Annotated in this window: 40 protein-coding genes (2 of these 40 only partly in view); 11 read left to right on the top strand and 29 right to left on the bottom strand. The window is 52.1% G+C overall.

Translation table 11 applies throughout. The features are described from left to right. The 6 genes from JI741_RS08455 to JI741_RS08430 all read right to left on the bottom strand — a co-directional run. Positions 1-156, bottom strand: partial view of a transglutaminase family protein gene (locus tag JI741_RS08455; protein WP_236675952.1) — the start only. The gene continues 1,821 nt to the left of window position 1, outside the view; 156 of the gene's 1,977 nt are visible here — the first part of the coding sequence; its start codon is at positions 154-156; the stop codon falls past the left edge of the window. Between the two features lie 83 nt (positions 157-239). After that, positions 240-1,319 carry an amidohydrolase family protein gene (locus JI741_RS08450; RefSeq protein ID WP_202008606.1) on the bottom strand — a complete coding sequence of 360 codons (1,080 nt, stop codon included), beginning with the start codon at positions 1,317-1,319 and terminating at the stop codon, positions 240-242. A 99-nt stretch (positions 1,320-1,418) separates the two neighbouring features. Further along, the gene (locus JI741_RS08445) at positions 1,419-4,919 is read right to left on the bottom strand and encodes a VCBS repeat-containing protein (RefSeq protein WP_202008605.1); all 3,501 of its coding nucleotides are present in this window, start codon (positions 4,917-4,919) and stop codon (positions 1,419-1,421) included. Further along, positions 4,916-8,407 (bottom strand): VCBS repeat-containing protein, encoded by a 3,492-nt coding sequence (locus tag JI741_RS08440; RefSeq protein WP_202008604.1) that lies wholly within the window; start codon positions 8,405-8,407, stop codon positions 4,916-4,918. Before JI741_RS08440 ends, JI741_RS08445 begins: the two co-directional genes overlap by 4 nt. 133 nt (positions 8,408-8,540) lie before the next feature. Next, complete coding sequence (locus JI741_RS08435) at positions 8,541-10,121, bottom strand: RagB/SusD family nutrient uptake outer membrane protein (RefSeq protein WP_202008603.1); 1,581 nt, start codon at positions 10,119-10,121, stop codon at positions 8,541-8,543. A 22-nt stretch (positions 10,122-10,143) separates the two neighbouring features. Beyond that, complete coding sequence (locus tag JI741_RS08430) at positions 10,144-13,233, bottom strand: SusC/RagA family TonB-linked outer membrane protein (protein ID WP_202008602.1); 3,090 nt, start codon at positions 13,231-13,233, stop codon at positions 10,144-10,146. A gap of 197 nt (positions 13,234-13,430) precedes the next feature. On the opposite strand from JI741_RS08430, the gene JI741_RS08425 reads away from it, so the two are divergent. After that, positions 13,431-14,534 (top strand): acyltransferase family protein, encoded by a 1,104-nt coding sequence (locus tag JI741_RS08425; RefSeq protein ID WP_202008601.1) that lies wholly within the window; start codon positions 13,431-13,433, stop codon positions 14,532-14,534. Between the two features lie 639 nt (positions 14,535-15,173). On the opposite strand, the gene JI741_RS08420 is transcribed toward JI741_RS08425, so the two are convergent. From JI741_RS08420 to gldA, 8 genes are all read right to left on the bottom strand, one after another. After that, the gene (locus JI741_RS08420) at positions 15,174-15,683 is read right to left on the bottom strand and encodes a metallophosphoesterase family protein (RefSeq protein ID WP_202008600.1); all 510 of its coding nucleotides are present in this window, start codon (positions 15,681-15,683) and stop codon (positions 15,174-15,176) included. A 158-nt stretch (positions 15,684-15,841) separates the two neighbouring features. Next, positions 15,842-16,303, bottom strand: coding sequence for a hypothetical protein (locus JI741_RS08415; RefSeq protein ID WP_202008599.1), 462 nt, complete (start codon positions 16,301-16,303; stop codon positions 15,842-15,844). Between the two features lie 62 nt (positions 16,304-16,365). After that, a complete protein-coding gene (locus tag JI741_RS08410) occupies positions 16,366-16,842 on the bottom strand; it encodes a hypothetical protein (protein ID WP_202008598.1) in 477 nt (158 codons plus the stop codon). Positions 16,843-16,868: 26 nt separating this feature from the next. After that, positions 16,869-17,993 (bottom strand): DNA polymerase III subunit beta, encoded by a 1,125-nt coding sequence (dnaN, locus tag JI741_RS08405; protein WP_202008597.1) that lies wholly within the window; start codon positions 17,991-17,993, stop codon positions 16,869-16,871. Between the two features lie 100 nt (positions 17,994-18,093). Beyond that, the gene (locus JI741_RS08400; protein ID WP_202008596.1) at positions 18,094-19,023 is read right to left on the bottom strand and encodes a DUF4340 domain-containing protein; all 930 of its coding nucleotides are present in this window, start codon (positions 19,021-19,023) and stop codon (positions 18,094-18,096) included. Position 19,024: 1 nt separating this feature from the next. After that, the gene (gldG, locus tag JI741_RS08395) at positions 19,025-20,710 is read right to left on the bottom strand and encodes a gliding motility-associated ABC transporter substrate-binding protein GldG (RefSeq protein WP_202008595.1); all 1,686 of its coding nucleotides are present in this window, start codon (positions 20,708-20,710) and stop codon (positions 19,025-19,027) included. After that, positions 20,704-21,432: a gliding motility-associated ABC transporter permease subunit GldF gene (gene gldF, locus JI741_RS08390; protein WP_202008594.1), complete on the bottom strand. Its 729-nt coding sequence runs from the start codon at positions 21,430-21,432 to the stop codon at positions 20,704-20,706. Before gldF ends, gldG begins: the two co-directional genes overlap by 7 nt. Before the next feature lie 31 nt (positions 21,433-21,463). After that, complete coding sequence (gene gldA / locus JI741_RS08385) at positions 21,464-22,411, bottom strand: gliding motility-associated ABC transporter ATP-binding subunit GldA (RefSeq protein WP_202008593.1); 948 nt, start codon at positions 22,409-22,411, stop codon at positions 21,464-21,466. 398 nt (positions 22,412-22,809) lie between these two features. On the opposite strand from gldA, the gene JI741_RS08380 reads away from it, so the two are divergent. Next, a complete protein-coding gene (locus JI741_RS08380) occupies positions 22,810-24,258 on the top strand; it encodes a TlpA family protein disulfide reductase (protein WP_202008592.1) in 1,449 nt (482 codons plus the stop codon). A gap of 190 nt (positions 24,259-24,448) precedes the next feature. Next, a complete protein-coding gene (locus JI741_RS08375) occupies positions 24,449-24,919 on the top strand; it encodes a hypothetical protein (protein WP_202008591.1) in 471 nt (156 codons plus the stop codon). A gap of 167 nt (positions 24,920-25,086) precedes the next feature. Here JI741_RS08375 and JI741_RS08370 read toward each other — a convergent pair whose 3' ends face one another. The 7 genes from JI741_RS08370 to JI741_RS08340 all read right to left on the bottom strand — a co-directional run bounded on the left by JI741_RS08370 (position 25,087) and on the right by JI741_RS08340 (position 32,851). Further along, entirely contained in the window at positions 25,087-25,662 is a 576-nt protein-coding gene (locus JI741_RS08370; RefSeq protein WP_202008590.1) for a hypothetical protein, read from the bottom strand. Positions 25,663-25,920: 258 nt separating this feature from the next. Next, positions 25,921-27,642, bottom strand: coding sequence for an OmpL47-type beta-barrel domain-containing protein (locus tag JI741_RS08365; RefSeq protein ID WP_202008589.1), 1,722 nt, complete (start codon positions 27,640-27,642; stop codon positions 25,921-25,923). Positions 27,643-28,593: 951 nt separating this feature from the next. Then, positions 28,594-29,145 carry an REP-associated tyrosine transposase gene (locus JI741_RS08360; RefSeq protein ID WP_202008588.1) on the bottom strand — a complete coding sequence of 184 codons (552 nt, stop codon included), beginning with the start codon at positions 29,143-29,145 and terminating at the stop codon, positions 28,594-28,596. A gap of 155 nt (positions 29,146-29,300) precedes the next feature. Continuing rightward, on the bottom strand, positions 29,301-29,504 hold the full coding sequence (gene xseB / locus JI741_RS08355; protein ID WP_202008587.1) for an exodeoxyribonuclease VII small subunit: 204 nt from the start codon (positions 29,502-29,504) through the stop codon (positions 29,301-29,303). Then, positions 29,501-30,907, bottom strand: a complete 1,407-nt coding sequence (xseA, locus tag JI741_RS08350; RefSeq protein WP_202008586.1) for an exodeoxyribonuclease VII large subunit — start codon at positions 30,905-30,907, stop codon at positions 29,501-29,503. Before xseA ends, xseB begins: the two co-directional genes overlap by 4 nt. 220 nt (positions 30,908-31,127) lie before the next feature. Next, on the bottom strand, positions 31,128-31,778 hold the full coding sequence (locus JI741_RS08345; RefSeq protein WP_202008585.1) for a hypothetical protein: 651 nt from the start codon (positions 31,776-31,778) through the stop codon (positions 31,128-31,130). A 98-nt stretch (positions 31,779-31,876) separates the two neighbouring features. Continuing rightward, positions 31,877-32,851, bottom strand: a complete 975-nt coding sequence (locus JI741_RS08340; RefSeq protein WP_202008584.1) for a polyprenyl synthetase family protein — start codon at positions 32,849-32,851, stop codon at positions 31,877-31,879. A gap of 201 nt (positions 32,852-33,052) precedes the next feature. Here JI741_RS08340 and corA point away from each other — a divergent pair, with 201 nt between their 5' ends. Next, entirely contained in the window at positions 33,053-34,066 is a 1,014-nt protein-coding gene (gene corA / locus JI741_RS08335) for a magnesium/cobalt transporter CorA (RefSeq protein WP_202008583.1), read from the top strand. Positions 34,067-34,154: 88 nt separating this feature from the next. Here the strand turns inward: corA and JI741_RS08330 are convergent, their stop codons facing one another. Next, positions 34,155-35,450, bottom strand: coding sequence for a hemolysin family protein (locus JI741_RS08330; protein ID WP_255534526.1), 1,296 nt, complete (start codon positions 35,448-35,450; stop codon positions 34,155-34,157). A gap of 146 nt (positions 35,451-35,596) precedes the next feature. Beyond that, positions 35,597-36,343, bottom strand: a complete 747-nt coding sequence (locus tag JI741_RS08325; RefSeq protein WP_202008581.1) for a hypothetical protein — start codon at positions 36,341-36,343, stop codon at positions 35,597-35,599. 544 nt (positions 36,344-36,887) lie between these two features. Here JI741_RS08325 and JI741_RS08320 point away from each other — a divergent pair. From JI741_RS08320 to JI741_RS08300, 5 genes are all read left to right on the top strand, one after another. Next, entirely contained in the window at positions 36,888-38,840 is a 1,953-nt protein-coding gene (locus tag JI741_RS08320) for a KUP/HAK/KT family potassium transporter (protein WP_202008580.1), read from the top strand. Positions 38,841-39,693: 853 nt separating this feature from the next. Continuing rightward, entirely contained in the window at positions 39,694-40,485 is a 792-nt protein-coding gene (locus JI741_RS08315; RefSeq protein WP_236675951.1) for a helix-turn-helix transcriptional regulator, read from the top strand. Between the two features lie 101 nt (positions 40,486-40,586). Further along, positions 40,587-40,964, top strand: coding sequence for a VOC family protein (locus JI741_RS08310; RefSeq protein ID WP_202008578.1), 378 nt, complete (start codon positions 40,587-40,589; stop codon positions 40,962-40,964). 140 nt (positions 40,965-41,104) lie between these two features. Next, the gene (locus tag JI741_RS08305; protein WP_202008577.1) at positions 41,105-43,531 is read left to right on the top strand and encodes an ABC transporter permease; all 2,427 of its coding nucleotides are present in this window, start codon (positions 41,105-41,107) and stop codon (positions 43,529-43,531) included. 16 nt (positions 43,532-43,547) lie between these two features. Further along, positions 43,548-45,905, top strand: a complete 2,358-nt coding sequence (locus JI741_RS08300) for an ABC transporter permease (RefSeq protein WP_202008576.1) — start codon at positions 43,548-43,550, stop codon at positions 45,903-45,905. Between the two features lie 33 nt (positions 45,906-45,938). Here JI741_RS08300 and JI741_RS08295 read toward each other — a convergent pair whose 3' ends face one another. Together JI741_RS08295 and JI741_RS08290 are read right to left on the bottom strand one after the other, a co-directional pair. After that, a complete protein-coding gene (locus JI741_RS08295) occupies positions 45,939-46,571 on the bottom strand; it encodes a hypothetical protein (RefSeq protein WP_202008575.1) in 633 nt (210 codons plus the stop codon). Positions 46,572-46,768: 197 nt separating this feature from the next. After that, on the bottom strand, positions 46,769-47,317 hold the full coding sequence (locus tag JI741_RS08290) for an ester cyclase (RefSeq protein ID WP_202008574.1): 549 nt from the start codon (positions 47,315-47,317) through the stop codon (positions 46,769-46,771). A 324-nt stretch (positions 47,318-47,641) separates the two neighbouring features. On the opposite strand from JI741_RS08290, the gene JI741_RS08285 reads away from it, so the two are divergent. Further along, positions 47,642-50,029 (top strand): ABC transporter permease, encoded by a 2,388-nt coding sequence (locus JI741_RS08285; RefSeq protein ID WP_202008573.1) that lies wholly within the window; start codon positions 47,642-47,644, stop codon positions 50,027-50,029. Between the two features lie 26 nt (positions 50,030-50,055). Here the strand turns inward: JI741_RS08285 and JI741_RS08280 are convergent, their stop codons facing one another. Then, positions 50,056-52,335 carry a patatin-like phospholipase family protein gene (locus JI741_RS08280; protein WP_236675950.1) on the bottom strand — a complete coding sequence of 760 codons (2,280 nt, stop codon included), beginning with the start codon at positions 52,333-52,335 and terminating at the stop codon, positions 50,056-50,058. 221 nt (positions 52,336-52,556) lie between these two features. Between JI741_RS08280 and JI741_RS08275 the strand changes: the two genes are divergently transcribed. Then, complete coding sequence (locus tag JI741_RS08275) at positions 52,557-55,829, top strand: UvrD-helicase domain-containing protein (protein ID WP_369411743.1); 3,273 nt, start codon at positions 52,557-52,559, stop codon at positions 55,827-55,829. Between the two features lie 2 nt (positions 55,830-55,831). Here JI741_RS08275 and JI741_RS08270 read toward each other — a convergent pair whose 3' ends face one another. The 3 genes from JI741_RS08270 to JI741_RS08260 all read right to left on the bottom strand — a co-directional run. Then, positions 55,832-56,134 (bottom strand): hypothetical protein, encoded by a 303-nt coding sequence (locus tag JI741_RS08270; RefSeq protein ID WP_202008571.1) that lies wholly within the window; start codon positions 56,132-56,134, stop codon positions 55,832-55,834. Positions 56,135-56,347: 213 nt separating this feature from the next. Then, complete coding sequence (locus JI741_RS08265) at positions 56,348-56,755, bottom strand: DoxX family membrane protein (protein ID WP_202008570.1); 408 nt, start codon at positions 56,753-56,755, stop codon at positions 56,348-56,350. A gap of 51 nt (positions 56,756-56,806) precedes the next feature. Continuing rightward, positions 56,807-57,671: the 3' portion of an alkene reductase gene (locus JI741_RS08260; RefSeq protein ID WP_202008569.1), read on the bottom strand. Its footprint extends 239 nt past the window's final position; only the last 865 of its 1,104 coding nucleotides appear in the window; the start codon falls outside the window, past its right edge; the stop codon is at positions 56,807-56,809.

Raw genomic sequence — 57,671 nt, 5'->3', positions numbered from 1 at the left:
CAGCACAACGGCATCGGCGGAGGTGTCCTGCTCGTAGGTTTTTATATTCAGTTCGCGGTAGGTCACCTCGCCAAAAGGAAATCCATTGAACTGGGCTGAGCATATAAAAGGGATGACAATAAAACCGACAAGGGTAATTGCAAAAACGGATCGCATGGCTCGGAAAACAAGTTAGGGAGCCAAGATAAAATAAAAACACGGCCGTCACAACTGCCCGGGCAACACGCCGGTTACCCAGATCAGCCCGGCATCTTAAACCAACGCATGGCGTTTGCCCTGTAAATTTTATCCACCACCGTGCGTGGCAATTTCAGGCCTTTAAATTCTCCGTTCACATTTTCGGAAGTCATCTTGTCGTCGGTCACAAAATATTTCCAATCGGCCTTCCAGGTTTCGTGCACTTGCTTGCGCACGTCGTCGCTGTTGTAGCTGTCTTTTATTTCCGAGTCCGTGGCATAGATGAGGCGGTCCTGGTAGCGGATAAAGAAGTTCCGGATCTTGTCGTAGTCGGCGAGTGATTGGTGTTGCAGGTGCGAAATGCGCTCGGCCATGTCGACCGCCATGTTGGGAAATTTGTCGAGGCGTTTGGCCAGCTCGTCCACGCTCCACTCCAGGCTTCCGAGGTGGGCCCCTACAAAACGCATGTCGGGATGTTTTTCGATGAAGTGATCGCGCGCGTTAATCTGATCTTCGTAAGACGGATACTCGGGGTGCAGAAACATGTGATACTCGGGATGTTCCTTGAAATAGTGGCGGTCGTTGTTTACCGTCATCTGTTCGATGGGAAGCCAGCAATTTTTGGGTTCACCGAGATGGCCCATAATGGTCTTGTCCTGATCGATGATGTATTGCACTACCGAATCAAACTTCGGATCGTCAACCATGATGAACCGGCCTGTGGAGTCCTTATATGTCATCCCGATGTTCTTCCAGAGCTTAATACCCAACGCCCCCTGGTCAAACGATTCTTTGAGCCACGGAATGGTGCGGGCGGTCCAGGCCGAATCCCAGCCTTGCAGTGTGAACGCCGTGAGGAAACTCACCGTGCCCGGAACGGATTTGATCTGGTGCAGAGCAAACCGGCGTTGCTCATCCAGCGGCGGATAGCCGGGCACGTCCACGTTCACGGCGAGGATGGTGAAGTTGTCGGCTTTGGCTTGCTCGGATATGCCCGTGTTTTCGCCGTTGAGGTGCGTGTGGGTGTCAATTTTTTTCACCGAGGCAAAGTCGGCTTCCGTGTAATATTCCTTTTTGCACGATGCGAAAAAGAATGCCGCTCCCAAAAGGAAAGGAAGAATGAACCGGTTGTGTTTATTCATGTCCGTTGATTTTTTATTCATTTACAAATCCGTGTCTACCCAGGAGAGACCAACACATTTTCCATCTCATCGAAACGGCCAACCGCTCATCACAAAAAATCACTTCACACGCCGTTTCTCTCCCCGAAAGGTGGTCACTTCCAACGCGGTTATCTCTCCCGCATAGGTCAACACACGCGACGACTGCGAGAGGTAGGTTGAGCCATAATAAAACTCATGTTTGCTGCGTGTTCCGTCTTTGCGGGTAATGATGGCGTAGGCATCCGCAGGGTTGGGATGGAATGCCTGATCATAGTGCGTTCGAAACGTCTTGAGGGGTGCGCCATTGTTGGCCAACAACAGCAACGCCTGCCCCGAGGGCTGAACAAGTCGTGCCACGCCACGTGCGTCGCCGTCGGCATAAAAGCCCGATTGGGAGGCCTTCACCGGGCTGAAGTTTCCGTGCCCATCACCCTGCAACAAAAGTCCCACGGAAGCATCGTAGCGGCCTGTCGAGACTTCTGTGGCATAGAGATTTCCGGTCATCAACACATCAAGCTTTCCGTCGCCGTCAAAGTCTTCGGCCACCATGCCCTGGGCCGGCGCAAACTGTGCCTCCAACGCCAGCGCCTTCACGGCAAATTTTCCCTGTCCCAGGTTTTCGATATAGCTGGTCTGAAACCATTCGCCACACACCACATAGGCCGTTTCCAATTCCGATTTCAGAAACGAATCTTCGAACGTCGCTTCCGAATATTCTTCATACTTCCGGAAGCGATGCCGCATGGCCGTGATCTGGCTGATCAGTTCGTCGCGCGCATGCACGGTATATTTTTTTCCTTGCAGATAATACGTCATCACCGGATCGATGGACCCGTTTTTGTCATAGTCGTTGGCATAGATGCATAACGGCTCTGGCGTGGTGCCTTTGTAGCGTGTGTTCAGGCCGAGGTTGCCCGCTACATAGTCGGTGTCGCCATCGTGGTCGAAGTCACCGGCCGTAAGGCTGTTCCACCAGCCCGACGAATGCGCGAACGATTCGGTTCCCCATCGTGCAAAGCTTTTGCCGTTGTTGTTGCGGTAGCAGGTGATGGGCATGAACTCGCCCACCAGCAACAGATCAACCCAGCCGTCATTGTCCACGTCAGTCCAGAGCGCCGATGTTACCAGCCCCGCCTTCAGCAAGCCAGGTGCCACGTCACGCGTAACATCCGTGAAGCGGCATGCGTTGGGTTTCGAATCGTTCCGCAGAATGTAGCTGTCGGCGGGCATGGGATATTCTCCCGGCACAAGGCGTCCACCGATAAATAAGTCCAGGTCGCCGTCGCGATCATAGTCACCTGCGATCACGCTTGAACTGGCTTGCAACAATTCGGGGAGCGCGTCCAAGGCGGGTGTAAATTTTCCCTTGCCATCGTTCAGGTAGAGTTGGTCGCGATAGAGCGCGGAGTTTTTATGTTGCTCAGACCCGCCCGTCGCGATATAGAGATCGTCATCACCATCGCCATCGGCATCAAAGAACAGCACGCCTTCGTCTTCCGAAAGACTGTCGAGTGTTGTGGTCGCTTCCTTTTTGAACGAGCCGGCTTTCAACTGCACAAACATGCCGCCTTCGTGACTGGCTGCGCCGCCTACAAAAAAATCTTCCAGGCCGTCGCCGTTCACATCGGCCACGGCAATGCCCGGGCCACTTCGCGAATGCATGTGTGGCAACAAGGGCTGCACCTTGAAATCTACAAAGTCATTTTCCCGGTGTGTGAAGTTTATGCCTTGCTGCGCCGACACATCCTGAAACAACTTCGCCTTTTCAATGGGCACTTTGTTATTTTCCTGAACAACGGCCGATGCATGGTTCAGGATGAGTGTTTGGTTTGCCTGCACCGCTTTCAGCAACTCGTACTTGCCGTCGGGCCACGTCACTTCCAAGGAGTCGATCACAGCAATCGTATCAAGCCCAATGTGCATCACGCCATCCACTGTGGACTCATAGCCGCGGTTCAGGAAATTTTCCTGATACTGTTCATGTCCTCCATAGCGTGCTACTACTTTTGCACCAATGCCCTGTTTGTTTTGTGCCGGACCGTTGAATTTTATGCGCAGATAGTTTCGCCGGAATTTAGTGTTGCTGTTGTTTTTATAGATGCGCGCTTCTTCGTTCATCGTGTTCACCACCAGGTCGAGGTCGCCGTCGTTGTCAAGGTCGGCATAGGCTGCGCCGTGCGAGAAGCCTTCGCCTGTCAGACCCCATGCGGCCGATTGGTTGGTGAACGTGAGGTCGCCGTTGTTATGAAACACATAGTTTTTTAGGGCAGCGCCTTTCAGGGCTTTAATGGCTTCCAGTTTTTTGTCGGTCTTGGCCTGCACTGTGCCCAGGGGGGTGTTGTAAATGTTTTGATAGGTAATGTAGTCCATGTTGCCGAGGTCGCGCAAAAAACCGTTGGTCACAAACAAGTCCTTATAACCGTCGTTGTCGTAGTCGGCCAGTAGCGGGCTCCAGCTCCAGTCTGTGCTGCTCACGCCGGCCAGAAAGCTGATCTCGCTAAACGTGTTGTTGCCCTGGTTGAGTTGAAGCGTGTTGCGCGTGAACTGGGGCGCATAGCCAAGGCGCAACGAAAGTTGATACTTGTCATAGCCTGTAGGGGGAATGATGAGCTTCAGCCGCTTGTTGTCTTCGGGGCGCATGTCAAGCTCCACCACGTCCACCAATCCGTCGTTGTTGATGTCGGCCACGTCGTTGCCCATGCCGGCAAAGCTTGTGTGTTTGAAATATTCCGCGGCACGGTCGGTGAAGGTGCCGTCGTGGTTGTTTATGTACAGGATGTCATTGCCGATGAAATCGTTCGACACATACATGTCGGGCCAGCCGTCGTGGTTAATGTCGCTGATGGCCAACCCAAGGCTATAGCCTTCCGCGAGAATGCCGGCTTCGCGCGACACGTCGGTGAAAGTGTTGTTGCCGTTGTTGCGATAGAGCACGTCGGTGCTCACACCATCGCCTTTCAGCTTGCGGGGTTGAATGTGATTCACTTTGTTTTCATAAGACGCCGGATTGGTGATGACAAAAACATCAAGGTCGCCATCGCCATCGTAATCAAAAAAGGACGCATGCATTGACTGTCGCGTTTCGTTCAGCCCATAGGCTTTTGATGACTCCGTGAACGTGTTGTCGCGATTGTTGATGAACAACAGGTTGCCGCGGTTCGAAGCGTCTCCCCCACCCGACACACATTGATAGATGTCGAGCCAGCCATCGGCGTTCACGTCGGCCATCACCGCGCCCGTGGCCCACCGCTGGTTGGTGACGCCCGACGATTCGGTGATGTCTTCAAAGGTGAGGTCACCGCGGTTCACGTACAGTCGGCTGGTCACGGTGTTGCCGCTGAAGAACAAATCGGTGAGGCCGTCGTTGTTGATGTCGCCCGCAGCCACACCCGCACCGGTGTAGATGTTCATGTAGGTGTTCACATTCACGCGCTCATCTTCATCCAGCACATTGTTGAAGTGAATGCCCGTGTGACCCGACGACATCTTTTCAAAAACGGTTTCTGGTCCTTTCATGCACGAACAGACCAGCGCGGTCAAGGCCACAATCATTCCAACACTTGCAAGGTTTCGCATCATGGTTGTTCCGGTTTGCCTGAAAAATCATAGAGGGTAAACGACACCACGTCGTCCGTCAGCCGCAGCGTGCGCGACGATTGGGAAAGGTACGTGGAACCAAAGTAAAATTCATGCCGACGCGTTTTTCCGTTTTTCAATTTCAGCAACGCATACGCCGAGCGGTTCGACGCACGAAGATATTTCCCCGCGTCGCGCGACACGCGCAATTGCAGGGCGTCGTTGTTGACTCCCGAAACAATCACATCGCGGTTGTCGGCCGCCACCAAACGCGCCATGCCCTTGGCATCCTTGTCCACCACAAAACCACTTTGCCCAATGGTCTGTGCGTTGAAGTTTCCATGGCCATCGCCTTTCAACAACAAACCCGTGAAAGCATCGTAGCGGCCGGTGGAGACTTCGGTTGCATAAGAATTGCCGGACAACAACACATCTTCATTGCCGTCGCCGTCGGCATCCAGGGTCACCATGCCATAGACGGGAGCAAACTGAGCCTGCACAGGCAAGGCTGTTATTTTAAATTCTCCTTTGCCCACGTTCTCGATGTAGCTTGTTGAAAGCCATTGGGCGCTGGCATGATAGGCCGCGTCGGTTTCCGATTTCAGAAACGAATCTTCGAACGTCGCTTCCGCATAGGGTTGGTAGGTGCGGAAGCGGATGCGGATGGGACTCATCTGTTTCACCATGTCGTCCCACGAATGCACGATCTGTTGTGTTCCGTCCCAATACATGGTCATCACCGGATCAACGCTTCCCGTTTTGTCGTAGTCGCTGGCGTAGATTCTCAGCGGTTCCTTTTCGCTGGCTTTGTAGCGGGAGTTTAGCCCGAGGTTGCCGCCGATGTAGTCAGTGTCACCGTCATTGTCGAAGTCGCCGGAGGTTAAACTATTCCACCAGCCGCTGGAATTTGCCAACGATGTCGTGCCCCACGGTGCGAACGTTTTTCCACCGTCATTTCTTAAACATGTCACAGGCATAAATTCGCCCACCATCAGCAAGTCGATCCAGCCGTCATTGTCCACGTCAGTCCAGAGTGCTGTAGTGACGAGGCCTGCCTTTAAAAGAGCCGGGGCCACCTGCGAGGTCACGTCTGTAAATTTAAGATTGCCCTGTCTGGAATCGTTTCGAAAAATATAGCTCGCAGCGGGCAGTGGATATTCTCTGGGAATCAACCTGCCGCCCACAAACAAATCGAGGTCACCGTCGTGATCATAGTCAGCGGCAATCACACCCGATCCGCTTTGTGCATAGGGAGACATGACGTCTTCTGCGGGCGCGAAGTTTCCCTTGCCATCGTTCACATACAAATGGTCGATGTAGTGCGGCGAGTCTTTTGTTTCTTCCGATCCACCACTCGCCACATAAAGATCCGGATCGCCATCGCCGTCGGCATCAAAAAACAACACGCCCATGTCTTCGGACGTGGTGTCGTTTTTTGGAAGGTCCGATTTTTTGAAGTGACCATCCTTGTCTTGAAGAAACAATGCCCCGCGATGCTGCGACGCTCCGCCTACAAAAAAATCTTCAAACCCATCCGCGTTCACATCGGCCACAGCAATGCCTGGGCCGTTGCGCGAATGCATGTGCGGCAGCAAGGGTTGTGTTTTAAAATCCACATAGTCGTTCTCTTCGTGTTTGTATATGGCCTGATGCGCCGGCAAAACTTCAGCGAAGGGTGTGTTTGGAGTCGGCTCCGGTTTTTCGTCGCGCGGTTTTGAGGCGTTATGGTTCAGGGTGATCACCTGGTTGGTCTTCACATCCTGCAGCAACTCATAGCGACCGTCGGGCCAGATCACTTCCACGCTGTCGACCACGGCGGCGGAGTCCACACCAAAGTGCAGAAAGGGCTCGACCGACGACAGGTATCCGCGCACGGGTGTGAAGTATTGGTATTGCAATCTCCCCTTGTATCTCAAATACACTTTCGTTTCCCAGCCGTCGCGGTTTTTTGGTGTGCCCAGAAACTTCACACGGAGAAAGTTTGCCTTTGTTTTCGCACCGGCTTCGTGTGGTGTGGTGTTTTTCATGACTGAGGCCGGCGCGTCGATGTTGTTCACCACGAGGTCGAGGTCGCCGTCGTTGTCGAGGTCGGCATACACGGCACCGTTGGAATAGAGCGGTTCTGTGAAACCCCACGCGTCAGACTGATCGGTGAAGGTGAGATCGCCGTTGTTTTTGTATATGTACTTATGAACCTTGATGCCCGGCACTTTTGCCAGCATATCCAGACGTTCTTTTTTGTTTCCTTCTGCCGTGCCCATGCGCAAGGCGCGCTCGCTGAATTTAATAAAGTCGAGGTTTGTGATATCTTGCCGGTAGCCGTTGGTGATGAAGAGATCCTTCAACCCATCGTTGTCGTAGTCGGCCAGCAGCGGGCTCCAGCTCCAGTCGGTGGCTTCAATGCCCGCGAGGTAGCCGATGTCGCTGAAGGTTCCGTTGCCATTGTTGATCTGCAAGGTGTTTCTTAAATACTGCGGTTCGTAGCCGTAATGCAGTCCGTTTTGAAATTCGTCGTAGGTGTTGCCCATAATGGTCACCTTCCACCTCAGGTTGTCTTCCGGCAACATATCCACCTCCACCACATCCACCAGGCCATCGTTGTTGATGTCGGCCACGTCGTTACCCATGGCGTTATACGTTTGATGTTTGAGCATGGCACCCGCGCGGTTCGAAAAGGTTCCGTCGCGGTTGTTCATGTACACGAGGTCGTTGGTGATGAAGTCGTTCGACACAAATACGTCGGGCCATCCATCGTCGTTGAGGTCGCACACCTGCACGCCCAACCCAAACCCCTCGATGGTGATGCCCGCCTCAGCCGACACATCGGTGAACGTGTTGTCGCCATTGTTGCGATAGAGCTGGTCGGTGGTCGACGATTCTCCTTTCACCGACTTGGGTCGTGCGCGGTTCCGGCTATACTCTACAAAGGCGTTTCGCAAGATGTACACATCGAGGTCGCCATCTTTGTCGTAGTCCAGAAAAGCCGTTTGAATGTTGTGGCCCGTGCCCTGCAAACCATAGGCCGCCGCCGATTCGGTGAACGTGTTATTTCCGTTGTTGATGTAGAGCAAATTTTTTCTTCGCGGCGACGGTGTGTGACGCGTGCCGGCCACGCTCAGAAATATATCCGTGAAGCCATCCTGGTTGATATCGATCATGGTCACGCCGTTCACCCAAGCAGTGGTGATCAGACCGGCTTTCTCTGTGATGTCTTCAAATTTAAAATCGCCTTTGTTGAGATAAAGTTTTCCCGACGTCATATTGGCCGAGAAGTAGAGGTCTTGCAGGCCATCGTTGTTGACGTCGCCAATGCCCACGCCGCCACCGTTGAACAGGTATTCGAAGTCAAGCACGGTGAGCGTATCGGAATAGACGAGCGTGTTGGCAAATTCAATTCCGGTCTCGGCAGAAGAAAGTGTTTTGAATAGAGGATCGGGATGTCTGGAACAGGAGAATAAAATATATAACAAACAGATCTGTAGCAATCTCATTTTGTGGAACGGTGTTCTAACCATGAAGAAAGGTTTTGGCGATATGTAAAATAATAGATTGCGATGAAAATAAACAGCGAAGGGTTCTGCCCTTCGCTGTTTTTCTAATTAACCAAATAGACACCGAAAGAATCTAGTAGTCTTTGTTTTGTTTGATTTCGCCTGCCGTTCCTTTTGTGCGATCCACTTCACTTTGCGGGAAGGGATATACTTCATATTTAGCATTCCAGTCGGCCGGGAACAGCGTAGGGCCCAGGCCCCAACGCACCAGGTCAAACCATCGGTGCGCCTCAAAACACAGCTCCACACGTTTCTCGTGTTGCAGGTCGGCAAGAGTGGCCAGGCCGGGTAGGTCATCAAGGCCCGCGCGATCGCGAATGTCGTTGATCTGGTCTGTGGCTTCGGCAGCACGGCCGCTCGCCAGTAGGGCTTCGGCATAGAGCAGCTTCAGTTCAGCAAAGCGGAAGATGCGTTCGTTGTTGAAGTTACCCTGGTTATTTCCGGAGAAGTCGCCACCCACCGAGTTGCGCTTGCCCGAATACTTCTTCACGTTATAGCCCGTCGACGACCATTCCGGATCATAGGGCAACGATTCCACCGCGCTGTTCCAGATGTAGTAGGTGTCGCCGGCCTGATAGATAAACGAATTCAAACGCTCGTCGCCAGCTTCAAAAGCATCCACCAGATTTTGTGTGGGTGTCCAATAGCCTAGCTTGCCACCCGGTGCCGATTCTGCGGCGCTGTTGTTGGCAGCATCCCAGAACCACGAACGGCCTGTGCCCTGCGAAGCTTTGAACGCTTCGGAGTGCGTGTCGTCAAACACCCAGATGTTGTCGTCGGAGTGTGGTCCGCCATATTGAATTTCGAAAATCGATTCCTTGTTGTTTTCGTTGTCGAACGCAAACACGTCTTCCAGATCTTTCTCGGGGTTGTCCGTGTCGATCAGTCCATACTTTCCGGCAGCGCCCACACCATTGTCGATCACAGCTTCAAAGGCTGTGATGGCCGCGAGCATGTCGGCAGGTTGGCCTTTCCAGACATTCACTTTGCCGATGTAGGCCATCGCGGCCCACTTGGTGGCGCGGCCTGTGTTTTCAGGTGCCCACGTGGCCGGCAGTTTCGTGAACGCATCGTTAAAGTCAGCCAGAATCTGTGTGTACAGTTGCTCCTTGGTGGCATTCGGCACCGACAGTTTGGAAAGGTCTTTGAACGTTTCCATCACCAACGGTGGCGTGCCCCAGAGCTTCAAGGCTTCGAAGTGAAAGTATGCCCGGAGAAATTTCGCTTCGCCGTCATAGAGACTTTTCTCTGCGTCGCTCAGTTCATTCTCCATAGCCAGATGTTCCAGCACGGTGTTGGCGCGATAAATGCCTTCATAGATCTGCGTATAGATCGCAGCAAAAGGTTTGTCGCTGGCGCGGAAGTTCAACCGGTCCGCGTCCTTCGAGATGTTGTCGGAGTTTGGTTCGGCGTTCACATCATCCGTTACCACATCAGTGATCTTCCAGTACTCGCCCATCTCACCGAGTGTCTCGGTACTGGTTCCCCAGAAATCCTGAATCGACGAGTAGGCCGCAAACATGGCGGCGTCAAACTCGGGTGCAGTTTTGTAGTAGCTGTCGGCCGTGATTTTATCCAAGGGCACAAGGTCCAGGTTGTTACACGAATTGCAAACGACGAAGGCAACCACTAGCAGCGATATCTTTGTTTTCATAGTCTTCATAACAGGGTTGTCGTTAAAATGTGACTTGCCATCCGAATTGAATAATACGGGGCTGTGGTGAGCTTCCTCCGTCCTGGCCGGTGGCCAATGGCGTTTCGCCTTTCTGGAAGCTTTGTCCGCGTGTCACTTCAGGATCAAATCCCGAATAGTTGGTGAACGTGTAGAGGTTCTGCGCCGCTACGTAAATCCGGAAACGTGTGATCATGCCGCCGGTCCAGTTCTTCAACTGTGTGGCCGGAATAGCATAGCCAAGCTGGATGTTGCGTATGCGCATGAAACTTCCACTCTCGATCCATCGATCAGAGTAGCGCGTGTTCTGGTTGTCGTCCGATTGCGTGAGGCGTGGCATGGAGTTGCTGGTGCCTTCGCCCGACCAATGTCCCAGTACCGACCGGTAGAAGTTGGTGGCACTCTTCTCGTCTTCGGCGGCAGCTCGGGCCTGGTTATATACCTTTTGTCCACTCACACCTTGCAGCAGCAACGTGAAGTCAAAATTCATGAAGCGTGCCGAGGCATTGATACCGTAGAAGAATTTCGGAATGTAGCTTCCCAGATTTGTACGATCTTCCGAGTCCACACGGCCATCGCCGTTAACATCCACAAAACGAATATCGCCGGGCTGACGGTCTGCTGAGTTCACATCCGGAACCGCGGCATCGATCTCTGCCTGGTTTTGGAAAATACCATCGGTTTTGTAGCCATAGAAGCTACCGATGGCTTCGCCCACTTTTGTTCTGTGTGTGGATGCACCGCCCACACCCGTGATGATCTCGGGAATGCTACCCAGATCCAGCACTTCGTTGTGCACCGTGGTCACGTTTCCACCAACGGAGTATTTCACTTGTCCAGCCTGTCCGTTGTAGTTCGCCGAAAGCTCGATGCCCCGGTTCACCATCTTGCCGACGTTCGCATCGATGGGCAAAAAGAATCCCGACGTGTTGGCCGGCGGCAATCCCAACAGAATGCCTTTCGATGTTTTGTTGTAGTAGTCAAACGTGATATCAACCTTACCACTCAGCAGGGCGATGTCTGCTCCAATATCAAACTGTTCGCCCGTTTCCCATTTCACATTCTGGTTTGCCAGTGTGATGGGCGCTACACCGCGCACGGGCACTTGCGCGCCGGTGCCGACAACATAGAATATAGTTGTGGCCAGGGTTTGGAGATACGGGAATGTTGTAGTGGAAAATTGGTTACCGGTTTGTCCCCAGCCCGCACGCAACTTCACATCGTCAACCACATTGCCTTTGGGGAAGAAAGACTCCTGGCTGATGCGCCATCCTGCCGAGAATGAGGGAAAGGCCTGCGACCGGTTGTTTTTCGAAAAACGAGAGGAGTAGTCTTTGCGCACGTTGAATGTGAACAAATACTTGTCGTTGAAGGCATAGTTGATCCGTCCGAGGTATCCCCGCAACGCCCACTGATCGGCTTCGTTGGCACCGGCCACCTGTGTTCCGGTAGAAGCAAACTTGATGTCAGGACTAAAGAGGTTGCTGCCTTGCAAACGCACTTTGTCGTAGCGGAAATTTGTTTCTTCATGCCCCGCCAGCAAGGTGATGTTGTGCTTGCCGAAAGTCTTTATGTAGGTGAGTGTCTGGTTAAAGTTGGTCGTCATTTCTATCGGACGTTCCTGCACCAGCAGTGACGACTTCGGAAGACCATTAAATCCCATTGGGCCCTGATAGAAGTTTCCATCGCCCACGTTGTAGTCAATGCCACCGGATATGCGGTACTTCAATCCTTTAATAATCTCAAGTTCGCCATACACACTGGCCATGGCCTTGCGGCTCAACACGGTGGTGTAGCTGTAGTTGGGATCGGTGCGCATCACATAGTTATTGCTTCCGCCGGCCGAGCCGCGATTGGCTACCGTCTCTGCGTTGTAGCCCGAAGGGCCTGCGGGATCATATACTTTAAAGAAAGGTTGATTGAGGGCCGAGTTGAACGCCGCGTAGATGGCGTCTTCCGACTGAATAGAACGATCAACCGAACTCAACAGGATGGACTCGCCAATCTTGATGCGATCGCCAACCTTGATGTCGGAGTTGGCTTTGATCGAGTAGCGTTTAAATCCCTGGCCCAGTTCAAGACCTTGTTGATCCATGTAGCCAACGCCCACAAAATAGTTCGCGTTCGGGTTGCCCCCGCTGATGCCGACGTTGTGGCTCACAACCTTCGAAGTTCTGAACACCTGATCTTGCCAATCGACAGTGGGCTGTCCTGCAAACTGACTGAAGTCGCGCCCCAGTTGTTGCTGGATGTTGATGTACTCTGCTGTGTTGAGCACGTCCAGTTTTTTCCACGGTGTTCCCGCGCCCACATAGCCATCGTAGGTAAGTTGTGCTTTACCATCTTTGCCTCGTTTTGTGGTCACGATAATCACACCATTTGCCGCACGCGATCCATAGATTGCTGCGGCCGATGCATCCTTCAACACATCGATCGACTCGATGTCGGAAGGGTTGATGCCCGCCAGGGGATTTGATTCTGTTGTAGAAGACGTGTTCACGGTGATGTTCGACGTTTGCACGATAGGCACACCGTCTATCACCCACAACGGGGAGTTAACACCGGCCGTGCCTACACCGCGGATACGCACATCGATGGGCGCACCGGGATCGCCGCTTCGGTTTGTGATTTGCACACCGGCCACGCGGCCTCCCAGCAATTGGTCAGGGCTGGTGATGGGTTTCGAACCAATGTCGATGTCGGATGCGCGCAACGAACCTACCGCACCGGTGAGGTCCACTTTGCGTTGCGTTCCATAACCAACCACCACCACTTCTTCGAGGGCCTTTGTGTCGGGACCCAAGGTTGGATTGATGGTAGTTTGATTGCCAACCGGCACTTCCAACGTCTGGAAACCGATGAAGCTGAAAACGAGCACCGCATCATTGCCGGGCACCGAAAGCGAATACTTTCCATCGGCGTCGGTGCTCGTGCCTGTCGAGCTTCCTTTAATAACTACGTTTACTCCAGGAAGGAGATCTCCTGTGTCGGCGTCGGTCACCTTTCCCGAGATGGTCCGCTCTTGCGCATGCGCAAGCGACACCATTCCAAGAAATAGCAACCACAGCCACTTTTGAAGGGTAAAAGGTTTCATTAAAATGTGGGTTAGAGTGATTCAAAATGACGAACTTCTATTTTCGTTAGTAGGAAGTTAGGGAAAGAAAGAGGTAGGAGTCTGATAAACAACGATCTATTTATCCACAAAATGCAACGCAAACGTTTCACCAACCTAAACCGGATTTGTCCTTGCCTCAGGATCTCCTTACCATCGTAATCGTAAAAACACCGGATATGACCTCGCCCCAAACCAACAACCGCCTGCTCTCCCTCGACTTTATGCGCGGCCTCATCATGATCTTACTGGTCCTTGAAAGCACACGCCTCTATGAACATTTGTTCGAAGCTACCGAAGGAACCGTGTTGTCGTACTTCTTTATCCAGTTCTTCCATCATCCCTGGAACGGCCTGCGTTTCTGGGATCTGGTGCAGCCCGGCTTCATGTTCATGGCCGGCACAGCCCTTGCCTACTCCCTTCACCGCCAGCAGGAACAAGGCATGGCGTGGGCCGAGTCATTCACGAAAACACTGAAACGGTCTGCGTGGTTATTTTTCTGGGGCGTTTTAGATTACGCTGTGCGTCCCGACGGCTTGTCGTTCGAACTATGGGATGTGCTCACCCAACTGTCTTTCACCACGCTGGTAGCGTTTCTGGTATTCCGGTGGTCCATGACGTCGCAAGTGGTGTTTAGCGTGGGCTTGCTGGTGCTCACAGAAATACTCTATCGTTTCACAAACATTCCCGGCTTCAGCGAACCCTTCACCGACCAACACAATTTTGGCAACTACATGGACCTGGTGTTGATGAACAAAATAAACGACGGAGGCTGGGTAGCCATCAATTGCCTTCCCACCGCAGCGCACACCATTTGGGGAACCGTGGCCGGCAAACTCTTGCTGTCTGACAAAGTTGAACGCGAAAAATTGAAATGGCTCATTGTTGCCGGCGTGGTGTTTCTTGTTGTCGGCTATGCCATGGATGTCACAATCACCCCCATCATCAAACGCATTGCTACCAGCTCGTTTGTGCTGGCATCGGGTGGGTGGTGTCTGTTGGCCCTTGCGTTGTTCTATTGGTGGATCGACATTAAAAAACATCGAAACAACTTGCAGTTTTTCACGGTGGTGGGCATGAACTCGCTCTTCATTTATCTCTTCATCGAGATTGTTGCTGCGCGTTGGTTCAATGGTTACATCAGTGCTATTACCAATGGGCTCATGCAATTTCTCAGCGTGCCGCTGTTGCTTATGGGCATTGTTACTTCACTTGTGTTGTTTGCTTTGGACTGGGGTTTGTGTTACTTTCTTTATAAGAAGAAGATTTTCTTTAAGGTGTAGGGGCTTCGATTTTGTATTGAACGTGTTGTGAGATAGAAGGTAGAGTAGGGTGCTTCTTTTTGCATTTCATATCCCCGCTCCCGGGCCGCGGTGGCCCCGCATGTCTCCATCAGGGCTAGACCCTACCCGCACGTGCCATTGCCAGACCTAAGGTAGGCTCAGGCCCTGATGGAGACATGCTGGAGAATGGTGTGGGAGCGTGACCTGTGTGTGCTTTTTGTGACGAGCTCTTGTAGGTTTGCTTGACGATTTTTCTGTTTGCCCGGTCAGCGTTTCTGTTTTTTAATCCAAAAGGATTCTTCAGTGGCTCTTTAACTATTGCATTCCATTTCATGTGGCACTTGGTTGTTATTGTTTCTTGCCTTGTTACAAAATGGGTGATGCGGCCCTGCTATTTTAACTTATGTTGTTTCATACTACGAAGAACTCACAAACACAAACCCCACACCCACACCTCTCTCCAGCATGTTCCTATCAGGGCCTGATACGATCTTTGGCCTGGCAATGGCACGTGCGGATCGGATCTAGCCCTGATGGGAACATGCGGGGCCTCCGCGGCCCGGGAGCGGGGCTATAAAATGCCCAATGAAATATTTGACAACCGTAGCTATCCCACCAACCGTTCAGAAAAAGACTTTATTACTCAGCAATAACTCCCCGCTTACCCAATTCAATCACCTCCATATTCATAATCTTCCCTGCAGCAATCTCAAATCGCACAATCGTCTTCACCAAATGAAACCCATGTTGCCCGGCAGCACCAGGATTGACATAGAGCATGTTGTTGAATTTAGCATCGCGCTTAATGCGCAAAATATGTGAGTGCCCACAAATGAAAAGATCGGGGGCTTGCTGCTGCAAAAACTTCTTGACACGTGGGTTGTAGTTGGGTGGCACGCCACCAATATGCGTCATCCATATTTTCACACCTTCAATGGTGAGCCGCATGTCTTCCGGATAGGAAGTCTGAATCACTTTGTCGTCGATATTGCCAAACACCGCGCGCACAGGTTTGAACGCAGAGAGCTGGTCGAGCACGGCATGATCGCCGATGTCTCCTGCGTGCCATATCTCATGACAGTCTTTAAAATAATCAAAGACCTTTGGATCAAGGTAGCTGTGGGTATCCGACAGAAGTCCGATTTTCATTTGCTAAAAATACACAGCCCGAAGCCATCGGCCAGAGGTATCAAAGTTTTTTTACTGTGTGTTGAAAAGTTCGTACGCGACGAAACATTCGATGATGAAGGACACATCACCTTGCTCAAACCGTATTAAAGATTGACTACATAAGAACCCGTGAGTCTCTAGAAGTGATAGCTCACCGAAATACCATTGCCCTTAAAATTCAAAGCGGCCTGCTTCTCCATAAAGCGATTGTATTTCTTCGCTCCCTTGGTCCACAGAATAACTCCGGGAATGGTAAGGCCACCACCGGCCACCATCATCAACAGGCCAAGCGCAGCTTTGGGATCGCCTTCTTCCACCGTGCCGTTGTTTGTCGACGTGTAGGTATAATATTTTTCGTCGGCGCTGCTAAACACCGCGATGCCGCCTACCAGCAAAGCACCACCGGCAATGGTCATAAACCGTCCTGCATTGCGCATGCGAAGGCCCGGGGGAGTTGTCACTTCATAGACAACCTTGGTTGGCTGCACAACGATGGGGCTAACCACAGTGGACTTCTCTTGTTTCAGGGAAGCATAGATCTGAGCTTGGGTACACAGGGTTATGCATACCAGGGCGAACACCAAAATGAAACGTTTCATACTTGTTTTGATAGAATTGGTTAGAGGTGAAACATAACGGGCATCACCCGAACGGAGGGTTCTTAAAAGTGATAGCTCAACGAAAGGCCGTTGCCGGTCACGTTGATGGAGGTTTGTTGCTCTTTGTAGCGGTTGTATTTCTTCGCGCCTTTGGTCCACAGAATGATGCCGGGCACCGTGAGGCCAATGCCGCCAATAACACCCAGCACACCCACTGCCTCCTGCATTTCGCCGTCGGTATAGTAGGTGCCGTTGCTGTTTTGATAGGTCTGTCCGGAGTTGGGATCGGCCGTGCCGGCAATCACGAGGCCGCCGATAATCATGGCGCTGCCACAGAGGGTCATGATTGTTCCGGCTGTGCGCATGCGTTGCCCCGGCGGACGGCTCACCTGATAGAGTGGCCGCATGGCTGTGGGTTTCATCAACACCACGGGACTTATCATTCCGGTTTCGCCAGCACCCAGAGAACGGGCCGACAGCGACTGCGCATGTGACGCTACATAAAAACACAACAGGGCAATTGCAGCCGCGTATTTCATGCGAAGTCTACCGTTAAAGGATTTTGTTATACGTATTGATTCAGCATCACCGGCATCACCAGCATGAGAATGTCTTCGGCTTCATCTTTTTCGGCAGGCAGAATCACACCAGCTTTGTTCGGTGCCGACATGGTGAGCTTGATTTTATCGGAGTCCATGTTGGTGAGCATCTCGATGAGGAACTTCGCGTTGAAGCCGATCTCGATGTCTTCGCCATCGTGCTCGCACGAAAGGCGTTCGTTGGCTTCGTTGGAGAAATCCAGATCTTCGGCGGAGATTTGAAGCTCACTGCCGGTTATTTTCAAACGCACCTGGTGGGTGGTTTTGTTTGCGTAGATCGAGATACGTTTCAGGGCTCCCAACAAATCGCTGCGCTCGATGGTCATCTTGATGTTGTTCACCGCGGGGATCACGTTGTCGTAGTCCGGGAAACGTTCGTCGATGAGGCGACAGATCATTTTGATGTTGCCAAACTTGAAGTAAGCGTTCGACATGTTGAAGTTGAGGCTCACGTCTGTATTTTCAGAAGGCAGTGTGGCTTTCAGCAAGTTCAGGGCTTTGCGGGGGATGATGATGGAGTTTCCGTTCTCCGATTTCACATCCGATCTTCTGTAGCGCACCAGGCGGTGACCGTCTGTGGCCACAAAGGTGGTGTTCTTGTCGCCCAGGTTCACATACACACCCGTCATGGCCGGACGCAACTCGTCGTTGCTGGTGGCGAAGATGGTGTTGTTGATGGCGCGCGACAACACTTCGGTCGAAATTTCGGCCGTGAAGTCGTTCGATACCGAAGGCACTTTGGGGAAGTCGGTGGCGTTTTCGCCTGAAAGTTTATAGCGACCGTTGTCCGAAATGATTTCGACGCTGTAGGTCGACTCATCGATAGAGAACGTTACGGGTTGCTCGGGAAGGTTTTTGAGGGTATCCAGCAAGATGCGGGCGGGCACGGCAATGCTGCCTCTCTCTTTGGATTCTACCTGAAGTTCGGTGATCATGGACGTCTGAAGATCGGAAGCGGTCACCGTGAGGCCACCTTTTTCCAGTTCGAAAAGGAAATTTTCGAGTATCGGCACCACAGGATTGGTGGTGATCACACCATTAATGTTGGAGAGTTGCTTAAGCAAGTAAGCAGAGTTAACGATGAACTTCATTCGTGAAAAAGTGGTTGGTTTTTTAAGCGGGGGTAAAGTTAGAAAGAAAACCGAATAATAAAACCGCCCTTTCTCGTCAAAAAACCTCTTTACGCCCCGTTCATTTCCCGAAGAAATTTTTGGGCCGCAAGATGGGAACTACCTTGCCCTCAGCCAGTAATGCCCACTGCTGGCCGCCAATCAAACCCCGGAACGGCTGTCGTGGCGCCGTGGGCGCAAACAATTGCAAAACGAACTCGCGCTGCCCGATGTCTTTCACCCGCACGGTCATGATGGGCGCCGTTTTCGAAAGGCTGTCCAGCACAGGTGTGGTGGCAACAAACTCGTCGGCGGTCAAAAGCGAAACGTCGTCGAGGTAGTCGTTCAGCTTTGTGGTGTCGGCTTGCGACAGACCCTGGATGCTGAAAAAACGATCCTGCAAGGCCACCGCAAAATTATCGGCCGGCCGCGCCGGAAACTCCGCCTCCAGCCGCATGAAGTTGCGCCAGTTGAAGCCAAACACAAACTTGTCGCGCCACCCGCTCTCGGGCAACTCGAAAATGCCAGCCACATACACCCTGTATCCGGGGATGGTCACCAGATAAGGTTCTCCACCTGCTTTGCTAAAATACGTCTGACTCTTCTCCTGAAGACCGCCGCAATAAAAGGTCTCCACGGGTTTTCCGGCCGCCGACAGCGAAACCTTCACACCGCGTTCCTGCAACAACCGGCTCACCGAATCGCGCAACGTGGCCGCCACAGGACGTTTTGGTTCGGCTTGCAGCAACGTGGCCAGCAACACTTCCACCATGTTGCGGTCGGCATCAAAGTGTTCGTTCACCTTCCAGCGGCTGCCGTTGTAGTGCAACGTCACCGTGCCGCGCCTCGACTCCAGCACCACCTGGTCAACCGTCTTCAGGTCGTAGGCTTTGAAAAGATTTTTGTCAACTTCAAACGAATGCTCCTCCCGCGTCAGCCACACAGCCGCCATGGTGGCGAGCAACAGCACCACCAGCAACACGAGCAACCGCTTATTCTTTTTTTCCTGCATACTAGAACCGGGCAAATTTTTTCTTTCTCCAATAGGCGCGCGCCACACCATAGCCTATCAGCAACAGCAACGGCACCGCCAGGTTCAACACCTGCCACCGCGTGCGCTCGGCCACAACCTTTGTCTTGTCGAGCGGGCGAATGGTGACGCGCTTGTTGCGCGCTTGTATCAGTCCGTTTTCCTGTGTGAGGTAGGCCAACGCATTCAACAGAAAATCGCGGTTTGCAAATGTCTGGTTGGTGAAGGGGTCAAACCCCAGTGGCTGCAACTGGCGCGTGCGCGGATGAATTTCGTTGCGGGCTATGTCGCCGTCGGCAATCACAATCAATTGTGTCCACACGCCGTCTTCGCGAAAGTCTTTCGCGTCCACACCTTCGGGGGTGAAACGGTTTTTGAACAGCGACGAAAACTTGCCTTCCAGCAAATAGCCCACGGCAATGTTGCCTTGTACAAAATCTTCGGGCCGCACGTTTTTGCGCAGCTCATTCACACTCACCTTCACGGGCGCAGTGAACGTGCGCGAATAGGGCGACGTGGTGACCAGTGCCGTCTTGCGAATGCCGGGAGCCTTCACGGTGTCGATGCTGTTCACAAACTTGAGGGCCACCGCGTCGAGGTTGCGTGTGATGGGGTGCGTCGCATAACGATTCAGCAACGGAAAGAACGGCCACTCCATCAACTTCACCTGCGGCTTCCCATCTACCTGACCGGTGATGACGGGATACAAACCACACGTGCGATCCAACACCAGGTCGGGATTGATGCGCACGCCATATTTAAAAAGCTGGTCGTCGAGATCGAGATTGTAGGGCAACGCAAAGTAATTTTCCTGCGAAGCACTGTCCATCGCGGCATTCAAACGGTCCACGAGAAACATCACTTTGCCGCCGCGCATAATGTATTGATCCAGCGCATATTTATCGGAAGGCGAAAAAGTCTGTGTCGGCTTCACAATCATCAGCACGTCCACATCCTGAAGCGTCGCCGGTGTGCCGAGGTTCACCTTCTTCACATCATAGGCTTCGGTCAGATCGCGTTTCAAACTCGCTACGTGCACGGAGTCCAATTCGCCATGCCCCGTCACAAAGCCCACGCTCTTGCGCGCGTCGTTTGTCAGTTCATAGATGGCGCTGGCCACTTCATACTCAATGCCTTCTATCGACTGGTTAATTTCTTCTTCGGGTGTTCCGGCCTTGTTGCCCTTCAGCAACATCACGCCTTTTTCGCGACCGCCATACGAAATGATCACCCCGGGAAAAATGATCTTCTCCACCCGCTCGCCATTCTTGTTGTCGATCACGTTGGTGGGTTGAATGCCGCGCGCGGCCAGCTCGGCCATAAATTCGGACCGGGCTTTTTCGCTGAGGGCAACACCGGGGTCGGTGACCTTGTATTTTATTTTGTTGTTCGAATAGATCCTGAATTCTTCCAGCGTTTCCTGGATGGCCTTCTGAAAGCGTGAGAACCCCGCATTCAAATCGCCCGTGAGAAACACTTCCACATACACTTCGTCTTCCAGCGCGTTCAGAATTTCTTTTGTCTGTGGCTTAATGCTGTAGCGCTTCTCTTCCGTGAGGTCGATGCGAAAAAAATAGTGCGACACCAGCACGTTGATCAGCACCAGCGCCACCGCTCCATTCAGGAACATCAACACATCGCCCAGCTTGCGGCTATCCCACTTCACCATTGTCTGCTCCCCAGGATTAGTTTCGTGATCGACAACGTGAGAAAGATCACGCTGAGAAAATACACCACATCGCGCGTATCGATCAGCCCACGGCTCATCGACTCATAGTGATAGAGCAATCCCAGTTGCTTCACCTGCAAGGCATTGGCCGACCAAAAACTAAGCGACGCCATTGAATCAAAGCCCGAAAACAGCAGGAAGCACAGAAACGCCGCCACAATAAACGCCACAATCTGGTTGGGCGTGATGCACGACGCAAACACCCCCACGGCACAAAACACCGCCGCCAGCAACGCCAGCCCTACATACGAGCCCATCACACCGGCCGTGTCAACATTGCCCACGGGGTTGCCGAGGCTATAGATGGAATAATAATAGACCACGGTGGGAATGAGCGCAAACAACACCAGCAGCAGGCTGGCCAGGAACTTACCCGTCAGCACATCCCAATCGGTGAGCGGCTTGGTGAACAACAGCTCCAGCGTGCCCGCCTTTTTTTCTTCCGCAAAGCTGCGCATGGTGATGGCCGGCACCAGGAAAATAAACACATAGGGACCCACCGAGAACAACGTCTCCATGTCGGCATAGCCATAGTCCAGCACCGACGTTTCGGGAAACACCCACACCAGCAACCCCATGCTCAGCAAGAACACACCAATCACCACATAGGCGATGAGCGAGTTGAGGAAGCTGTTAAATTCTTTGGAAAGTACCTGAAGCATACCGCTTTTGATCGTGGCGCAAAAATAGATTTTATTTTGTTACCCCCGACGCATCGGGGCTGACGGGCGCGGCCGTCAGTTCACGGAAGATGTTCTCCAGCGAGCTCTCCTCCTGCTTCAACCCGATGAGCGACAAATTATTGTCGGCAGCAAACCGGAATATTTCCGGCCGCAGGTCGGCGATGCCGTCGGTGGTGATCCTGAACCGGAAGCCCTCCACCACGGCCACCTGCTGCACACCCTTCAGGGCGCCCAGTTGTGCGGCCGTCACGTTGCCTTCAAACTCGGCCAGCAGCGTTTGCCCGTTGCCTTGCTGGCGCAGCAGCGCGTCGAGGCTGTTGTCGGCCACAATCTCTCCTTTGTTGATCACCACCACCCGGTCGCACAGGGCCTGCACTTCCTGCATGATGTGGGTCGAAAAAATCACCGTCTTGTTGCGGCTAATGTCTTTGATCAGCTTCCGGATCTCGGCCAGCTGGTTGGGGTCAAGCCCCGAGGTGGGCTCATCCAAAATCAACACACGCGGGTCGTGAATCAGCGCCTGTGCCAGGCCCACACGCTGTCGATAGCCCTTCGAAAGCGCCTCGATGCGCTTGTTCTGCTCCAACCCAAGCCCGCAAAGCTCAATGATCTCGCCCGTGCGCTGCTTCAGCGTGTTGCCACTGAGGCCGTAGAGGCTGCCGATAAACTGAAGGTATTCGTGCACATACAAATCGAGATACAGCGGATTGTGTTCGGGCAAGTAGCCGGTGATCTGCTTCACTTTCATGGGCTGCTCCATCACATCAAAGCCACCCACCACCACGCGCCCCGCCGTGGGCGGCAAATAGCCTGTGGCAATCTTCATGGTCGACGACTTGCCGGCACCGTTCGGCCCCAGAAACCCCACAATCTCCCCTTCCCGAACCGTGAACGAAATGTTGTTGATGGCTTTCTGTTCGCCGTAAATTTTGGTGAGTTGGTGTATGGCCAGAGACATGGTGAACGTTTAAAATGGGCAAGCCGCTTTTCGAACGCCAAGTTTAGAGCTTTGTCGCCGCAAACGCGAAAGTTTAAAGCCGAATCTTTACTTTTTCACGTTCAAAAGTTCCATTCAAAGATCACTTGGACACGTTGAGCAGAAGGTCGGGCGTTCCGCCAGCTGGCGGACTATCCGCTCCAAGTCCTCGCCCCACCCACACCCCACCCGGCTGTGGGCTTTCCGCTTCTACCCCTGGCCGGGTAGCGACCAAAAATACTCGTCCGCCCCCGTTGGCGGTCTCCCGCCGCCAACGCTGTTAAAAAGTTGTTAACGTGTTTACAAACGTTCACCCCAGCGAATGAATGCGTTGAATGGTATCCATAAATTATTGAAATTTGACCCCGAAACACAGAACTATGCGCATACTCGTTTTCATAAGCTTCCTCCTGTTGTCCACCACGGCGTGTCTGGCACAGGGCGGCTACAACATCAGGTTCCAGATCGCAGGCCTCAAAGACACCACCATCTACTTGGGCAACTACTTCGGCGAAAGCACCTACCTGAAAGACACCGCCAAAGTGAACAGCAAGGGCGAGTTCGTGTTCGAAGGCAAAAAGAAACTCGAACGTGGCGTCTACTTCCTGGTCCTCAACAAAATTAAAATTTTCGAACTGGCCGTCGGCAAAGACCAGCAATTCTCCATGGTCACCAAAACCGACGACTATGTGAAAAACATGCAGGTGACGGGCGACATCGACAACAAAGTGTTTTTCGAAAACATGATCTTCAACATGGAGCGCCACTTCGAAGCCGAACCGTTCCTGAAAGTGATCCAGGACAGTACACTCGCCGAAGACAAAAAGAAAGGTGCCCGCGAAAGCTTCAACAAAGTGAACGACAAAGTGGTGGCCTATCAAACCGACGTCATCGCCAAATATCCCGGCACCATCACCGCCACCGTGCTCAAAGCCAGCCAGGTCATTAAAGTGCCCGACGCCCCCAAGAAAGCCAACGGCACCACCGACTCCACATTCCAGCTCAAATGGTATCGCCAACACTTCTTCGACAACTTCGACCTTGCCGACAGCGCCCTGCTTCGCATGCCCCGGCCGCTGTATCGCGACAAAGTGTATGAATACGTCGACAAGCTTTATGCGCCGCAGGCCGACTCCATCTCCAAAGCCATTCCTGCTATGGTCGACAAAGCCAAACGCAACAAGGAAACCTACAAATACATCACCTTTATCCTCCTCATGAAATACCAGCAACCCGAAATCATGGGCCTCGACGAAGTATATGTGAACGTGTTTGACAAATATTACGCTACCGGCGAAATGGACTTCTGGCTCAACGACAAGATGAAGAAGAACCTGAAGGAACACGCCGACCGTCTGCGCAAAAGCCTCGTGGGCAAAACCGCACCCAACCTCATCATGCAGGACAGCAACCTCAAGCCCAGGTCCATGTATGACATCAAAAACAAATACACCATCCTCTTCATCTTCGATCCCGACTGCGGGCATTGCCGTGAAGAAACGCCCAAGCTGGTGTCGTTCTATAATCGCAAGAAATTCGATGTGGAAGTCTTTGCCGTGAGCGCCGACACCTCCATGGCCAAGATGCGCGACTACATCAAGGAAATGAAAACGCCGTGGATCACCGTGAACGGCCCCCGCACCTATGTGGGCCCCTATGGCGACCTCTACGACGCACTCACCACGCCGTCGCTATACGTAATCGACAACAAGAAAAAGATTATCGGCAAAAAAGTGCCGGCCGAAAAGCTCGATGAGTTCCTGGAACAATATGAACGCTTCCAGAAATTCAAAGCCGAAAAAGCGAAGACTGCTGCCACCAAATCGTAGCTTCACGAAAGCGGTCACCGTTTTGTACAAAATCGTACAGTAGCACGTGTTTTCAGAGGAGACAGGGCCGATTCTAACGCAAAAACCGGCTTTTGTAACATTTTTGCAGAATTATCAGTCTAATATGCAACTATTCACCCATCGGTGAGTATCTAGTATATAGCATACCGAAACTTAACGCACATTGATTATGGCTTTCCTGGATAAACTTCTCGGCAAAAAGAAAAAGACGACACTAAAGGCGAAGTGTCCCATCACCAAAGAACCCATCGAAGAGGGCTTTGGCTTCATGCTCACAACGGCCCAGGTAGTAGCATCCAAAAAATACTGGGACATGGTGATGACCGAACCCGAAACAATGTCCTACACCGTGTCGCACTTCAAGAACCAAAGCAGCGGCACCCAGATGCGCAACATGATCTTCGAAAAATACAGCAGCGTAGAAAAACCCTGGATGATCTCCGACTCCTGCATCAACCTTTTCGAACAAGTAGACAAAACATCGGCACGCGAAAACGCCAAAAAGTGGTGGGCCAACGAAGGCAACTACAACCCCGAAAACTCCGGCCCCGCCACCGCCGCCCTCGACGCCCAGACATTCAAAGATCTTAAAGACTATGCCGTGCTCGAAGCCGGCCGGTCGCGAATAGTTTTACAATAGAGTTTATTAGGTTTAGGTTTAGGTAGAAGGGCCGTCTTGCAGACGGCCTTTTTATTTTTGTCACCTTCGCACTTACCCGCTTCACCCCGTCTCACAATGCCATGCGTCCGGCGTTGCCTAAACATCACAAACATTCCAAGTGCCAGCCTACAACAGAAGCGGGGTTGTTACACATACTTTTGCACATCGGCCGTTAGTGTGTCGAACAATTTCTGAATCACGGCCATCTCTTTCAGCGTCTTATGTTCGTTGGCAATGGTGATAAAATCGCTGAGCCTGTTCAGGCTTTTCTGCAACGATTCAATTCCTTGAAATATGGCATCGTCTGTATTGACAACCGGTGTGGTTCTGATGAGCCGGTCGTGCGCAAGCTTGTCGAGCTCCTCAACGATCTCGCCAATAACGCCTTCAACGGTGGTCATCTTTCCATGGAACAGCGCGAGTCCAATCAGGTCCAATTGCGAGGTCACAAAATTCCGAAACGGGGCATACGACTTCAGGTGCTCCTGGTACCCCGGGTTGTCACGATGTTTAAGTTCAAGGCCAACCGTCATGTAGTTCAGCAAGTATGGTGCATGTTCCTTATGGTGCAGGGCAATGATTGACAGCATGCCGCGCAACAGGGCGGAGTCTACGCCAAGTTCATCCACAATCCTTTTCAGTCCCTCTGCCGGGTCGTCGGTCAGGTATCCCGCGTAGCGATCAACCAGACTCATCAGTTCATCAAAATCCGAGCTTTCCATATTTTGTAGTTTTAAATTTATCCATCGGCCTGCGCTCAACATTCCACTAAGAGATGCCAACACCCGCGTGTGACATTTCCTTCATGGGCGAAACTGTATGTTCCATAAAGTTTCTTGTGTGCCAATTTCCGGCAGCACACTGAAACAGAATTGCAGTGGGACAGCCATTGCCTGTTTTTTTCTCAACGCCCTCCGTCTACGGCCATAAAAAAACCACAGCAAGCCTTCGCCTGCTGTGGTCGTAACTTTTGTTGGTGACTATTCAATCGCAAACACAATCGTTTTGGTCGTCATGTTGCCCAGCATGTCCACTGCCTTGATAAGGATGCTGTAGTTCGCGGCCGGCAGGTTTTTGATGGGTGCCGTGTAGGCGTTCAGTCTTCCGCCGTTTATGGCGTATTGAATGCTTTGCGTGCCCACGTTTTTGTCTGTGGCCGCCAGATAGAGCTGCACTTCTTTCGGATAGATGGTATACGATTGATCTTTCAACACCTTTGTGCCGATGTTGTCCACACCAAACACTTCGATAATCTCCGGCGCCGCGTTGTCGAGGAAAATGGTTTGACTGGCCGCCGTGGCGTTGTTCACCTGGTCCGACGACGTGATGGACAATTTTCGCAACCCGTCGCCTGCCAGCGAAAAATCTTCCGTGAAGGCAATGCTGCCGGTGTTGTCGATCTCGTAGCTAAGTTTTTTCACACCCGATTGTCCGGGTCCGTCGTCCACACTGGTGATGTTTATTTTGCTAATGGAACGCATAAACAACGTGTCGTTCCGCATCAGTTTGGGACCAATGGCATGGTAGCTGATGCGTGGTGTTTTCACATCCACAATGTAGTTCAGCACTTCCACCTTGCTGACGTTCTCCACCTTGTCGTCGGCCGAATAGTAGAGTTTGTGGAACCCTGGTTTCTGATCGGCCTTCAGCGACGATGCATATTCGTTTTTGGCCACGAGGTTGTCGAACGCATAATAGATCTTGTTCACACCAGCCTTGTTGTCGGTGGCACTCAGCGAAAAACTTGAGCGGTCCGAAACATAGTTCACGCCAGAAGGATTGGTATAGAAGTCGACGTCAACGGCGTAGTCCACAGCGGGTGCTTCCACGTCGAGGAAGAAGTCGTAGGTGTGTTGAGGCTCTATGTTCTTCACACGGTCGACCGCCTGGTAGGAAAGCGTGTTTTCATTGGGCCGTTGTCCCGTGAGGTCGAGCAGGTTCAAATACAGTTGTGAGGCATCTTTGTTGAAACCATAGAGCACATTGGCAACGCCGCTACCGCCATCCGTTCCCTTCAGTTCGATCTTTGTTTTGCGCGACACCACATTGCCCACGTGCGGGCCGATAAGCGTCAACGCCGACTCGGGCGCCGTGCGATCAATAATAAAGTCCGACTTGTTCCGTGCCGCGTCCTTGTCTTCGGCGTTGCCCACATGGTCAACAGAATAGAACTTTATATTCACCGGCCCGTCGGCTGACAACGGAAAAGGTTCCTGGTAGGCCTGAAACCCCGACCCTGTGTTGAAGTAGGTCGACTCGACACCCGACACAGCATCCTGCGCCAGCAACTGCACCTTCAGGTCGCCACTGTAATACACCTGCCCACCCGAAACAAATTTCCCACTCGACAGATACTTTGCACCCGTCACCGGCGGCAACCCGTCGGCCATCACCGGCCACATCACTTCGCGCTCGGGCAACAACGTTTTTCCCGTAACCGAATCGGTAGCCCACCGCGTACGAATCCAGTTGATGCCTTCAGTGTCGAAGTGATACACGCGCACGTGATTCACATTCTCTTCTTTCAACACTACACCCTTGGTGGGATCGGTGGTTGGCGAAAGGATGACGTATACCGGAAGCTTTTTATTCCAGTACAGCGTGCCATCGGGCGCCGTATAGTTTTTGGGTTCGGGGTTGGTCTGCGCCGCCGACAAACCGACCATTGTGGTGCACAGCATAAGAATTAAAATACTCCTCATAAAAGTTTGGTTTGGTTTTAGGTAAATCCATCACCTCACCGGCATCTTCCGGCGAGAGAATAATGCAAAAGAACATCCTGCCACTGCAATGGCTTTGCAGTGGGATTTTTGTGAGAAGAATGTTTTGCTGTGAGCAGGATTGTGCGTTGCGCGCCGCCATTCAGCCGCGTCTAGCCCAATCCGTTAATCGTGTGTTCTTGTCGTTTCGGCTTTTGTAAATGCCGTTGGGGTAGGTTTTGTTTTGTGGCAAGGTGGTGGTTGCTTTAAAAGCAACAGAAAAAAAATTTACATTTTTTCTGTTGATTGTTGGCTGAATGTCCCCTATTCAAGGCTTAGGTCTATCTTCAGCCTATCCATTTCAATACTAAATTCATTATGGCTAAATGGTCCACTGACGGAGGATTGAATGATACTATCGCAGCTAACCTTGCTACAATCAGCATCCTCGACATTAAAATTTTTACTAATAAGCCAATAGTTGTCTTTCTTCTCCGCTATTCGATGCGTTTTTACTATCACCCATTCATCGTTCGATTTAGCCGTCTCAACATATTCAGCATATTTTCCATCACCATCATAGTGCCTCGCATAAGTAGGAACAACATAAATACCTCCGTAACATGTTTCCAAACCTCCGCCAGAACAATAAACAATAACCCGATCTTCTTTCCTGTCCCCATCTAATAAGGAGAGATTATTTTCCTAATGGATGGTCTCCCCATATTTCTTTCCACCAAATGCAGGAAGTAAGAAAGGGGGCCAAGAAAAACATCCAATATATAAAAACGAGCTTCTTGATCTTCATTGCGATATGTTTGGCAGGCGCTAATAGACGCCAGTGTTAATACGTTTCAAGGGATAGAATCACTGTTCGGAACCATAAAATTTTTCATAGTCGTCCAAAGTCTTCAGTGCTGAGCGAGCAAGATGGAAATTCCGTCTGCACAAAAGTTAAATCAACATAACATCCAACAATTTCTCCGGCAGTCCTGCATAGTTTATCGCGCTGCTATACAAATAGTGTTCTGGCGAGAGTACGATGCCGGCCTTCACTGGGTTGTTGTGAATATAATCCAATCGTTGGTCGAGCATGTGGTTGGTGCTTAGCTCCACGGCGTGGCTTCCTTGTTGCCAAAACTGGATGTTCTCGTTGTTAGGGTTGTATTTTCCTGCTTTGCGAAACAGCCAAAGAAACAATTCTCTTCGACTCTCCTGGGGATTATTTTCGATGGCCTCTACAATCCTTTTTGCCGTAAACTTCTTCAGGTCGCGAATGATGTGTTCAAGGGCCATCGTCCCGTTTCGCCCCATAATGAAATGGGCATGATTTGTCATGATGCAGTATGCCCATATTTCAAGACCTTTTGCTTTTTGGCAGTAGCGTATGCTGTCAAGGAGAATGTCTTTGTAGACTGTGCGTGTAAAGACATCGAGCCATTGAATAACCGTGAAGGTTACAAAATAGAGTTTGTCTTGGTTTCGAATTTTGTATTTGCGGCTCATGTTAACGGGGTTGGCGGGAATAATATAGAGACGCTGGCGCGAGTTTGCAACTCGTGCCTTACTTGTACAAAGTCTCCGACTTTGTCTGCCAAGTCGGAGACTTGGCAATTTGTAGGCACGAGTTGCAAACTCGCGCCAGTTTCTTGGAAATTCGTTTACTCCTCCCCTTCCAGATCTCTCAATATTTGATTCACGTTTTCTTCCGTCGTCGTCAGCTTTGTTTTGCAGATGCGGATCAATTCGGTGGCGCGCTTCACTTTGTCCGATAGTTCGTCTACGGAAATTTCGCCGCTTTCAATTTCGGTGACGATGGTCTGGAGCTCTTCGAAGGCTTTTGTATAGTTGGTTTGGTCGCTCATGGTTTTTTTTGGGGGAATGTTGTTTGGGTTATGGTGCTGGTCACTTCGCCTTCGGCCAGGCGCGTCACCACGGTGTCGCCGGGGTTTAGGGTCGTGCTGTCTTTCACGGCCTTGCCGTCTTTGAGGGTGATGGTGAAGCCGCGTTTCAGGATGTTGATGGGGTCGAGCACGCTCACGTGTTTTTCGATCTGGCGCAGGGCGATGTGGCGGGTTTGAAGGTGATTGGTGGCCTGGCGCTGCAGTGCTGCGGCCAGCGTGTCGATGGTGTTGGCGTTGTCGCGCACCACGTCGGTTGCATTTCGTTTCAGGGTGGTGAGCATGAAATCGAAGGTCTGCTCTTGTTGCTTCAGAAGAAAGCGCGATTGCTGCACGAGACTCTTCGACTGGTTTTCTACGTCGTGACGGCTGCGTTGCAGGCGGTTGTGGGTGACGGAGAGAAAATATTTTATGGCTCCATTCAGGCGCAGGCGTTCGTCGCGCACGAGGCGTTGGGCGCGGTCTACGATCAGCTCTTCTGCCCGGAGCACGGGCGTTTCAAAATTGCGGAAGGCATGAATCAGGAAGTCGGCGAGTTCGGTTGGTGTGATGGCGTTGCGATGGGCCACCATCTCCGTTACGGTTTCGTTGGTGGAGTGGCCTATGCCGGTGAGCACGGGAATGGGGAACAGGGCGATCTCGCGAGCCAGTTCATAGTTGTTGAACGACGACAGGCCCACGTCGCCACCGCCCCCGCGGATGATGGCCACCACATCGAAGTGGTGCAGCACCTTGCGGATGCGACGAAGCTGGTGAATGATGGACGCCACCGACTTCTCGCCCTGCAGCAGCGACGGGAAGAGGTAGTTAAAAAACTTGTAGCGCCAGGGGTTGTCTTCCATGATCTTGAGGTAGTCGGCGTAGCCTTTGCTGGTTTCGACCGAGATGATGGCCACGCGTTGGGGCAGCACAGGAAACGGCAGGCGTTGGTTCAGGTTGAAGATGCCTTCGCGGGCCAGCCGTTCGAGGGTTTCCTGCTTTTCGCGTTCCAGTTCGCCCAGCGAAAAGCTGGGGTCTATGTCGAGGATGTTGAGGCTTAGCCCGTGGGTGGGATCGAAGGTGATGGATGCCGAGAAGAGAATCTTGATGCCGTCTTTGAGGGGCTCTTTCAGGATGGAGAGGAAGGCGGCGTTTATGCGGAAGTAGTCGCTTTTCCAGAGGGTGGATTTCATGAGAGCAATCACCTTGCCGTCGCGCTTCTCTACCAGCTCGGGATAGCAATGGCCCGAGTGCGAATAGTGGTTGAGCTTGTTCATTTCGGCCTTCACCCAAAACACACTTTTGTAGCGTTCGGCAATCGTCTTCTGAATGCTTTGGGCCACCTCCAGCAGGGAAAATACTTGTTTGTCGCGAATGGTTTCCGCCATGTGTTTGTGGATTCTGAATGGGCATAGCCCTGTGTAAAGGTATTCAGATATTCGAAAATCGGGAATAGTAAAGATGCTTTGCTGCTGTGATTGTGGGGGCTGTGGGTATTGACAAAAAACGCATAGTCCTCCGCCAGTTGGCGGAGACACTAAGCTACGACGTCGAAGGTATTCAGATATTCGAAATCGGCATTAGTAGGCGATGAATTGAATTCCGTTTTCACATTGTCGATGAAATAAATGACCTCAATTCGACTTTGGTCATCTGATAGTCATTTTCAAGAAAGAAGAGATGGTTAGACAGGGCTACGTAGCCAATGATGTCGTCGTATGTTTTGGTCTTGTAAAATCTAGAAGGCATAAAAAATCTCGGAAACATCAGATACGTTAGTCCATATGGAATAATCAAAATAAAAACAACAGCCCCGACCTTAACTATTCCATACAACACCAACAGGAATTCGGCTCTAAGTATTAATAAGACAACAATCAATATCGCCGGGATCAGTATCAGAAGGGTTTGAAAACATAAGCTAAAGGTAGATAGCATTGGACTTGGAAACTCCAGTCCAACTTCCGATTCAACTTTATTGATGTTCTCCATGACGTACGGGGAAAACAATTCCTCAACTGGTGTATCAGTGTGGATATCCTCGATTGAATGTTGCTTGAGAAAAAAATATCGCACCCGTAGATCGACCACTTTGCCAAGAAACTTAATAAAGACGCGACGATTCTTTGTGAAGACTGAAATGACTTCATCTATCCAGTCATCTTCAGTCTTGATTTTACTGAAGTCAAATGTATCCTCCGTCAATCCCATGAAAGAACAGAATGCTTTCATTCTTTCTTTTAGAAGCAGTTCATCCATAACGTATTTTTAGTCATACCCATTCGACGTCCGACATAGTCTCCGTGTCGGAACTATATTGCATCACACCCCTGCTGTGCCTGGCACAACAGGGGTGTTTAGTTGTTCCGGTCGATTGTGAATTGCACCAATTGAATGAGCGACGTCTTGTAGGGTGAGTCGGGAAATTCTTCGAGGAGGGCGAGGGCTTCTTTGTGGTAGCGGTCCATCACCGTGTGTGCATAGTCGATGCCGCCCGATTTTTTCACAAAGGCAATCACCTCTTTCACTTTTTTGGGCTTGGCGCTTTCGTTGCGCACGATGCCGATGATTTTGCGTTTGGTGAGCCAGTCTGCTTTGCTGAGGGCGTAGATGAGGGGCAGCGTCATCTTCTTTTCTTTGATGTCGATGCCCAGGGGTTTGCCGATTTCTTCTTCGCCGTAGTCGAACAGGTCGTCTTTGATCTGGAAGGCCATGCCGATGTTTTCGCCAAAGCGGTGCATGCGTTTCACTACGTCTTCGCTGGCGCCCGAAGAGCTGGCGCCCACGGCACAGCAGGAGGCAATAAGCGATGCCGTTTTCTGGCGAATGATGTCGTAGTAGATTTCTTCGTTGATGTCGAGGCGGCGCGATTTTTCCATTTGCAGCAGCTCGCCTTCGCTCATTTCGCGCACGGCTTCGGTGACAATGCTCAGCAGGTTGAATTCCTTGTTTTCGAGCGAGAGGATGAGGCCGCGTGTGAGCAGGAAGTCGCCCACCAGCACTGCGATCTTGTTTTTCCAAAGGGCGTTTACCGAGAAGAAACCGCGGCGATAGTTGGCTTCGTCTACCACGTCGTCGTGCACCAGGCTGGCCGTGTGCAGCAGTTCGATGAGGGAGGCGCCGCGAAACGTTGATTCGCCAATTTTGCCACACACGCCTGCGCTCAGAAACACAAACATAGGGCGCATCTGCTTGCCCTTGCGCTTCACGATGTAGCTCATGATCTTGTCGAGCAGCAACACCCGCGTTTTCATCGAGGCCCGGAATTTTGGTTCGAATTCTTCCATCTCGCGGGCGATGGGAACTTTTATATCATCCAGGCGTAAAGGCATGCGCCGCAATAATACGCATTGATTTTAATGTGTTGAAGCATTTTGGGGTTTTAAGTATCAACCCGCCTGCAGACGGCGACTTCTGTGCGAAAACGAAAGCCCACAACCCTGTGGCCGTTGCCAATATTTGCTAATTTTAGAACCTTGAACCGCGGGTTGTGTTATGCGCACGAGCGGTTCAACCCAAACCAGCACCCTCATATGATAAAGCGAAGCGAGGAGATCAAGCCTGCCATGCCGGGAGTTATCCTGGAATTGATCACCTATAACCGTGAAAAATACAACAAGTTCGAGAGCTCAGACCCCGACGAGCTCATCACCCGCCTGCAACCCGACCAGGTGAACTGGGTGAACCTCGACGGCCTCAACAACAGCGACATCATCGAAAAGCTGCAAGCCCACTTCTGCCTCCACCCCTTGTTGGTCGACGACGTGCTGGCCGACCAGCGCCCCAAGGCCGAAGAGTATGACGACTACCTGTTTGTGACCCTCAAGATGCTCTACCGCATCGAAGGCACCTCTATCGACTATGAGCAGGTGAGCTTTGTGCTGGGATCGAACTACCTGCTCACCTTCCAGGAGAAAGAAGGCGACCTGTTTGAAGGTTTTCGCGAACGCATCCGCCAGGACCTTGGCAAGGTGCGCAAGAAACACGCCGACTACCTGCTCTACCGCCTCATCGACATCATCGTCGACAACTACTATGCCGTGCTGGACCGCATCGGCGACATCATCGACGACATTGAAGAGACCGTGTATGAGAACCCTACCAACGAAACGTTCTACAAAATACAGGCACTAAAAAAAGAACTGATCTACCTGCGCAAGGCACTCTATCCGTTGCGCGATGCACTGAGCAAGCTGGTGAAGGGCGAGTCTGATTTTGTGCGCGAAGAAAACCTGCGCTATTTCTCTGATGTGTATGACCACGTGTCGCACATCATCGATTCGATGGATACCTTCAAGGACCTCACCTCAAGCCTCATGGACATTCACATCAACGCCATGAACACCAAGATGAACGAAGTGATGAAAGTGCTGACGGTGATCTCCACCATCTTCATGCCCCTCACGTTTATCGTAGGGGTCTATGGCATGAACTTCAAGTTTATGCCCGAGCTCGACTGGCAGTATGGCTACTTCCTGGTGTGGGGCATTATGGGCGCCATCTTTGTGACCATGATGATCTATTTCAAGAAGAAGAAATGGTTCTAGCTGGTAATTAGTCTTGAGTCTTGAGTATTTAGTCCTGAGTCTTTGGATCTGAATTTTATACTAAGGACTATGGACTCAATACTATGGACTAATCCTCCGGTGTGTCGCCGAGCCATGAGGCTTCTACCAGTTCGGGGAGGGTTTTGCTGAGTTTGAGGATTTTGAATTTGTAGCCCAGCAGCGTGAAGGTGTCACCTTCTTTCATAGACGGTTTGTGGGAGGTGAGCAGGCCCGACAGCGTTTCATATTCTTCCGATTCCGGAAAGGGTTCTTCCACGAATTTATTGATATCGTGTAGTGACGATTGGGCCACGATCTGGAACACGCCTTTGTCGAGCGGGGTCACGATCTGTTGTTCGTGGTCGTGTTCGTCCTGTATTTCGCCTACCAGTTCTTCGATGATGTCTTCGAGGGTGATGATGCCGATGGTGCCGCCAAATTCGCTGACCACAATGGCCATCTGTGTTTTGCGTCGCTGGAATTCGCGCAGCAGCATGTCGATGGGTTTGGCTTCGGGAATGAAGTGGGCGGGGCGCATCACGTCTTTGATGCCCTTGTTGGTTTTCTGCACATAGACGGCAATGATGTCTTTGGCGTGCACGATGCCGATGATTTCGTCGAACGAATTTTCGAACACCGGGTATCTTGAATAACCTTCGCGCAGCACCAGGTCCATCGCTTCGCTGATGTTGAGGTTGGCCTGCATGCCGCTGATCTTGACGCGCGGCACCATGACCTGGCGCACGATGCGGTCGTCGAAGTCGAACACGTTCTGGATCAGCTCGCGTTCGTTGGGTTCGATGGCGCCGCCTTCTTCGCTTTCGGCGATGATGAGTTTCAGTTCGTCTTCGGAGTGTATTTCCTGTTCGGTGATGGGCTTCACGCCAAAGATTTTCAGGATCACGTTGGCAAAGCCGTTGAGCAACCAGATGAAGGGACGGAACACGTAGTAGAAAATCTGGAGCGGCACCGACACGCGCAGGGTGGTTGAGGCCGAGTAGCGTATGGCCAGCGACTTGGGGGCAAGCTCGCCAAACACGATATGCAAAATGGTGAGCATGGCAAAGGCGATGGGCAGGGCGATGCGGTGTGCAAGGGCTTCGGTGAGCGACAGGCCAAGGGCCGACATCACATCGAGGATGATGCGCGACATCACGTCTTCTCCTACCCAACCCAGGCCCAGGCTGGCCAGGGTGATGCCCAGTTGCGTGGCGGCCAGGTAGCCGTCGAGGTTGTTGATGATGTTCTGGGCGGCACGCTTAGAGATGTTTCCTTTCTCCAGCGCAATCTGCGAGGAGCGAACTTTCACGATGGCAAACTCGGCTGCCACAAAGAAACCATTCAATACGACGAGAAATAAGGTTACAAAAACATCAAATGCCATACGGGAACTTCGAGATGCAAAGGTAGTAAGAAAGTGAGGGTTCTTGGCTATTAAATTTTAGACGGCCGGGGGAAGGCCGGTTCGAAACAAAAAAAGAACCTCTGCGCCTTGCAGAGGTTCTTTTTGGCTCACGGAGAGGGGAACGATCAGAGTTTCGCCTCCAGCGTGGTGATTTTTTCCTGTGCTTCGGCTTTGCCCAGCGACAGTGCCTTTTTATAGAGCTCGATGGCTTCTCTCAGGGTGTCTTTTTTCTTGCGGGGAGCCAGTTTGGTACGTGCAGCAGCTTCTTCAACGGCCTGGCCACGGGCAAAATATGCGTCGGCTTCCGTCATTTTGCTTTGGATCATCAACTCCTGAACCCGGGCTTCGATGAGGGCAAGCTCCTGTGTTTTGGTTTCGATTTGTGTTTGCTTGTCGGCCAGTTCCGATTCCTGCATACCCACCGTGGTGATGAGGTTTTGGTTTTCGTTGCGGTATTTGTCTACCTGCTCTTGCAAACCAGCAATTTCCTGTGTTTTAGATTCCAGGTCGGCTTTCAGCTTTTTGATGGTTTTGCTGAAGGCGTTGGCGTTAGCCTTTGAGGTTTTGAGTGAGCTTTCGAGATCGTCGATTTTCTTTTGCGTGTCTCTCACATACCCGTTGATATCTTTCATGCGGGTCTTGTAGTCGTCGTAGGTTGTTCCTTCTACCATGTTCACACGCAACAGCTGACGGCTGGCGTCGATGGAATCCATCATGGCGCCGACTTCAGTTAACGTTTGCGCCATCTTCTGGCTGGTTTCAAGTTCTACCTTGAGGGAGTCTACCTGCGACTGGAGTTTTTCCTTTTCTTTAGCGCCGCAGCCTGCAAGAAGAGCAGCAACGGGTAACACAAAAGCGAGCTTTCTGATCATACGAAGTTTGGTTTTAGGGGTTCTTGAGCAAAAATACAGTTGATTTCGATGCCAAAAGGGCTGGTCTGTCAAATTATTTTTTTTAGCAGTTAAGGTGCCAATGGATACGCTGGTTAAACACAACGGCCACGGCTTTTCGGCGTTTGGCGATTGTTGTGTTCGTCAAACAACTGCCAACATTATGTTGTTTTGTTTTTGGGATTGTATAAAGGAAGTTAAATTTGCGACGTTTGGAACGATACCTGAACCTTTCCATGCCCACACTAAAAAACCACGCGTATGCGTATTGCTAACCCGGGCAAACCCCTCATTGACATTGCTGGTGGAGGTTTCGCAAGCCTCAGGGCTGCGCTGGGCGTTGGCATGATGTTGCTTTTGCGACCGTTGGCTGTTTCTTTCACCGCGTTCTCCCACCTGTGTTCTTCTGACTTCAATTCCACCTTTGGTTCACATAACATACTAGTTGACAACTTTCGGCGCCCCATGCCGAGCAACACAAGCTCTATACTCATGACACCCCTTCCGAAAGTCGGGGTATAACAGGATGGCCATATCGAACGATAAATATCAAACCCCGCTCTCTGTCGGGGGTGTTCTTGTTTCCCTCGGAATTATATACGGAGACATTGGAACCTCACCGCTCTATGTATTCAAAGCCATCGTCGGCACACAGGTCATCAACGAAGACCTGATTCTCGGCGGTCTTTCGTGCGTGGTGTGGACGCTCACGCTCATCACCACCCTCAAATATGTCTATCTCGCGCTCAACGCCGATAACAAAGGAGAAGGTGGAATTTTCGCGCTCTATGCCTTGGTGCGGCGCTACAAAGCCTCGTGGGTTATCTATCCCGCGGTGATCGGCTGCTGCACGCTCATTGCCGACGGGTTCATCACACCGGCCATCAGCGTGTCGTCGGCTATTGAAGGGCTGCGCATTCTCAATCCCGAAATTCCCACAGTCACCATCGTCATCACCATCATGGTGGCGTTGTTTATCTTCCAGCAGTTTGGCACCAGCGTGGTGGGCAAAACGTTTGGTCCCATCATGCTCGTGTGGTTTGTGGTGATCGCCGTGTTTGGCGTGATGCAGTTCTACGACCATCCGCAAATCTTCAAGGCATTCAACCCCATCTACGCGTTCAACCTCATCACCAAATATCCCGGCGGCTTCTGGTTGCTGGGCGCGGTGTTCCTGTGCACCACGGGAGCCGAAGCGCTCTATTCAGACCTTGGCCACTGCGGCAAAGAAAACATTCGCTTTGGCTGGGGCTTCATCAAACTGTCGTTGCTTTGCAACTACTTTGGTCAAGGTGCATGGCTGCTCGAGCACCAGGGCTTGCCCATGGGCGATCAGATTCCGTTCTACGCCATCATCCCCGAACAATTCCTCATCTTCGGCATCATCATCGCCACCATGGCCGCCATCATTGCCAGCCAGGCCCTCATCTCGGGCACGTTCACACTGGTGAACGAAGCCATGAAGCTGAAGCTGTGGCCCAGCACGCGCGTGCGCTACCCAAGCCAGCTGAAGGGACAAATTTATGTGCCGGCCATCAACTGGATTTTGCTGCTGGGTTGTATTGCCGTGGTGCTCATCTTCAAAGAATCGTCGTCGATGGAAGGTGCCTATGGTCTGGCCATCACCATCAACATGCTGATGACCACGTCGCTGCTGGTGTTCTATTTCATGACCGCGAAGAAGTCGACCATCCGCTCGGCGGCGCTGGCGTTTTTGTTCTTCTCTGTAGAAGGCATGTTCCTCATTTCGAACCTCGACAAGTTTCAGCACGGCGGCTGGTTCACGTTCACCATTGCCTTTCTGTTCTTTATGATGATGTACATCCTGCTGCACGCACGCGGGCTGCGCGACCGGCACACGGAGTTTGTGGATTTGAAGCACTACGTGGGCATGTTGCAGGATCTGCAAGCCGACACCTCTGTGCCCAAGGAAGCCACCAACCTGGTGTATCTGGCCATGGCCGACAGCAAGCGCTACATCGACTCGAACATTATTTACTCCATTTTCAAGAAACGTCCCAAGCGAGCCGATGTGTTCTGGTTTGTGCACGTGGAAACGGTAGACAGTCCGTTCAGCAGCAAGTATGTGGTGGACACGATCATTCCCAAGAAATGTTTCTTTGTGCGCATCAAGCTGGGATTCAAGACTGATCATCGGGTGAATTTGCTTTTCAATAAGATCATTCATGAAATGGCCGACGCGGGGGAGATTGATCTGACGAGCCCGTATCCTTCCTTGCATAAGTATAGCATGATGTCGGATTTCAAGTTTATCATCCTTCATTCGTGGGCTTCTTCGGATAGTGAGATTTCGAGTTTTGACCGGGTTATTATTCAAGGGTACCGGTTGCTGAAGGAGCATAGTCTTTCTACGGAAGAGTTGTATGGTATTGAGGCGGCGAACCTCGAGGTGGAGAAGGTGCCTATTCAGGTGGGGCCGATGGCGAAGGTCAAGATTAAGCGAGAGAGGAATGATTAATTAGGTTTTTGTTTCTTCTTTTTGCTTGATGTCGAACTTTGTTTGTTAGTGTGCCGCTTCTTGCTGAGCGTGTTGTGAGATAGTTATGGTTTTCTTTTTTTGTTTTTGTGCATTTCATAGCTCCGCTCATGGCCGCGGGGCCTCGCATGTTCCCATCTTGACTATGCCCTACCCGCACGTGCCCATGCCAGGCCAAAGGTAGGCCAAGGCCCAGATGGCAACATGCTGGAACGGGGTGTGGGTGTGTGGTGTGAGGCGGGCAGTGTCTAATGTGTGGCGATGTGGGTTTCTTTTTGATGGGTTCTGCTGTCTACGCGTTCTTTTTTGCTGAATGTATTTTTGATGTGCCTTTGGTGGTTGGGATCTGTTGATCATCTCTGTGAAGTATTTTAGCAAAAAATTCGTGCGTGCATTTCACAACATTGTCTTTGCAGCAATACGGACTGGTGGTCATTTACATTTTTGACGACAGTGTGTGCGTCATTGTCACACAGCATTTCATCGTTCTTAGTGGGCTCCTGATGGAGCCAGAAAATTGCCCTGGTGAGGGTAATTGTATTCACTCACCTATCCACGGCACCATCCCTTCACCCCTTCCAGCATGTTCCTATCACGGCCTGATACGGTCTTTGGCCTGGCAGTGGCATGCGCGGATCGGATCTAGCCCTGATGGGAACATGCGAGGCCTCCGCGGCCATGAGCGGAGCTATGGAATGCACGAAAACTCACCAAAGAAAAAACAACCTATCCCACAAAACACTCAGCGCGAACGCTCATACAGGGTTCACTTTTCTCCCCTTTCAACGTATCTTACCTCTACAAAAAATCATTTCCAATGCCTTACCACACCTTCATGCCACCCCCATCACTCGCACCCTTTGTGCGCTGCTTCTGGGCGCTGGAAGGAGAAGCATCCTGTGCAACGCCTTACGTGCACCGCACCATGGCCTCCGGATGCCCGGAACTTGTATTCCACTTTCGGGGAAGGTTCGATGAGTTACTGGAAGATGGAAAAACAGAAAAGTCTTTTGTCTCAGGATTGCATGCGCAGACCAAACGCTACAACCGGTTTGTGACCTGCGAAGGCTTTGGCATCTTTGGTGCCTACCTCTATCCGTATGCCATTCCCCAGTTGTTTGCCTATCCGGCAGAGGAGCTCACCAACGAGATGCCCGACCTGCACACGCTGCTGGGGCAGGAAGGTGTTGACCTTGAAGAACAAATGGCGTTGGCACCGTGTCATGCTTCACGCAGGGCGTTGCTGACGTCGTTTCTGGAACGTAAACTCATCCGGCACTATCAGGCCGAGGATGCTGTGGCGTTCACCATTCAGCGTGTGATTCATGCCAACGGTGCGGTTAACATCGACGCGTTGGCCCACGACAATTTTTTATCGCGGCGCCAGTTCGAACGGAAATTTAAAGTGCATGCGGGCTTTAGTCCGAAATTGTTTTCGCGCATTGTGCGGTTTCAATCGTCGCTCGAAGAATATGGCAATCGTGAGAAATCGCTCACGGAGATTGCCTATGGGTGCGGGTATTTCGATCAGTCGCATTTCATCCATGAGTTTCGGGAGTTTTCGGGCTATCATCCGGGCTATTATTTTTCGGGAAAGGCAGAGGGCGTGGAATACCGCGATGCCTGATGTCGCATTTTTACAATTTCTGATAGCACCCTCTGATGTTACTTCGCGTAACGAGCAACACATCGTTGCCCGCAGTTTCATTAAACACCAGTATCATCTTTATGAAAACACCGGACTACTATTTGCCCATCATGCCCTACCTGGTCATTAAAGACACCGCCAGGTTCATCACTTTTCTTAAAAATGTGTTCAACGCCACGGAACAATATGCCGGCAAGCGCGACGACGGCACCGTGATGCACGCCGAGTTCAGCATCGGCAAAGCGGTGGTTATGTTCACAGAAGCCACCGACACCTACCCACCATTTCCCGCAGGCATGTTTGTTATGGTGGAATCGGCCGACGACCTCTATGCAAAAGGCCTGGCCCACGGCGGCACCTCGCTGCAGGAACCGGGCGACCGCGAATATGGCCGCAGCGCCGGCTTTGCCGATCCCTTCGGAAACCAGTGGTGGGTCACCCAGCGACGGCTTTCCTGAGCGGCCGGATGCGGACACCTGCGTTCGGTATTGATCGTGAATAAAATGAAAATTGCAGCATTGCAGCCCCTGTGGGGCGATATGGCGGACTGGCACTGATCTTGGAACGTGCCCGGTATCTCGCAAAAACTAACCGCATCATGCTCAGGAACTATATCAAGATCGCACTACGCAACATCAGTCGGAACAAGGCCTATTCGTTCATCAACATTTTTGGTCTTTCGCTTGGGGTGGCGTGCTGTCTGCTTTTGGCTTTCTATATCGAAGACGAATTTAAGGTAGATACGCACCTTGCCGACCGCGACAACCTGTATCGCATCGTCACACACTTTCAGGGCGACATGGGCATTGACGAATCGGGCACGGCCTCTCCGCCCATTGCCATGGCGTTGCGCGACGAGATTCCGGAAGTGGTGTCGGCCACGCGCCTGCTCAATCCGCCCGGTGCTACCCAAAGCCTGATCCGCTACGAAGACAACATCTTCTATGAAAGCGACGGCTACCTGGCCGACTCCACCCTTTTTGATGTGCTCGCCTATTCGTTGCTCGAAGGCAATCCCGCGAAAGCACTCACCGATGCCAACAGCGTGGTGATTTCAAAAACCATGGCCCACAAACTGTTTGGCTCAAGCGAGGCGCTCAACAAGATGATCAGCGTGAGCCTTGGCGGACCTGCGGGCGATTTCAAAATCACGGGCGTGTTCGACGATTCGCACAAGAGCCACGTGATGCCGCACTTCTTCATCTCCATGACCAGTTCGGGCTGGGCCGAATATATGCGCTCGCCGGATGCCCAGGACGAGTGGGCCGGACAAAACTTTGTGCCCTCCTATTTGAGACTCACCCCCGGACATGACGTGAAGGCGGTGGAGAAAAAAATGAACGAAGTGCTGGTGAAGCACGGAGCCGAAGACATGAAAGCGCTTGGCCTGTTCAAAACGTTGTCGATCGAACCGGTGAAAGATATTTACTTGCGGTCGGAGGTGGGTAAGAGTCCGCGCATTATCTATATCTATATCATTGCATCGATCGCGGTGTTCATTCTGCTCATCGCCTGCATCAACTTCATGAACCTGTCCACAGCGAAGGCCACAAAGCGCGCGGGCGAGATTGGGTTGCGCAAAGCCATGGGGGCATTCCGCAGTTCGCTTATCGGACAGATTCTTGGCGAGGCCATGGTAATTGTGCTTATCTCTATTTTGCTCAGCCTTGTGCTGGTGCAACTGGCGCTGCCGTTCTTTAACAACCTCACGGGAAAAAGCATCACACTTGGCACGGACAACGTGTGGTATATGATCGCTTCGCTGGTGGGCCTCACGCTGGTGACGGGTCTTGTGGCCGGAAGTTATCCGGCGTTCTACCTTTCGTCGTTTCAGCCGGCGCAAGTGTTGAAGGGCAAGATTTCGTTGAGCGGTGGCTCGGGCCTGCTGCGGCAGTCGCTGGTGGTGTTTCAGTTCATGATCGGCATCGCGCTGGTGTGTGGCATGCTCATCATCGGCAGTCAGCTGCGTTATATCGAAAACAAAAATCTTGGCTTCAACGCCGACGCCAAAATTGTGCTGCCGTTACGCACAGCCTCGGCGTCGAAAAATGCCGACGCGCTTCAAAACGAACTTCGTCGCGCAGCCCATGTGCAAAGTGTGGCGGCCACCGACTATTTGCCCGGGTCACAAATCTGGTCTGACTTCTCCATCTATCCGCAAGGCGCCAACATGGAAAAGGCAGTCGATCATTTGAACAACTATGTGAGTCATGGCTACCTGGAATTGCTGGGCATTAAAATGGTGGCCGGCCGCTCGTTCAGCGAACACCGCGCAACCGAAAGCAACGGCAACATCATCATCAACCGCACCGGTGCCAAAGCGATCGGGTTCGATCCGGACAAAGCCGTGGGGCAGGACGTGTTCACGGAATGGCAGGGAGAAAAATCCACGTTCCACATTGTTGGGGTGATGGAAGACTATCACCAGAGTTCGCTTAAAGAAAAAATCCGGCCGCTCCTCTTTCGCATGGCACCAGAAGACCGCTCCTACGACTTTGTGATTCTGAAAGTAGACGCGGCCCATTTCAAAGATGTGATTGCCTCCGTCGAAAAGATCTGGAAGAGCACCAACAGCGACACGCCGTTTGAGTATACGTTTCTCGACGATTCCATCCGCAAGAACTATGAAGAAGATCGCAAGGTGGCGTCCATCATCACAAGCTTCACGGCGTTGGCCATGCTCATTTCGTGTCTGGGACTCTATGGTTTGTCAACCTTTATGGCCGAGCGTCGCTTCAAGGAAATTGGTGTGCGCAAGGTGCTTGGTGCCGACGTGAGCCAGATTGTGACGTTGATGTCGAAAGAGTTTGTGAAGCTGGTGGTCATCGCGTTTGTGATTGCCGTGCCCATAGCGTGGTATGCCATGTCGCAGTGGCTGAAAGGTTTTGAATATAAGGCGCCCATAGATTTCACGATCTTTATCTACAGCGGGCTTGCGGCGTTGTTTGTCGCGTTAGCTACGGTGAGCTTTGAATCGGTGCGCGCCGCCGTGGCCAACCCGGTGAAGGCTCTTCGAAACGAATAAAAAAAACGAACCTCTTATGTTCCGAAGTTATTTTGTGATCGCTTTGAGAAGCCTCCTCAAAAACGGAGTCTACTCCTTCATCAACATCGCGGGCCTTTCCATCGGCATGGTCTGCACCATTTTCATTTTGTTGTGGGTGGCCGACGAGCGGTCGTGGGATAACTTTCATGAAAAGAAAAACCGGCTCTATCGCGTGCACATCAATGCACTGGGCGACCAGGGCATCCAAACCCAACGCGCCGTTCCCCTCGGCTTGTGGGAAGGCCTTAAAGAAGAACGCGACATCGCGCACGTGGTGCCTACCGACTGGGGCCGCGACTACCTGCTGACCGTTGGTGATAAAAAATTCTATAAACACGGCTACTACGTGGCCGAAGATTTTCTGACCATGTTTTCGTTTCCCGTGGTGCAAGGACCGCCCGCCCCTCAACTGACCGATCCCTCCACCCTAGTGATTACCGAGAGCACGGCACGCGCCCTGTTTGGCAACGAACCGGCGCTGGGCAAGGTGGTGCGTGTAGACGATCGCGTGGACCTGAAGGTGTCGGGTGTGATCAAAGATGTTCCCAACAATTCCACGTTTGTTTTCGACTGCCTCCTGCCCTTCTCGACCTACATGATTCGCGAACCCTGGACAAAGACGGCACTGAGCGAGTGGGGCAACAGTTCGTTCAACATGTATGTGGAGTTCGCAGAAGGCGCCGACCCGCAGGCCATCGAAGACCGGGTGAAGGGCATCATCAAAAAACACGAAGCAAACACCACGGCCGAGGTCACGTTTCTGCCCATGGAACGGTGGCGTTTGTATGGCGAGTTCAAAGAAGGCAAGAGCGCCACGGGCACCATTGTGTATGTGCGCATGTTCACCATCATTGCCATTTTCATTCTGGTGATTGCCTGCATCAACTTCATGAACCTTGCCACGGCGCGTTCGGAACGGCGGGCACGCGAAGTGGGCATTCGCAAAAGTGTTGGCTCGCGACGCAAGGACCTGATCTTCCAGTTTCTGGGCGAAACGTTTTTTATTACCCTGCTGGCGTTTGTGATTGCGCTGGGATTGGCCGAAAGTCTTTTGCCCTTCTACAATTTACTGGTCGACAAAACCTTGTTCATCGACTATGGCAATCCCTGGTTGTGGCTGGCGTCGTTTGGTGTGATTGTGTTCACGGCATTTCTGTCGGGCAGTTATCCCGCACTTTATCTTTCTTCTTTCCGGCCGGCGGCTGTGCTGAAGGGAAGACTTCAAACCGGAAAGGATGGAAGCACCCCGCGCAAAGTGATGGTGATCGGGCAATTCTTTTTCTCCATTGTGCTCATCATTTCTACCGCGGTCATCTATCAACAGCTTAACCACCTGCGCACCCGGCCCACCGGCTACGATGTGGACCGCCTCATCACCATCGGTGCCAATGGTGACATCCCGAAAAACTTTGACGCCATCAAGCGTGATTTGCTCGCCAGCGGTGCGGCCGAGTCGGTCACAAAATCATCGAGCCCCATCACCTCCATCTATGGTTTTGTAGACGTGGTGTGGCCCGGAAAATTTGAAGACCAACGCAAGTCGTTTGCCGTGGTGGGCACGGACTATGACTACACAAAAACGCTTCATGTAAAAATGTTGCAAGGGCGCGACTTCTCTCCCACCGTAAACGATTCGCTCTCCATCATCATCAACGAAACCGCGCGCGACTATATCGGCTTCAAAAATCCCATTGGCGAAAAGCTCACCACAGGCGATCGCACCTACACCGTCGTTGGTGTGACCGAAGACGTGATAATGGCCTATCCGCATCGGCCCGTAGATCCCACCATCGTGGTCTACGATCCGGGATGGGTAACGGACGTGACGGTGCGCCTCTCGGCTTCACAACCCATAGGGCAATCCATGACGCGCATTGAAGGCGTGTTCAAAAAATATAACCCGGCCTATCCATTCCTTTACCAATTCACCGAAGACGAATTTAATCGCAAGTTCACCGACATGCAGCGCATCGGTCGTTTGGCCAATGTGTTTGCCGGGTTGGCCATTCTCATTTCGTGTCTGGGATTGTTTGGGCTGGCGGCGTTCACGGCCGAGCAGCGCACCAAAGAAATCGGCATCCGAAAGGTGTTGGGTGCCACCATCTCGAATGTGGTGGTGCTGTTGTCGACCGACTTCACACGCCTCATCCTGCTGGCCTTTGTGTTCGCCGCGCCATTGGGATGGTGGTTCATGAATCAATGGCTGGCGGACTATGACTACCGCATCTCCATTTCGTGGTGGATCATTGCAGGCTCGGGTGTGCTGACGCTGTTGCTCGCGTTGGTGACGGTGATCTTTCAGGCCGTGAAAGCAGCCAAAGCCAACCCGGTGAAATCGTTGCGCAGCGAATGATGGAACCGCTGACGCGGGATAGAACTTCGCAGACTACTTCAGTTCGTAGTATAATTTATTAAGATCGTATAGTTTCCCATAACTCAGTTCCAGGCTTTCGGCCGTGCGCGTCAGCACGTCTTTCACGCCCACTTCGTCCTGGCCTTTTTCGACTGGCATGTTGAAGGTGAGCATCTGGTCGAAGCAGATGGTGAAAATGAAAAACTGTTTGGAGAGGTTGCCCGAGTCTTTGGGCATTTCGATGGTCCACAACAACATGGTTTTGTGGTTGAGGGTGATAAACTCCGCCTTGGTTTTGAGCTTGGCGTTCAGTTCTTTTTCGAAATACGATTGTTCGTATTTCCGGTAGGCTTCCAACAAACGTTTTTGTTCCGCTTCATCAAGGTCGGCATAGTTTGCTTTTTGCACGAAGGGAATGATGGTGGCCTGAAGCAGTTTTCCATCCACCCACAGGAAGTTCGGATTTTCGGGGGTGCCGATAGAGTCGGCCGCGATGCGAAACGAAAAGGCATTGGTGCGCCCGTTGTATACGATCATGGCACCATAACGCGCCTTCAGCTTTGTGGCCTGGAATTCTTCGGCTTTGTAGGCCTGGGCAACGGCCATCCATCCCGCCAGGGAGAACAAAACACAGAGAAAAACTTTTCGAAAAAAAACAGACGACATACAATTCATGGTGACGGACATGTGGGGTTGACCTTGCGCCAAAGGTACGGCGATTCCGCATACTGCAAAGACCACGCCCTTTCGATGTGGACACGCCCGGTTTAGTTTCAAAGGGCAAAAAAAATACGCCATGCACAGCCGTTGTTCAGCGGCTTCATGGCGCATTAAAAAAATGTCGCGCAAACGCGTGATGTGTACTAGTCGATCACTTTCTCTTTCACGGGTTCGTCTTTCAGCACAAAGGCATAGCCCTGTTGTTTGAGGGCGTCGGCTTCGTTGTAGTAGGACGAGGAATAAACAATTTTCCCGTCCTTGATTTTATACACGACGTGAATCTTTATCGACACCGGAGGGCGCCCGTTTTTGTAGGTCACGCCCAACGTGCCCCACTCCAGCACCCAGTCGCCTTTGAGGGGACCGGCTTCTTCGGTGTGGGCCAGGGCGGAGATGCGATTGTATTTCATGCTGGCAAAGGTTTCCTGCCAGTTTTTTTGGGTTCGCTCGAGGTAGCGCGATCTGCTGGTGGTGTCGCCTTTCACGGGGCCGTGGTCTTTGAAGTTCGGGGCCATAAATTGTTCCATGGTGCCTACGTCGCCAGTGAGACTGGCTTGAATATATTTATCCACGATTGCTTTGTTTTCTTCACCCACGGCCGAAGTGTTGTCGTCTTCCGGAACGGTGGGCGTGTCGCATGCGGCCATGGCCATCACTATGATGATCGTGACCAGTACAGATAAACCTTTCATATGTTGAGTTTTGTCAGTATCAAGCCAATACCTACAAACTACTCATCTGATAGGACGATGAATAACACGGCGGGAAAATGTATTTTTACTTGCCGGCTAACGCGGTCTGGGTGTGTATTTCAATTTACGCACTTCCGATCACATTTGTTCCTCTGCGACACGATCATTTTGGTCGCTGTTGCAACATTCTACGACCGCCGCCGGACAACATTGCACGCGAACGCTCACCCCGAAAGAACACGTTCGCGCATTCAGCGCTGAATTCGAGGTTTTAGCAATGGCATTGGAATTGAATTGACACGGTCTAACTAATCCGCTAATCGTATGTTCAAAAGCTACTTCATCATCGGCCTACGCAACCTTCTGAAACAAAAAGGTTATTCCCTGATCAAGGTTTTAGGCCTCACCTTCGGCCTGGCCGCCAGCATGATGATCTATCTCTATATCGAAGAAGATCTTTCCTACGACACCTTCCACGATAAATACGCCCGCATTGTGCGCATCCTCACCATCGATAGCGCCGAAGGGGTGAGCAGCAAGCATGTGGGAGTCACCCAACCGATGCTGGCACCAACCGCCAAAGACGAGTTGCCCGAGGTGGTGGAGAGCGTGCGCTTCACCGGCGGCGGCCGCTACGACCTGCGCTATGGCGACAACATGCTGAAGTGTGAAGCCGCATTCCGCGTAGACCCCAGCGTGTTCGACATCTTTGATTTCCACATTGTGGAAGGCCAAACAAAAGGTGCACTCGACAAACCCGGCTCCATTGTCATCACCCAAAGCCTGGCCAAAAAAATCTTTGGCAACGAAAATGCTATTGGAAAAACGGTGAAACTCTTTCAAACCACCGACCTGTTTGTGACGGCGGTGATGGCCGACCTTCCCAAAAATTCGCACCTGCAATTCGACTTGCTCCACTCACTGGTGCCGGGCCAAAACGACGACGGTCTGCAACAGGCACTTCAAACGTGGCAGGGAATTTTCACCTTCTCGTATCTGCTGCTCGACAAGCCCGCCAATGTTCCCGACCTCAACGCCAAACTGCAGGCCATCACCAAGAAAAACAACGCCTATCAATTCTTTACGCCCGTCGTTCAACCGCTAAGCGATGTGCATCTTAAGTCGAAAGAAATTCTGTTCGAGACCAACGCCAACAAATCCGACATCCTGAATGTATACGTGCTCTCTACCATTGCCGTGCTCATCCTCGTTTTGGCGGCCGTAAACTTTATGAACCTCGTCACCGCCAAGTCGGCGGGTCGCGCCAAAGAAGTGGGCATGCGCAAGGTGATTGGCGCGGTGCGCTACCAACTCATCGGTCAGCACCTCACCGAGTCGATTGTGGTCACGGCCGTGGCGGCCCTGTTGGCCATTGCCGTGGTGTTTGCGGCGGTGCCGTTGTTGAACAACACCTATCAACGTTTTGCCGATGCCGCCATTTTGTTCCGTCCCTTCAGTCTTGTCGTTATCGGCACGCTGGTGTTGGTGGTGGGCTTGCTTGCAGGGTTGTATCCGGCGTTTGTGTTGTCGTCGTTCAAGCCGATCCTGGTGTTGAAGGGCTCGTTCAAAAATTCAACAAAAGGCATCCACCTGCGCAAGGCCCTGGTGGTGTTGCAGTTCACGATTTCTATCGCGCTCATGGTGGGCACGGGCATTGTGTATCAGCAAATGCGTTTCATCTATGATGCCGACCTGGGCTACAGTCGCGACCAGGTCATCACCATGCAACAAAACGGCGATGCAGTGACCCGGGCCACGACGCTTCGCACAGAGTTGATGCGAAACCAAAATGTGGTTTCGGTGGGAACTTCATCGTCGCGCATCGGCCAGCAACTGGGACGCACCAACATCTTTCCCGAAGGGTCCACCAGCGAAACCAACATCATTGCCAGCATCATGGTGGCCGACGAAAACTTTATTCCCACCATGGACATGACGATGGCGGCCGGCAGAAACTTTTCGCTCGACTTCGACGATTCGCTTTCCATGATCGTGAACGAAGAAATGCTGCGCCTGCTGAAATGGAACGATGCCGTGGGCAAAAAAATATCGCTGCAAACGGGCGCCACCGTCAACGATCAAACGCCCTACACAGTGGTGGGTGTGGTCAAGGATTTTCACTTTGCCACCGTGCGCCACAAACTCGAGCCCATGTTCATGCTCTACAACAAAACCAACAACGCCATGGCCATCAAAATAAAAGCCGACGATGCAGCCGCTACCCTGGCCTTTGTGGAGCAGACCTGGAAAAAAGTTAACCCGGGCACTATCTATGAATATGCATTCCTCGACGAACAGTTTGCCAACCTCTATCGCAACGAGCAGGCCTTTGCCAACATGTTCACGCACTTCACGGTGCTCGCGCTGGTGATTGCCGGGTTGGGCTTGTTTGCCTTGTCGGCCTTCACGGCAGAGCAACGCAAAAAAGAAATCGGCATCCGCAAAGTGCTTGGGGCCAGCAACGCCACCATCTTCTACAAACTGTCGGTTGAGTTTATTGTGCTCATCCTTATTTCGTTTGTGCTGGCCAGCGGCGTGGCCTATGCCGCGATGACACAGTGGTTGAAAGATTTTCAATATAGCATCCACATCGGTGTGGGCATCTTTGTGCTGGCCGGTGCCGCATCGGTTGTCATTGCGTTGCTCACCATAAGCTTTCAGGCACTCAAGGCGGCGTTCAGCAACCCGGCCGATGCCTTGCGCACAGAGTAACAATGAAGACGTTTTTAGTGGGACAATTACTTTAGCAACTCCGAAAGTTTCTTCAACTCGACTTTGTTTTCGTCGGAGTTGATCGAAGAAATGATGCCATACTTCTCGCGCGTGGTGAGGCGCCAGCTGAGCGACGCGCGGGAATTGTTCTGGCGGATGCTATCCATTTTCTGAAGAATGGGCACATACGACTCGGCCTGGTATTGAATGTCGATGCGGTCGATGGAATTGTGAAACCAGTACTTGGCCTGGTTGATGAGCATGTCGCTGTTGATGTCCTGGAAATTTTCGAAGTTGTTGTAGACACTGCTGATGGGCTGCGTCACATCGTCGATGATGGTCTGGCCCACTTTGGGGGCGATGGTGCCCAGCTTGGGCGAATCGCGAATGGACACGAACACCACACCCGAAGTGTTTTCGGCAATCCAGTCTTTGTAGGCATACATGAAACGGACCGCATCGGTGAGGCCGAAGTTGTCGGAGATGCCGGCGTCCATAATTTTGATGGCCGGCTCGGTGGGCAGGGTTGTGTTGGGTGTTATATACGGGAACGTGGCGCTCATGCGCAGGGCCGACAGAAAACGGAGGTCGCCCGCACCCTGGTCCACGAACAACGTCTGAAAATCGATGCCAGCATATTTCGAAAGGGCATAGTCGGGAAAGCTCATGATGTCGTAGTTCATGAACGACACCGGGCGCGACGCGATGTAGAGTTTGCGGCCGTCGTTCACAATGGTGGGCGCCAGAATGATCATGGGCACCAGGCCCTGTTGTTCCACACTGTCGTAGGCTTTGATGGGTTTGTCCATCAGCCGCTCGGTGATCTGGTTCAGTTGTTCTTCGAAGGTGTAGCCGCGATCGCGATAGTAGTAGTTGCCGTTGTATTCAAATTTTGTGAAACCCACAAACAGGTCGTTGGCCATGAGGCTAAAGATGAGGGGATTCAGGTTGTCGGTCGATATGCGATGGCGATGGGTTTCGTTGTAGGGTTTCACCTTCTCGCCAAGCTTGTCGCGCAGCTTCAGTTCGCGAAAATAGCTGGCGCCGATCAGGCCACCCGAGGCCCCGGTGATGAGAATGCTTTTCTCCATGAGGTCGCCGTGCGTGAGACTGTCGGCCGTTTGAAGGGCCGTGAGTGTCCATAGGGCTGCGCGCTTTCCGCCGCCGCTGGCGCAGAGAAAAACCATTTTGGGTTTGTGATCGTCGGGGAATTTCCGGCGCCAGTTTTCCAGCATGCCCAGGTTGTTTTGCCAGTCGCGCTGCACATGGACGGTGTCGTTCAATTTACGCAGCGACGCCACCGAATATTCAGACGCGGGCATTTGATAGTTGAGGCCAAACGCTTCATAGCGCTTGGTGAGGTATTCTTCGCCCACCAGGTGGTTGAGCACCAGGAAAAGAATGAGCGCCGTGGTGGCCGACCATCCGCCAAACCAATAGGAAAATGCCCCGGCCATCATCACAAACACGGTGAGGAAGATGATGAAGCTGGCCGCAGCCGGAAGCTGAAACGACGGATAGTCTTTGAAAATGCCCAGCACCAAAATCAACCCGAAGATGCACAGCTCGATGATGACGAGGTTGAAATGGTTTTGATCGAACACCTGCAAGATGGTGGACTTATCATAGAAACTGGAATCCTCTACCTCACGTGATCTCAGTGTGAAGTCAAGGTAGTTGTCGACCCGTATTTGTTTTTTGCGGGCGATGTCGAGTTTCTTCATGGCGCTGGCGCGCGTCACCTTCACGTTTTGTTTGATCTTTTCGTCGATGCGGCACACCACATACTTGAAGATGTCTTTGTTGGTGAACCAGAAGTAGACAAAGAAGATGAGCGACATCACTGCATAGCCTGCAATGAGCCCAGCCAAATTCCACGCCAGGTCGCCGGTGCGGCTGTATTCGTTGCTGATCTGAAACTGAATGATTTCGTGAACATACACCACCAGAAAAATTGCCGGAATGATGCTGTTGTTGATGACAAACTTCGAGAACGGTCTGCTGAGCGCACCCACAAACGAAAAGCGATGGCCGTCGGTGATGTAGCACGTGATGTGAAACGCCGTGGTGAACCCCGCCGACACCATGCCGATGATGAAGAAGCTCCGGAAGTTCACCTGGTTGAGGTATTCGGGATCGAGAAAAAGGTAGGGAATGCCGAGATACTTACCGAAGCTGCCCGTGACCATGGCAAACAGAATGATCCAGCACAATATCAACACATGATTTCGCTTGATGTTGTTCAGCAACAGCTGAACGGGAAAAGAGTACACCAGCTTCGGGAAAATCAAAAACAGTTTTCTCATAGAAAGACGCCCTTCAAGTTATGAAATTTTAGGTTCCATACTGCCCCACACGATGAATACCGTGCCGACGGCTTAGGTAAGGGCTAACCGGCCAGAATATTAGCGCCGGCAGTCACGGCCTTTTTCGATTTTTTCATCGATTGGCGTGGCAAACATCCTGTATTCTTGCCGTGTTTCAGTAAGTTTGCCCGCAACCGGCGTGACGGTGCAAAGCCGTTGTTATTTTCAACGTTTGTTCATGTCACGCTCCTAACACGCTGCATTCCCTGGATAAACTATTCTCCATATATCGCTCCTCGGCCGGTTCGGGCAAAACCCGCACGCTGGCCAAAGCCTATTTGCTGCTGGCCCTGCAATATCGCGCGGGCTACTTCAAGCATATCCTGGCCGTGACGTTCACCAACAAGGCCACGCAGGAAATGAAAGACCGCATCCTGTGGTATCTCGACACGTTTGCCAAAGGCGAGCCCGACCCGCTGGCCGACGAACTGAAGGCCGAACTCGGGCTGGACAACAACACCTTTCGCCAGTATGCACAGGAAGCACAGTCGGCCATCCTCCACCAGTATGCACAATTCTCCATCAGCACCATAGACGCCTTTTTCCAGAAGGTGATACGCTCGTTTACGCGCGAAGCCGGGTTGGTGGGCGACTATCGCCTGGAGATTGAGCAAGACGCCGTGATGGAGGAAGTGATCGACAACCTCATCGACGAACTTGGCGCCAACAAAGAACTGACCGACTGGGTGGTGGAGTTTGCCAAAGAGAACCTGGAGAACGAGCGGGCCTGGGATGTGCGCCAGAACCTGATTGACTTCTCGAACGAAATCTTCCGCGAAGAATTTAAGGACATCGAAGAGCTGGTCATCAAAACCACAAGCGACCGGAAGTTCTTCAATACGCTCCGCACCACCTTGTGGCAACAAAAAAACTTCTTCCTCAGCAAAGTGACGGCGCCCGCCAAAGAAGCCCTCTCTCTGCTTAACGAATGGAACCCCAGCGACATACACTATGGCAAAGGCTCGGGGCTCTATGGCTTTCTTGAACAATATGCTGCCGAAAAACGACTGAAAGAAATCAAGCCTGCCGGCGATCGCGTGGCCACCTACTTCATGACCGCCGAAAACTGGCCCAGCAAAACGTGTCGCAACCGGCAGGGCCTCATCGCGGTGGCCGATCACAAAATCATTCCCATCATTCAACAACTGATGGCAGACTATGATGCGCACTTCGAAAAAAGCCTCAGCGCCGAAGTGGCCATCCAAAACCTGTATGTGTTCGGGCTGCTGGCCGACATCTCGCGCAAGCTTCGCGAATACAAAGACGAAAACAACCTGATGTTACTGGCCGACGCCCCCAAGTTTTTGAACGGCGTGATCCAGGACAGCGACACCCCTTTCATTTACGAGAAGGTGGGTTCGTTCTACAAGAACTACCTCATCGACGAATTCCAGGACACGTCGGCCATGCAGTGGAAAAACTTTTTGCCGCTGTTGGTAAACAGTCTCGACCAGGGATTTTCAAGTCTGGTGGTGGGCGATGTGAAGCAGGCCATCTACCGGTGGCGTGGTGGCGATCTGAAATTGCTGCAACAGGAAATTGAACACCACATTGGCCCATCGCGTGTGTCGGTGAAGGAACTGAGCAGCAACTACCGCAGCGCACCCGTGGTGGTAGACTTCAACAACGCCGTGTTCGACAAGGCATCGAAGATCGTGACGATGGAAACGGGACAGTCCATTCCCGTGGAAGCCTATCGCGACATCACCCAAAAAATATCGCGCCACAGCGAAGGCTTTGTGCAGGTGAAATTTTTGCACGAAGAAGAATCGATGAAGTGGAAGGAACAAGCGCTCGACGAAATTCCACTTTACCTTGAACGCCTCCAGGAAATGGGCGTGCCCTTGAAAGACATCGCATTTCTTGTGCGCAAGAATGAAGAAGGGCAAGAGATTGTGGCACACCTGCTCAATTACAAAAATTCGGGCAAAGCCAAACCCGGCTGTGCCTACGATGTGATCTCGAACGAATCGCTTCGCCTCGACGGTGCAGCCACGGTGAACCTCCTGCTCGGCGCCCTGCGCTATTTGCTAAACCCGGACGATGCCATTGCGCGCGCGCAACTGGGCTATGAGTTTGCCAAGCTGCACGAGCCGGGCCGCAACCTCACCGAAGTGTTTGCTGTGACCAACCAGGTGTTCTTTGAAGGCAACCTGCCCGACGCCTTCAAGAAAGAAAAACCGGCGTTGAAAAAACTGCCGCTGTTTGAGCTCACCGAAACCATCATCGACATCTTCAAGCTCGGCGACGTGACCGGCGAAATTGCCTATCTCCTCGCCTTCCAAAACCTGGTGCTGGAATTTTATACACGCGAAAAAAACGATCTCGGTGCATTCCTGGAATGGTGGGAAAACAACAAACACAAAAAATCGGTGCAGGTTTCGGGTGAGGTAGACGCAGCGCAGATTCTGACCGTGCACAAATCGAAGGGTCTGCAGTTCAAATATGTGATCATCCCCTTCTGCACCTGGAACCTCGACCACGACGCCCTGCGCTCGCCACACCTGTGGGTGACGGCCGAACAACAACCTTATGCGGACGCGGGCTTTATGCCGGTGAAATATTCCAGCATCCTGCAACAAACCTACTTCGCCGACTACTACGAAACCGAACGCACCCGCAGCTACCTCGACAACCTGAACCTGCTCTATGTGGCGCTGACTCGCGCCGAGACCGGCCTCATGGTGATGGCCCCACACCCCGACGTGCGCAACACCAAAAAGAATGTGTCGGCCTTGCTCTATGCGAGCATCCCGAAAGAAAACGAAAAACACTGGAGCGAAGCGTTGCAGGAATACAACGCCGGCGTGTGGTCGGCTGCCTCTTCCACATCGGTGGCCCGCGACAACGCCATGACGTTGCCGGTGTATACGTCGTTCCGCTGGCGTAACAAATTGGTGATGCGCCAGTCGGCTAAATCATTTTTTGAAGACACGCCTTCGGAGCAGCAGGAAAAAATCACCTACGGCATTCACCTGCACGCGGTGCTGTCGCGCATTCAGTATGCACAAGACATTCCCGACACCCTGGACCGCATTGTGTTGGAAGGGTTGATCACACAAGGTCAGAAAGAGGAGTTGTCAGACCAGTTGCAGGAGCTGCTGCGCAACGATCAGATCGCCTCGTGGTTTAGCGAAGCGTGGGATGTGCGCACCGAAATTCCCATCCTCATGCCGGGCGGCATCGAGAATCGCATCGACCGCCTGCTCATCAAAAACAAAAAAGCGATCGTCATCGATTTCAAAACCGGAGAGCCCACACGCGCCGACCAACACCAGGTGTCGGAATACATGGAGATTTTGCGCCAGATGAATTTCATCGACATCACCGGTTTTTTACTTTACATCCGGAAGGGTGAAGTGATTTCGGTGCCCCGCGGAAAACCGAAGGCGGTCCGGAAAAAGGATGAGCAACAGTTGGGGTTGGGGTTCTGAGATCAATCGCGGGTGCTTAATGTCTCCACAAAAGTTTTGAAGTCGTTGCCCAGTGCTATGGCCTCTTCGGCCGACATGAGTATGAGAGGCATCTCGTAATATTCTCCCCGTGTTCTTATCAATCGCGAACGCCTCGTCAGCGCCGTTCGATCCGATAACAAAAAAATCGGGTGCAAATTCCGGCACATCATACCCCGATTGAGTTCAATCAATTCCTCCACGGGCCAAAGCCTGAGGTAGGTGTTGTTCAACTCACCTTCTGCACCGTTCGACACGGCCATGAATTCCAAATAATCCTTTGGCATGGCGAAGTCTATCGCTTCACAAAAATTCTATATCGACTTGGGATCTGCGGGTGCTTTCAGAACGAGCGGCATAGTTGTTTCTGATTTTTTATCCATCCATGGCATGGACTAATTCGGTTATAAATATCACCGATACACACCACCAAAAAAAAATGTTAACCCCAACTTGCGCCGGGGTTAACACCATTCATCTATCCGCTGAGTTAAATTGTATTAGATATTCGCCGTCGCCTTCGGCAAAAACAGGGGTTTGAAATAGTCGCGGTAGCCCCAGGCCAGGTAAAGTTGCAGGGCGATGATCACCACAGCCATCACCACGTTGTCGGTGAGGAAGGCGTGGAAGAGCAGGATGTTTATGCTCACGGGCATGAGGATCACCAACGCGAGCGGCACAAACACGCCGGCCAGCAACAGGATTCCCATAATCACTTCGAGGCCTTTCAGGAACGGGAAGAAATAGCCCGACTGAAACAACGCGCCTGCAAAACTATCGGCCGGTCCGCCAGCCGAGGGAGGTGTAGGCAGGAAGTGCAGGAAGAAGTTGAGTCCGAAGACGAAGTAGATAAGTCCGAGCACGATGCGGGCACTTACCACACTGAAAGATTTGATTTTTGTTGACATAGCATTTAAGCGTTTTAGGTTTGTTATATATAAGCTGGTCTTTTCAAAATTTTAGACGCTCACCGATTCATCCTCAAACACCGGATAGTCGATGAGACCCTTGGCGCCGCCCGAATAGAGGGTTCGCGCATCCAGGAATAGGTTGAGCGGAAAGTTTTTGCGGAAGCGATCCACGAGATCGGGGTTGTTAATGAATGGTCTTCCGAAGGCTATCAGATCGGCCAGGCCAGATTCGATATCTTCTGTGGCACCGGCCAGGCTATAGCCGCCGTTTAAAATGAGTGTGCCGTTGAACTTGTCGCGAATGGCGCGCTTCATGCTCAGCGGAATTTCCGGGCCACCGGTGGCCGAGTGATCGGCGAGGTGGACATAGGCAACGCCGAGGTCGCTCAACTGCTCCGCCAGATATTCATAGGTGGCTGTCACTTCTTCATAGTAAGGCATTTCGTTGGCCGCGCCGAAGGGCGACAAACGAATGCCGGTGCGATCGGCCCCAATGGCAAGGCTCACGGCCTGGGCCACTTCCAGCACAAAGCGCGCGCGGTTTGTTATGTTGCCGCCATAGTTGTCGGTGCGCTGGTTGGTGTGGGGCGAAAGAAATTGTTCGAGCAGGTAGCCGTTTGCCCCGTGCAGTTCCACACCGTCGAAGCCTGCAGCGATGGCGTTGCGTGCGGCTTGCACAAACTCATCGCGTGTGCTTTGCAGCAAGACATCGTCCATCGTTTCGGGAACCGGGAATTTTTGGTGTCCGTTTTGATCGGTCCACATTTCTCCATTGGCTGCCACCGACGATGGGGCAATGAGTCGTGCGTTTTCCGGTAGGTTGTCAGGATGGCCGATGCGTCCGACGTGCATCAGCTGTGCGAAAATTTTACCACCCTTTTTGTGCACGGCGCTGGTGATGGGCTTCCAGGCT

The organism is Chryseolinea lacunae (assembly GCF_016735595.1).
Taxonomy (GTDB): domain Bacteria; phylum Bacteroidota; class Bacteroidia; order Cytophagales; family Cyclobacteriaceae; genus Chryseolinea; species Chryseolinea lacunae.
This window is presented reverse-complemented; position numbering and strand designations above follow the sequence as displayed.

Excerpts from the sequence above, each read along its gene's own strand:
- JI741_RS08305 (WP_202008577.1), top strand. The coding sequence starts at position 41,105 with ATGCTCAGGAACTATATCAAGATCGCACTACGCAACATCAGTCGGAAC.
- JI741_RS08325 (WP_202008581.1), bottom strand. The coding sequence starts at position 36,343 with ATGATCAGAAAGCTCGCTTTTGTGTTACCCGTTGCTGCTCTTCTTGCA.
- JI741_RS08345 (WP_202008585.1), bottom strand. The coding sequence starts at position 31,778 with ATGGATGAACTGCTTCTAAAAGAAAGAATGAAAGCATTCTGTTCTTTC.
- JI741_RS08285 (WP_202008573.1), top strand. The coding sequence starts at position 47,642 with ATGTTCAAAAGCTACTTCATCATCGGCCTACGCAACCTTCTGAAACAA.
- JI741_RS08320 (WP_202008580.1), top strand. The coding sequence starts at position 36,888 with ATGGCCATATCGAACGATAAATATCAAACCCCGCTCTCTGTCGGGGGT.
- JI741_RS08420 (WP_202008600.1), bottom strand. The coding sequence starts at position 15,683 with ATGAAAATCGGACTTCTGTCGGATACCCACAGCTACCTTGATCCAAAG.
- corA (WP_202008583.1), top strand. The coding sequence starts at position 33,053 with ATGATAAAGCGAAGCGAGGAGATCAAGCCTGCCATGCCGGGAGTTATC.
- JI741_RS08270 (WP_202008571.1), bottom strand. The coding sequence starts at position 56,134 with ATGCCAAAGGATTATTTGGAATTCATGGCCGTGTCGAACGGTGCAGAA.
- JI741_RS08360 (WP_202008588.1), bottom strand. The coding sequence starts at position 29,145 with ATGAGCCGCAAATACAAAATTCGAAACCAAGACAAACTCTATTTTGTA.
- JI741_RS08450 (WP_202008606.1), bottom strand. The coding sequence starts at position 1,319 with ATGAATAAACACAACCGGTTCATTCTTCCTTTCCTTTTGGGAGCGGCA.
- JI741_RS08300 (WP_202008576.1), top strand. The coding sequence starts at position 43,548 with ATGTTCCGAAGTTATTTTGTGATCGCTTTGAGAAGCCTCCTCAAAAAC.
- dnaN (WP_202008597.1), bottom strand. The coding sequence starts at position 17,993 with ATGAAGTTCATCGTTAACTCTGCTTACTTGCTTAAGCAACTCTCCAAC.
- JI741_RS08440 (WP_202008604.1), bottom strand. The coding sequence starts at position 8,407 with ATGAGATTGCTACAGATCTGTTTGTTATATATTTTATTCTCCTGTTCC.
- gldG (WP_202008595.1), bottom strand. The coding sequence starts at position 20,710 with ATGGTGAAGTGGGATAGCCGCAAGCTGGGCGATGTGTTGATGTTCCTG.
- JI741_RS08330 (WP_255534526.1), bottom strand. The coding sequence starts at position 35,450 with ATGGCATTTGATGTTTTTGTAACCTTATTTCTCGTCGTATTGAATGGT.
- JI741_RS08430 (WP_202008602.1), bottom strand. The coding sequence starts at position 13,233 with ATGAAACCTTTTACCCTTCAAAAGTGGCTGTGGTTGCTATTTCTTGGA.
- JI741_RS08415 (WP_202008599.1), bottom strand. The coding sequence starts at position 16,303 with ATGAAACGTTTCATTTTGGTGTTCGCCCTGGTATGCATAACCCTGTGT.
- JI741_RS08445 (WP_202008605.1), bottom strand. The coding sequence starts at position 4,919 with ATGATGCGAAACCTTGCAAGTGTTGGAATGATTGTGGCCTTGACCGCG.
- xseB (WP_202008587.1), bottom strand. The coding sequence starts at position 29,504 with ATGAGCGACCAAACCAACTATACAAAAGCCTTCGAAGAGCTCCAGACC.
- xseA (WP_202008586.1), bottom strand. The coding sequence starts at position 30,907 with ATGGCGGAAACCATTCGCGACAAACAAGTATTTTCCCTGCTGGAGGTG.
- JI741_RS08400 (WP_202008596.1), bottom strand. The coding sequence starts at position 19,023 with ATGCAGGAAAAAAAGAATAAGCGGTTGCTCGTGTTGCTGGTGGTGCTG.
- JI741_RS08380 (WP_202008592.1), top strand. The coding sequence starts at position 22,810 with ATGCGCATACTCGTTTTCATAAGCTTCCTCCTGTTGTCCACCACGGCG.
- gldA (WP_202008593.1), bottom strand. The coding sequence starts at position 22,411 with ATGTCTCTGGCCATACACCAACTCACCAAAATTTACGGCGAACAGAAA.
- JI741_RS08280 (WP_236675950.1), bottom strand. The coding sequence starts at position 52,335 with ATGAGAAAACTGTTTTTGATTTTCCCGAAGCTGGTGTACTCTTTTCCC.
- JI741_RS08310 (WP_202008578.1), top strand. The coding sequence starts at position 40,587 with ATGAAAACACCGGACTACTATTTGCCCATCATGCCCTACCTGGTCATT.
- JI741_RS08265 (WP_202008570.1), bottom strand. The coding sequence starts at position 56,755 with ATGTCAACAAAAATCAAATCTTTCAGTGTGGTAAGTGCCCGCATCGTG.
- JI741_RS08365 (WP_202008589.1), bottom strand. The coding sequence starts at position 27,642 with ATGAGGAGTATTTTAATTCTTATGCTGTGCACCACAATGGTCGGTTTG.
- JI741_RS08375 (WP_202008591.1), top strand. The coding sequence starts at position 24,449 with ATGGCTTTCCTGGATAAACTTCTCGGCAAAAAGAAAAAGACGACACTA.
- JI741_RS08295 (WP_202008575.1), bottom strand. The coding sequence starts at position 46,571 with ATGTCGTCTGTTTTTTTTCGAAAAGTTTTTCTCTGTGTTTTGTTCTCC.
- JI741_RS08435 (WP_202008603.1), bottom strand. The coding sequence starts at position 10,121 with ATGAAAACAAAGATATCGCTGCTAGTGGTTGCCTTCGTCGTTTGCAAT.
- gldF (WP_202008594.1), bottom strand. The coding sequence starts at position 21,432 with ATGCTTCAGGTACTTTCCAAAGAATTTAACAGCTTCCTCAACTCGCTC.
- JI741_RS08340 (WP_202008584.1), bottom strand. The coding sequence starts at position 32,851 with ATGCCTTTACGCCTGGATGATATAAAAGTTCCCATCGCCCGCGAGATG.
- JI741_RS08290 (WP_202008574.1), bottom strand. The coding sequence starts at position 47,317 with ATGAAAGGTTTATCTGTACTGGTCACGATCATCATAGTGATGGCCATG.
- JI741_RS08370 (WP_202008590.1), bottom strand. The coding sequence starts at position 25,662 with ATGGAAAGCTCGGATTTTGATGAACTGATGAGTCTGGTTGATCGCTAC.
- JI741_RS08315 (WP_236675951.1), top strand. The coding sequence starts at position 39,694 with ATGCCACCCCCATCACTCGCACCCTTTGTGCGCTGCTTCTGGGCGCTG.
- JI741_RS08410 (WP_202008598.1), bottom strand. The coding sequence starts at position 16,842 with ATGAAATACGCGGCTGCAATTGCCCTGTTGTGTTTTTATGTAGCGTCA.
- JI741_RS08425 (WP_202008601.1), top strand. The coding sequence starts at position 13,431 with ATGACCTCGCCCCAAACCAACAACCGCCTGCTCTCCCTCGACTTTATG.